This window comes from Myxococcaceae bacterium JPH2 (assembly GCA_016458225.1).
GTDB lineage: Bacteria > Myxococcota > Myxococcia > Myxococcales > Myxococcaceae > Citreicoccus.
The window spans coordinates 1-57,671 of the sequence record JAEMGR010000032.1 but is presented as its reverse complement, the minus strand read 5'-3'; the positions used below and the strand labels follow the sequence as shown (position 1 = coordinate 57,671).

Sequence of the window (57,671 nt, the reverse complement as noted above, 5' to 3'; positions counted from 1 at the left end):
GCCCACGGGCAGATAGCGCTCCTGGGACAGCTTCAGCTTCGCGGGCGCCCCGGCCTTGCACTCCAGCTCCGCGGCGATGCGCGGCGCGCCGGGCTGTTCCACGAAGCCCCGCCACGCGAGCGCGGCCTCGGGCCCCACCGCCTCGGACAGCGAGGCGAGGAAGTCCCCTGCATCCACCACGCCCCACGCGTGCTTGCGGGTGTACGCGCGCAGCACGTCGCGCAGGCGGTCCGGCCCCAGCCACGCCTCGAACATGCCGATGATGGCCGAGCCCTTGGCGTACGTGGTGCCGTTGTCGAACGAGCCGATGATGTCCCCCGTGGAGCTCACCGACTTGCGCACGGTGGGCACCGCATCCAGCGCGTCCGACTCCAGCGCGAACGACATGGAGCCCAACGTCTGCTGCTGCGCGTAGTTCCACTTCGGCTCCACGCCATCCATCGTGTGGCGGTCCAACCACGAGGTGAACGACTCGTTGAGCCAGATGTCGTCCCACCACTTGCACGTGACGATGTCGCCGAACCAGTAGTGGCCCAGCTCGTGCCCCGCGATGTTCACGTAGAACTTGCGGCGCCGCAGCGTCTCCTCGTCCGGGCGGATGAGGGTGATCGGCTGCCCCAGCGCGACGATGCCCGGGTGCTCCATGGTGCCCCAGTAGCGCGGCACCACCGCCACATCGAGCTTCTCGTAGGGGTACGGCTGATCGAAGAAGTCCTCCAGCGTCTTCACGATGCGCGGCGTGACGCTGGCCGCGTAGCGCGTCTCCGGGCCGCGGCCCTTGGGCACGATGAAGCGCAGCGGCACGGGCTGACGGCCCACCGTGCCCGCCTCCACCACGTCGAAGGGGCCCACCATGAAGGCGACCAGGTAGCTCGGCATGGGCCGGCTCTCCGCGAACGTGACGCGCTCCAGGCCGTCCGCCAGCGGCTCGCGCGAGACGACCGGGTGGTTGGCCAGCGCCACGTGGCCCTGCTTCACCGTGAAGCGCAGACGCCACGGCACCTTGAAGGTCGGCTCGTCGAAGCACGGGAAGGCCCGCCGCGCGTCGATGGGCTCGAAGAACGTGTACAGGTACGACTCGCCGCCCTCCTCCACCGCGTAGAGGCCCTGGCTGCGCTCGCGGTCCGCGTGGCCGGAGAACGTCACCGTGAGGCGCGCGTGGCCGGCGGGGAGCGCCTCGGGCAGGAGCACGCCGAGGCGGCCGTCCGTCTCCGTGACGGCCTTCGCCTCCAGCGTGCGCTCGCCCACCTGCACCTGGGCCTGCCCGATGGTCAGGTCCTGGGCGTGCAGCCAGAACTGGCGCACGGGCTCGCGGACCTCCAGGTCCACCGTCACGCTGCCCGAGTACGTCGGGTCGGACGGAATGAGCTTCAGGTCCAGCTCATAGTGCAGGGGACGGACCGAGTCGGACAGCCGCAGGTCGGGCGGATGGGGCTCGGGCCACTGCACGGCGGCCGTGACGGGCGCGGGAGTCGGTGCCGCTGGCTCCGGCGCGTGGGCACAGCCAATCGATACGACAGACAGGAGGAGAGGGAGGTGCCAGCGCATGGGGGCCGAGCGTATCCCGGTCCGGGACGCCCGTCCGCCCGCATGCGCTGGAATGCCCCCCGGCCGGCCGGACTCAGCCGCGAGCGGAGCGCGCGTCCCGTCCGCGCGCACGCGAGGCCTTGGCGAGCGCGTCCGCGCCCTTCTCCTCGCCGCGCATCCACTCCTTCATCGCGGGCACCACCTGCTTGCTCCACGTCTTGCCCGCGCGCACCACCAGGAACGCCTGCACCAGCGCGTCCACCATGGCGGAGAGCTGCTCGCTCAGGTCCAAGCGCTCGGAGAGCTGATCGTCCTCTTCCTCGGTCATCAGCGCGGGCAGCTTCGCGGCGCGGATGTCGAGGAACTCGGCGTCGAGCGTGACTTCGTACTCGCGCTCGCCGTGGGCCAGGCGCAGGCGGCCCTGCGCGATGAGCAGCCCGCGGTCCAGCGAGTGGCGCACCTGCTCCGAGTACGGCGCCAGCGTGCCGCGCGCGCTCAGCTCGGTGACGTCACCCGCCACGCCCCTCAGCACCACCTTGCCGAGGAACAGGACGACCACGCCCGTGCCGTCGTGCTCCACCAGCGCGTCGCCCGTCTCCGAGCGCCACAAGAGCCAGGTGAGGAACTCTCGACCGAGATAGGCCCGGCCGCGCAGCAGCTGCTCGCGGGCTTTGCCCTTTTCGACTTCGGCTTCGTCCTTCTCCTCCTCGGTGGCCGCGCCATCGACGCCGACATCACCGCGGTTGAACGCCGCCTCTTCCCGAGCCTGCTCACGCCGCGCCATGCGCCACCTCCTCCACCGCCGCCGTCAAGGCGGGCAAGTCCACGCCCAGCAGCTCCGGGGTGGGCCCCAGGGACTTCTCATCGATGCCCGCCTTGAGCGCCAGCTCCGCCGGGGTCAGGCTGGTCAGCTTCACCGGCAACGCGTTCTCCAGCGCGACGAGGATCTCCTCCACCGTCTTGCGCGACGCGGCCCAGATTTGAAGCTGCTGCGTCTTCAAGTTCCAGCTCACGTCCAGCACGGCGGTGCGAGGCACGGCGCGCTGGCGCAGGAGCTGCTTCAGCTCGGCGCGCTGGCGGTTCTTCTCCGCGCGCGCCGGGGGACGGTCGTTCTCTTTCGTGAACGCCGCGGTCCACTTGTCCAGCTCGGCCTTCATCAGCGAGGCCGGGACCTTGAGCGTGTCGATGCGGAACGCGAACAGCGCGTACTCGCCATGGAAGAGATTGGAGACGGAGAAGTCGGAGGCCTCGGTGTTCTCCAGCTCGACGAAACCCGCCGCGCGCTCGTCTTCAGAGCGGCGATCGATGGCCTCGAAGGCATGGGACTTCAGGCCCTTGGACAGCCAGCGCTTGGCTTCAGCCGAGGCATCTTTGGACGGCTCCGCCCGGAAGCGCGAGAAGGTGACAGCACCACGAAGGACAGGCATGGGGCGCGGCAGGATGGTGGTCCCACGCCACGGCGTCAAGGCACTCGTGGTGTCGACAGGGCGAGCCCTGGCTCGCGGGCCCGTGGCAGCCATGCCAGCGGGGCATTAGCGTGTCGGCCCTCCATGCGCCGCGCCCTCTTCGTCGCTTCCTTGTTGACTGCCGTCCTCTCCTCTCCGGGGTGCGTCCACGAGCGCAAGCCGGACCAGCCCGACCACGCGACGCTGCCCGGGGTGGCCGACGCGGTCTTCGCCACCTTGGAGGACGAAGGCGCGCTCGCGTCCGCGTATGTGGTGGACGCGCGCACCGGTCAGCCCCTGTACACGCACCGGGAGCAGGTCCGGCTGCTGCCGGCCTCGACGATGAAGGTGGTCTCCACCTCGGCGGCCCTGTCCGCGTTGGGCGCAGACTTCCGCTTCCGCACCCCGGTGACGCTGGAGGGCACGCAGCTGGGGGGCCTCTTCCTGGGCGACGTGGTGGCGCAGGCCTCGGGCGACCCTTCGCTGGGCTCGTGGCGCTTCCCGGAGACGGCGGCCGCGTGCGACCTCATCGCGGAGGCCATGCGGGACCGAGGCATCCAGCAATGGCGCGGCTCCGTGCGCGTGCGAGGCACGGACGACGGAGAGCTGCCCCTCGGTCCGGGCTGGGCCTGGGACGATGCCGCGTATGCCTACAGCGCCGCGCCCACCGCCTTCGTATTTCGAGAGAACGTGGTGGACCTCGCGCTCGCTCGCGCACCGGGCGCCACCTGCGCGGACGCGCCCAGCACGCAGCTCACGCCCACCTTCGCCACCTTCCCCACCCGCGTGAACGTGGATGCGAACGCGGACCGCGCCAGCCTCGCGTGCACGCGACAGCGGGGCGGACCGGGCGTGCACTGCACCTGGCGCTCACCCGCGGGAGGGCCGTGCCCGCGCGCCGCGACCGTGCGCCTGGCCGTGGATGAGCCGCAGGCGCTGTTCGCCGCGTGCGTGGATGCCTCGTTGACGAAGCTCGGCGTCACGCGCCTGCCCCTCACGCTGGAGGCGCCCACGGGCCCGATGCCGCCCGTCCCCGTGCCGCTCGTGGAGCTGGCGAGCCCGCCCCTGGCGGACCTGGTGCGCGCCACCAACAAGGAATCGCTCAACCTCTACGCGGAGCGGCTGGGCATGCGCTTCGCGCGCGAGCGCACGGGACAGGAGGGCTTCGGCGCGCTGCGCACGGCGCTGATGCAGGAGCTGACGCGCCGAGGCATCGCCGCGCGCGACTTGCGCCCCGTGGATGGCAGCGGCCTGTCTCGCTACAACCTCGCGACCGCGCGGGGACTCGCGCGCGTGGTGCTCACCAGCCTGAACGAGCCGTACGCGAACGCCTTCCTCGACAGCCTCCCGGTGTCCGGCGTGGATGGGACCCTGGCGGGCCGCCCCACCACCGCTCGCACGGCTGGCCGCATTCGCGCGAAGACGGGCACGCTGTCCGGACAGAAGTGCTTCGTGGGGGTGGCCGAGCGACCGACGGACCCCGAGCATCCCCGCGTCGTCTTCGCGCTGATGCTCGGCAACATGGATGAGAGCACGGCGCTGCCCGCGACAGAGGCGTTCGATCGCTTCTCTGCCGCGCTGGTCGAGCTGCCGCTGCGCTGAGCGCGAGCGCGCCGCCCAACACCTGGACAGCCCAGGCATTCCTTGACGCATTGCGGGTACGCGCGGGCTCCGGGGGCATGGCAGGCTCCGCCCTCCATTCCCCCCGCCCTCCTCACCGAGGTGTCCCGTGACCGTGAAGACCGCTGTCCTGTCCGCCCTGCTGCTGCCGCTGGCCTCCAGCGCCGCGGGCAAGGCCCCCATCAAGCCGCCCGTGGCGGAGAAAGTGCCCGTCGAGGACACGTACCACGACACCACCGTGGCGGATCCGTACCGATGGATGGAGCCGTCGGCGGACCCGAAGGTGCAGCAGTGGAACGATGGACAGAACGCCTTCACCCGCTCCGTGCTGGACAAGCTGCCCGGTCGCGAGCCGCTGCGCCGCCGCATCACTGAAATCCTGGAGTGGAAGTCCGCGGCCTACTTCGGGCTGGAGGAAGCGGGCGGCACGCTGTTCGCGCTGAAGTCCGAGCCCCCCAAGCAGCAGCCGGTGCTGGTGGTGCTCCCCTCGCTGGAGGACACGTCCAAGGAGCGCGTGCTTCTTGACCCCACCGTGGTGGATCCCACCGGGCACACCATCATCGACTTCGTGCGCCCCACGCTGGACGGCAAGAAGGTCGCCGTGTCGATGTCGAAGGGCGGCACCGAGAGCGGCGACGTCAGCGTCTATGACGTGGTGACGGGACAGGCCGTGGCCAATGAAGTCGTGCCTCGCGTCAACGGCGGCACGGCGGGTGGCGACCTCGCGTGGAACGGGGACGGCACGGGCTTCTTCTACACGCGCTATCCGCGCGGCGAGGAGCGCGCGCTGGCCGACCGCAACTTCTTCCAGCAGGTGTACTTCCACAAGCTGGGCACGCCCACCGAGCAGGACGCGTATGCGCTGGGCAAGGACTTCCCGCGCATCGCGATGACCAAGCTGGACGTGTCGCCGGACGGCAAGTTCACCTCCGCGATCGCGGCCAACGGCGACGGCGGCGAGTTCGCGCTGTACCTGCGCGGCCCCACCGGCGCGTGGGCGCAGGTGTCGAAGTACGAGGACAAGGTGGTGGGGCTCAGCTTCGGCAATGACGGCGCCGTGTATCTGCTCAGCCGCAAGGACGCGCCGCGCGGCAAGGTGCTGCGCCTGCCCTTGGCCACGCCCACGCTCGACAAGGCCACGGTGCTCGTGCCCGAGGGTGAGGCGACCATCCAGGGCTTCAGCGCCACCGCGAGCCGGCTGTACATCCTCGAGCAGCTCGGCGGGCCGTCGCAGCTGCGCGCGGTGGACCTGAAGGGCCAGTCGCTCGGCCTGGTGCCCACGCCGGCCGTGTCGAGCGTCAACGCGGTGGTGCGCCAGTCGGGCGATGACGTGCTCGTCGCGGTCAGCAGCTTCGTGACGCCGCCGGCCTGGTACCGCTACTCCGCCAAGGATGGCGCGATGGCGAAGACGGCCATGGCCAAGACGGCGCCCATCGACATCAGCGGCGTGGAGGTCATCCGCACCACCGCCAAGTCCAAGGACGGCACGGACGTTCCGCTCACCATCCTGCGCAAGAAGGGCACGAAGCTCGACGGCAAGAACCCCACGCTCATCACGGGCTACGGCGGCTTCAACATCTCGAGCACCCCTGGCTACAGCCCGCTGGTCGCCATGTGGCTGGAGCAAGGCGGCGTCTTCGTGCAGACCAACCTGCGCGGCGGCTCCGAGTTCGGCGAGGCGTGGCACACGGGCGGCTCGCTCACCCACAAGCAGAACGTCTTCGATGACTTCTACGCCTGCGCCAAGCTGATGGTGGACCAGAAGTACACGTCGCCCAAGAAGCTGGCCATCCAGGGCGGCAGCAACGGCGGCCTGCTGATGGGCGCGGCCGTCACCCAACACCCGGAGCTGTACCGCGTCGTCGTCGCCCGCGTGGGCCTCTACGACATGCTCCGCTCCGAGCAGACCTCCAACGGTCAGTTCAACGTGACGGAGTACGGCTCGGTGAAGGACCCCGAGCAGTTCAAGGCCCTGTACGGGTACTCGCCCTATCACCACGTCGTGGACGGCACGAAGTACCCCTCCGTCCTCTTCACCTCGGGCGCGAATGATCCGCGCGTGGACCCGTTCCACTCGCGCAAGATGGTGGCGCGGATGCAGGCGGCCACCGCCTCCAAGTTCCCCATCCTCCTGCGCGCCAACGCGGAGACGGGCCACGGCGCCGGCACGCCGCTGTCCGCCCGCGTCGAGCAGGAGGTGGACGTCTACTCCTTCCTCTTCAACGAGCTGGGCATGACGTACCTGCCCAACGCGTCGAAGAAGCTGGCGGCGCCCGCGCCGAAGTAGCATGAAGCACCGCCCGCCCTGGATACCCGGGGCGGGCCTCGCGCACGGGAACCTCCATGAGCCCCTTGATTCCGTTCTTCGTCCTCTCGCCCATCGTCGCGGGAGGGACCTGCTGGTGGGTGTTGAACCGCATCGGCACGAAGCGCGATCAACGCGCGCGCGCCGCGTTGGATGGAATGGTGTCCGGGCTGCGCGGGCACAAGCCCACGGGCACCGTGGACCTCCAGGTCCGCGAGGTGAGCTGGTCGGGAGACACCGAGCTGTCACCGCACCACTGCCGCGTGCGCGTGGTGATGGGCGGCGTGGATGCGCGCTCGATTCCCCCGCGCTTCGTCGTGGAGAGCGCTCCGGGCGCGCCCCGCCCGCCGCCCGCGGTGCTCTCCGCGCTGCGCACGCTCGACGCGGAGGTGATGGCGAGCCTCACGCGTGGCGGCTGGCGGTGGCAGCGCCCGAACATCGACTTCGAGCCAGAGTCCCCCCCGCTCGACGCCTGAGCCCTGGAGCCCTCCGAGCGAGGGTGCCAACATGGCGGGATGCCCACGCCCTCGCTCGCCGAGCTCGACACGCCCGCCGCCGTGGTGGACCTGGACCTCGTGAAGGCCAACCTCCAGCGCGTGGCCGCATATACGCGCGAGCACGGGTTGCGCTGGCGTCCTCACACCAAGACGCACAAGACGCCCCAGCTCACCGCGCTCCAACTCGAGGCCGGCGCTGACGGCATCACCGTGGCCACCGTGCGGGAGGCCGAGGTGATGTCCACCGTCGCCCGAGATGTGCTGCTGGCCTATCCCCCCGTCGGAGAGGCCACGCTCGCGCGGCTCATGGCGCTGCCGCCCGAGGTCCGCCTCTCCGTGGCGCTCGACTCGCGCGAGGTGCTGGCGGGGCTGTCTCGCGCCGCGCGCGCCTCGGGCCGTCCGGTGAGCGTGCTCGTCGAGCTGGACATGGGCATGCGCCGCGTCGGCGTGGCCTCGCCCGAGGAGGCCGTGTCGCTGGCCCAGGCGGTCCGCGAGGCGCCGGGCGTCACGTTGCGCGGCCTCATCTTCTACCCAGGACACCTGCGCGCCCCGCAGGACGAGCTGCGCCCCTTGCTGCGCGAGCAGTCCATCCGCCTGAGCGCGTTCATCGAGGCCTTGCGCGCTCAAGGCCTGGCGCCCGAGGTGGTGAGCGGCGGCTCGACACCGACGTTGTGGCGCTCGCATGAAGTGGCGGGACTCACGGAGATCCGCCCCGGCATCAACATCTTCAACGACCGCAACAGCGCGAGCGTGGGCGCGTGCGACCTGTCCGAGTGCGCCTACTCGGTCCTGGCCACGGTGGTGAGCACGGCCGTGCCGGGACAGGCGGTCATCGACGCGGGCTCGAAGGCGCTCGCCAAGGAGGAAGGCCCCGCGCCCGGCTACGGCGTGGTGCGCGAGCACCCCGAGGTGGGGGTGCGCAGCCTGTCCGAAGAGCACGGGCTGCTGGACCTGTCCGCCACCCCATGGCGCCCCCGCGTGGGCGAGCGCGTGCGGGTGATTCCCAACCACGTCTGCGCCTCGGTGAACCTGCACGCGCGCCTGCACGTGCTGGAAGGCGGTCAGCCGGTGGCGACCTGGGACGTGGCCGCGCGCGGTTGGTGAAACCTCACCCGAGCCGTTGCAGCTCGCGCGTCAGCAGCTCCTCCAGGTTCCGGATGCTTCGATATTCCAGACATCGGTAGCTGGCGACGTCGAAGCGCAGCTCACGCAAGTCGCGCACGAGGAGGATGGTGGGCTTGCCACGTCCCCAGGCGTAGCCGACTTCCAGATAGACATTGGGATTGGCCAAGGACAGGTCCGCGATGACCACCTTCGCCGTGTCGATGCGGTCGCGGATGCGCTGGATGATGGGCCCATCGAACACGGCCTGATCCACGCGCTCACACAGGAGTCCGGCCGCCTTGACGGGCCCCTGGATACCGTAATGGAAGGTGTCCTCCAGTTCGGGCGCGAAGGGCATCGCGACGAAGGCGTGCGGCTTCTCCTGGGCGGGCGCACCCGCGCTCACCATGGGCGGCTGAGCGATGAACCGCCGCATGCGCTGGATGCGGAAGCCCACGCCACCCGGCAGCGGCTCGACTCCGGGCGCGCCGGTGAGGCCCAGCTCCAATGCCTTGCGCATTCGCGTCACGCGCTTGGGTTGGATCTCCACCACGGTGATGCGCGCGAGCTCCCGAGGCCCCACCCCCTGCTGAAAGGCATCCACCATCCCGCCCACCAACGCGAGCACGGCCTCGTCCTCGTCGAGTCCGTAGTTGGGCCCATGCACGGGCCCCGCGAGGTGCTTCACCTCGGGCCGAGACTCCAGCACCTGGAGCGCCTGGCCGGCGAACTCACGGATGCGGTGATAGTCGAACTCCCGCAGCCGCGCCGTGCCCAGAAACAGCGCGAGCGGTGCCCCCAATCCCCCTTGCGTGTCGATGAAGCGGTGCTCGCCGGGCTTCAGCTGCAGCAAGGTGGGCGAGATGCCCACCGCCGACAAGCGGCGTGACACCGCGCCATCCGCGCCATGGAAGCCCTGCGCGAACTTGAGCAGGACCGCGTCAGCGCGGATGTCCGTCACGTCTCCCACTTCAACCACCACATCGAGGAATCCACTCATGCCGGCCGCACTGTAGGCGGCGGAGCCTGAGTCGCGCCAGACAACCCAAGCGCCGCAAGGACAGTCACGTGCTCCTGTCTGCCATTGACGCCCCCCCATCGGCGCCTTCCCCAAAGGGCAGCGCCAGGCGCCCCAGTCCTCGGCGCGCCAGTGGCTGGACAGGTCACAGCGGCGCGCGATTCGTGACCTCGCGCGCTACTCCCCGCGCCCCATGCAGCCAGGCCGCTGACACACGCGGAGCATGGCTCAGTTCACGCTCAGAGAGCGGGCTCCCACCAGCCGCCCCAGCTCGGGGCAGAGGTCTCGGACACGTGAGCTTCCTCCCCCGCTTCGGCGCCAAGCGCGCCCTCCTCCTGGCCGCAGCCGCGGTCGTCACCACGGGCGTCAGCGCCTCCGCGCTCAGCAGCTACATCCCGAGCTGGCCGCCGCCCCCCATGCCCCCCGGCTCCACCGAGTGCACCGAGTTCTGCTACAACGTGGACATCACCAACAACACGCCGAACGCCGCCAACGATCTGCACGTCACGCTGACGGGTCCGACGAAGATCTGCACCCACTACCTGGGCAGCCTGAACCCGTTCGGTACGCCGCGCGAGGTGCACTCGGGCAACGTCACGGATCTGCACTTCCAGTCGAACACCGCGTGGGTGCAGCCGGGTGAGATCGCGCACATCGGCTTCTGCACCAACTCGCCCGTGGCGGGGATGACCAAGGGCCACAACGCGGGCAACCTGCCCCCGTTCTACTGGACCAAGCAGCGCATCTTCATCGGCGACGTGATCGCCGTGGGGCACCAGTGGGCCAACTTCCGGGACGACCTCGTCGCCGTCGATCCAGGCGTGGTGCTCAGCAACACCACGGGCACCGTCATCCACGTGCGCCAGGTGGACTTCGCCCTCGTGGACAAGCCCATCGCCCTGGACAAGCTGATGTGGTCGACCCTCGACAAGGAGCTGGAGTGGCAGCCAGTGGCCCAGGGCGGCACCCTGCCTCCCGGCTCCGAGGACGCGCCGGGCTTCTTCCAGGCGCCCTTCCCCGTCGAACTCAAGGCGGATGATCCGCGCACCGTCATCTTCCGCTTCTGGGCCGAGGACCCCAAGGACCCGAGCAACATGAACCGCGGCCTCGGCCAGGCGTCCGTCGCCTCGCTCGTGAAGATGTCGCGTCAGGACAAGAAGTAGTCGTCCCCTCGCGGATCACCGCCGCGCTCTCGCACACGGGCGCGGCGGACCCGCCCAGGACCGAGCCCTCAGCCCATCCCTCCAGGGCCCATGCCCCCGGTGAAATCGGGGCAACAGATGACGACATCCCACCTGCCACGGCCTTGACCGATTTTCCCGGGATGTGCGACGAAGGTGCTCCTTCCAGGAGTCAGCCATGTCGGACGAGCGCGAAGACACCACGGTGTACAAGGTTGTCGTGAACCACGAGGAGCAGTACTCCATCTGGCCGGCGGATCGCGAGAACGCCCTCGGCTGGAAGGACGCGGGCAAGCAGGGCCTGAAGGCCGAGTGCCTCGCGTACATCAAGGAGGTCTGGACGGACATGCGTCCGCTGAGCCTCCGCAAGAAGATGGAAGAGATGGCCAGCAAGAAGAACTGAGTCCAACGCGCGAGCGTGTCCATCCGCCACCCCGCAACCGGGTGGCGGTGATTCGCGCCGCGCTGGGCTGTCAGCGCGCGCGAGCGTGAACCCGCGCGCGAGGACTCAGAGGTCCGGGGGCGGCCGGACGCCCAGGTGGCACGCGCGCAAGGCCAGCTGCGTGCGGTTCTCGGCGCCCAACTTCCGGTAGAGCTGCGTGACGTGGGACTTCACCGTGCGCTCGGCGATCTGCAGGTGCGCGGCGATCTTCAAGTTGTCCGCGCCTCCTGCCACGTAGGCCAGCACCTCGCGCTCGCGCTGCGTGAGCGCCAACAGCACGCTCGCGGTGGGTGACGTGACGGGCGGGTGCTCGAAGTCATTGCGCAACAGCTGCACCGGGAACAGGCGCTCGCCTCGCACCAGGGACTGGATCGCCGACGACACGGCGTTGACGCCCAGCCCGGCGCGGAAGAGATAGCCCGAGGCCCCTTCGTCGAAGCACTGCGAGATGATCTCCGGGGTGCTCACCGCCGACAGCAGCAGCATGCGCACCTCCAGCCGGCGCTTGCGTGCCTCGCGCAGCAGGTTGATGCCCTCGGTCACGGAACAGCCAATGGCCGCTTCGCCATCGCCCTCGACATCGAGGATGGCCACCTGGGGCGGATCTGTGCCGAGCCCGTCCAGGAAGAGGCGCACGTCCCTCGTCAACGAGGTGATGTGCAGTCCTTCCCCACGGAGCCCGTCAGCCAGTCCCTGCCACGCGGCCCACGGTCCTTCGAGAATGGATACACGGAGTGATGCTTGATTCGTTGCCATGCGAAGGCCCCCCAGCCGTCATGGCGAAAACAACAGTGACTGCTTGTTAACAACTGCCAGCCCTGGAGACCGCCAACGCACGGCAGACTCCAACTGCAGACCACATTCTTTTGGGCCACACCTCCTCTGCGACTCCTGCAATTCCTGCCAGGCAAGACCCTAACACCTGCTCATCGCCCGTGCGAACCAGCGCTCGCGGGAGTGTCAATTGTGCATGAATCGGATCGGAATCCAGACTTTCGTCCGTCAGTTCGTGAGCGCTGTCCTTTGACGAACATGCCGTTGCGTCGAGTGGGTGATGCTTTCACGCCATCGGGAGCCAGCGAGGGTCCCGCAGTCACCTGCGACCAGCCCTCGCGCGGTGGCCCTGAAGGAGGACGCACGCACCAGGGCACGTCGCCCGGCTCGTCCATCCGCGGGGGAGGTCGCACGCCTTACGCTAGACGCGACGGGCCGCGATGAGCGCGGCCGCGCGGCATCCAGCAATGGAGGGACATCGTCATGGCAGACCTTCCTGTACGGCGCGGAGGGGGCGAGCGGCTGACTGCTCGGCGGGAGTGGGACCCCTTCCACCGCATGCGAGAGCTGATCAGTGCGGACCCGGTGGAGGAGCTCAGCCGCTTGCTGACCGGGCGCTCGGACACGGGCGGCTTCGCGCCCGCGTTCGACGTGAAGGAGACGAAGGACGCCTACATCTTCAAGGCGGACCTGCCCGGCGTGGACGAGAAGGACGTCGACGTGACGCTCACGGGGGATCGCCTCACGGTGAGCGGCAAGCGCGAGGTGGAGCAGCAGGACAGCTCGGATCGCTTCTACACGTATGAGCGCAGCTTCGGCTCGTTCAGCCGCTCGTTCACCCTGCCCGAAGGGGTGAACGCGGAGCAAGTGGACGCCCAGCTCAAGGATGGCGTGCTGCGGCTCACCCTGCCCAAGCGCCCGGAGGTCCAGCCCAAGAAAATCAAGCTGGGAAGCGGCGAGGGCAAGGCGAAGGCCTGAGCCCCCCGACTCGCCAGGAGGGGATGGGGGCGGCATATGCTGCGCGCTCGACCGCGCATGAGCACCTCCGCCCCTGCCCCCCATCTCGACGTCGCCACGCCTGAGCGCGTGGCGCTCACCCTGCCCGTGGCGGGCATCGGCTACCGCTGCCTCGCGTGGCTGGTGGATGCGAGCCTCCTCTTCGCCGTCTGGGTGGCGCTCTACTTCATCGTCACGCTGTTGCTCACGGATGTGCTCGGCGCGCTCCAGGCACTGTCCGGCGTGGGACAGACGCTGCTGGCCTTGGGCCTCTTCGCCACCCAGTGGCTGTACTGGACCCTGGCCGAGGTCTTCTTCCACGGGCAGACCGTCGGCAAGCGCGTGCTCGGCATCCGCGTGGTGCGCATGGACGGCTCGCCCGTGGGCGTCTTCGAGAGCGCCGTGCGCAACATCTGCCGCGTGCTCGACTTCCTGCCCGTGCTCTACGCCACGGGCTGCATCACCATGCTCCTCACCCGTCAGCACCGCCGGCTGGGAGATCTGCTGGCCGGCACGGTGCTCGTGCGCGAGGAGGCCATCAACCTGGACGCGTACACCACGCCCGCCGCCGAGCGCCCTGCCCCGAGCGCCGCCGAGCGCCCGCTGAGCACCGAGGAGGTCGAGCTGGTGCTGGCCTTCCTCTCGCGCGCCCGCAACCTGGAGCCCGGGGTGCGCAAGCGCTTGGGGACGCGGCTGGTGGACCGTGTGGGCGCGCACCTGAGCGACGCGGAGCGCGACGCGGTCCTCCGCTCCGCCGATGCCACCGAGACCTTCCTGCGCGTCCGAGCGCGGGCGGGCCACTGATGGCCCCCAGCCTCCCGGGCTTCGTCTCGCGGCGCCGTCCGGACTGGGATGCGCTGGCCGGACTCCTCACGCGGCAGCGCTCCGGCACGCTGCGCTTGGAGGAGTTGCGCACGTTGGACGCGCTGTACCGCCGCGCGGCCGCGGACCTCGCGCATGCCCAGACGTTCTTTCCTGGCACCGACGCGCACCGCTTCCTCAACCAGCTCTGTGGCCAGGCGTATTCCGCCATCTACCAGCCGCCCCGCGAGCGCTGGGCCGCCGTGCGAGACTTCTATCGGCGAGACTTCCCCGCCACGCTGCGACGCGAGCTGCGCTTCGTGGGCGTGAGCGCGGCGCTGCTCGGCCTGGGGATCCTCCTGGGCGCGCTCGTGGTGCTCCTGGAGCCGCGCGGCGCGGAGCTGCTCGTCCCCGAGCGCGTGCGTGCCTCCATCTCGGCGGGCCGCATGTGGACGGATGACCTGCTGTCCGTCACGCCGCCGCACACCGTGGCCTCGCGCATCGCCACCAACAACCTGTCCGTGACGCTCTTCGCCTTCGCGTCGGGGCTGCTGCTGGGCCTGGGCACGCTCTACACGCTCATCAACAACGGCGTGCAGATTGGCGCCATCGGCGCGCTGTGCCTTCGCGACGGGCTGGCCCACGGCTTCTTCGACTTCATCAGCGCGCACGGGCCCGTCGAACTGTCCATCATCGTCATCGCGGGAGGCGCGGGCTTGATGGTGGGCCAGGCGCTCATCGACCCAGGGGAGCTTCCCCGGGGACAAGCGCTGGCCCAGCGAGGGCGCGAGGCCGTCAAGCTGGTGCTGGGCTGCGCGCCCTTCCTCGCCTTCATCGGCTGCGTGGAGGGCTTCGTGTCGCCCGGCTCGCTCTTCCCCACCTGGGCCAAGGCCGCGCTGGGCCTGTCCCTGGGGGCGCTGCTCTGGAGCTACCTGCTGCGCACGGGCAGGACGGCGGCGGTGGCCACCGAGGCCGTGCCCGCCGACAGCGCCTCGTGACGCTTGCGCTGGCGGTGCTTCAGGATGCGCTCATAGGCGGCGTTCAGCTCGCGCATCTTCTCGGCCGAGCCGCCCCGGTCCGGGTGCCGCTCCATCGCCAGCTCGCGGTAGCGCGCACGGACGACGTCCGGGGAGTCCAGCGGCGACACGCCCAGCACGTGGTACGGGTCCTGGTCCTCCAGCGCCGTCAGCCAGCGGTCCAGACGCCCCTTCACTTCCATGAAGCGCGCGTCCGCCTCCGCCGTGTCCTTCACGGGGTGCGTGCGAATCTTCGCGTCCGCGCGCAACACGTCCGTGTAGGTGCTGGACACCCAGCGATGGCAGGAGGAGCACCGGAAGTACTTCACCCGGTGACCCGCCTGGAGCGTCATGCGGACGCTGCAGTGGGTGCACTCCACCTCGACGTTGTCCAACGTCTGCCAGTTCCAGCTCGCGACCGCGGCGCTCATCGTGCCTTCGCTCTCCCGTTCGCAACACGCCTGTAGCACCGACACCCTCCCACGTTTGCCGATCGCGTCAAGAAAATGTCCGCGGCGACCCCTGGGGGGGTGCCCCTTCGCCCTGGGTTTTCGGGGTAGAACGAGGCCCATGCGTCCGCTCGTCGCCGCCGCGTTGCTCGTCGCCACCTTCGCCCGCGCCCAGCAGGCCCCCCCGGCCCCCGCCCCGGCCTCGACGGCCGCCACCAAGGCCCCACCGCGTCCCGCGCCCGCCAAGCCCGCTCCGGCCCCGGCCGCGCCCGCCTCGCCGCCCATCACCGCACCCGACCTGCCGGCGACTCCCGCCGAGGGTGCGCTCCTGCGCGGACTGCTCGCGGCGGCCGAGCCCGCCCCGGAGGAGATTCGCGCCATCGCCATCGAGGACCTGGCCCTGCTGGGCGACGCCCGCGCCTTGGACCCGCTGGCCGCGCTCATCTGGGACCCCAACCCGCGCATCCAGCAGGCGGCTCTGCGCGCGGTGGCGCTGTTCCAGCATCGAAGGGCGGAGGAGATCCTCGGCAACGTGGTGCGCCATACGAAGCTCCCCGACGCGCTCAAGATTCAGGCCCTCAGCGGGCTCATCTTCCAGCGCACCGCCAGCGCGCGCCGCACTGTCCAGGACGTAGCGGCCGACAGCCGCATGGGCTGGGCCGTGCAGAACGCCGCGCGCACCGTGGCGGCCCAGTGGGACGCCGCGCCGGCGCCGCCACGCTAGCGCTCGCCCGCTCGCTCACACGCCACGGCGAAGCGATGGACGGTGGACGCGGGGCCTGCCCTCCCGGGCCGTTTCCTGGAGAAGTCATGCCCCTGCGCTAGACTTCGGGGCCATGAAAATCACCCCGCTCGACATCCGGCAGAAGCGCTTCGAGACGGCCCTGCGTGGCTTCTCGCGCCGAGAGGTGGAGGCCTACCTGGAACTCATCGCCGGCGAGTTCGAGGAGGTGGTGAAGGAGAACATCGCCCAGAAGGAGGAGCTGAAGCGCACGCAGCTCAAGCTCGAGCAGCACCAGGAGCGCGAGCGCACCCTCCAGGAGACGATGGTCACCGCGCAGCGCATCAGCGAGGACCTCAAGGACGCCGCCAAGAAGGAGGCGGAGATCATCATCGCGGACGCCGAGCACCAGGCGGAGAAGATCGTCCACGGCGCCCACCAGCGGCTCGTCCAGGTGGTCGAGGACATCAACGAGCTGAAGCGCCAGCGCACCCAGTTCGAGTCCCAGGTCCGCTCGGTGGTGGAGGCCCATCGCAAGCTCCTGGAGACCTTCGCGGGCCCCTCCTTCGCGGACCGGGACCACGCGCGCGTCGAGGACAACGTCGCCTTCCTGACCCAGAAGAAGGCCCACGGCGCCGAGTAGCCCGTGGCGCCCCCCTGGCTCCGAGTCGTTCCGGACGGCATTGAACTCACCGTGCTCGTCCAGCCCCGAGCCTCGCGCACCCGGGTGGTGGGCGAGCACGACGGGCAGCTCAAGATTCAGCTCGCGGCGCCCCCCGTGGACGGCGAGGCCAATGCCGCCCTGGTCGAGTTCCTCGCCAAGCAACTGGGCGTCCCCCGCCGGCAGGTCACCCTGACCGCTGGCGACGCATCGCGCCGCAAACGCGTCGTCGTGCAAGGGATTGATGCGGCGCGGGCCGAGGCTGTTATCTCTGGGAAACCGTGAGGCCCTTCATCCGCTCCCTGTTCGTCCTGCTCCTGCTCTGGCTCGTCCCGCCCCGAGCGATGGCCCAGGAGGACGTGGGGGGCCCCCACGGAATCCACGACCAGGAGGCCGTGGTCCGCGACACCGCCCTCGTGCCCCACACGCGGCCAGCGCTGGTGACCGGAGAGTTGGGTACCCGGCGCTTTCGCATCCTGTACACCACGCGCGCCACGGGGGCGGCCCGTCGGCTGGCGGCGCAGATCGAGGACATCCGCGATTCCTTCGGGCAGATGCTCGGTCGCGACTGGCCGGGGACCACCGAGATTCGCATTGGCGTGGGCCGCGAGGAGTTCGATGCCCTCGCGCTCCCGGGTGGCAAGCCTCCGGGCTGGGCCGTGGCGCTCGCCTACCCCGCCCACCAGATCATCCTCCTGGACGCGCTGAGCCTGAACGCGCCGGATGGGCCCACCACCCTGCGCCATGAGCTGGCGCACGTGGCCCTGGGCCAGCTCGCGCCCTCCTGGCCGCACTGGTTCCAGGAAGGCGTGGCGCAGAACCTCACCGAGGAGCGCTACTCCGTCACCCACTACGCCGCGCTCTTCCGCGCCGTGACGCAGGAGCGCGTCTTCCACTTCGAGGACCTGGCCAACCACTGGCCCGACGTGCCCTCGGACGTGGAGATCGCCTACGCCCAGAGCGCCGCGTTCGTGGGCTTCCTCATCAGCCGCCACGGCCCGGATGCCATGGGCCAGCTGGTGGACGGCGTGCGGGCGCAGGAGCCCTTCGAGCTCGCCTTCGGCAAGGCCTTCCACAGCTCCCTCGAGGTGGAGGAGAAGGACTGGCGCCGCGGCTTGTCGGCGCGCTACGGCTGGCTGCCGCTGACCACCAGCTCGGCGCTCTTGTGGCTGGTGGCGTCGGGCCTGTGCGTGGCGGCCTTCCTGCGCCGGCGCCATCAGAAGGCCGCGAAGATGGCGGAGCTGGCGGCCGAGGACGCCGCCGAGGACGCCGCGCTGCGCCTGCTGGCCGCCGCACAGGCCGCGCCCAACGCCGCGCCCCCGTCGGAAGCGCAACACCCGTGGCCCGAGTGGCACTCGGCCAACACCCCGCCCGCCAGCCAGCCCGAGGCCCGCGACGACGGCGCCGAGGCCCGGGAGGGCAGCATGGACCGAGACACCTCCAGCGACGCGGACTCCGGTGACGCGGACTCCGGTGGTGGGGACGACGACACCCCGTCCCGGCCGTCCAAGCCCACCCTGCATTGACGCTCCGGGCCGCGCCTTTCAGGGCGATGCCCGTAGGTTTTACGTCTCAGCTCCCCCTCGGTCGTCCCGGAAGTTCGCCCAAGCGCCTGATTTTCCAGTGAATGCCGGGCTCAGTCCGCTGGCAGGGCGTTTGCTCTGGGGCTGGGCACGATGAGGAAGACACCGGACATGACGGAGCGAGGACGCAAGGCCGCGGGAGTGGCCCGGGTGTTCTCGCGCCAGCCCGATCGCATCGCGGCCCTGTGGCGCCGCGCTCGGCTGGCCTCCGTGGAGGGCCCAGGGTCACTGGAGCCGAGCCTGCTGGATGGCCTGGTCGAGACCTTCATCCGGGAGCTGGGTCGGACGCTGGAAGGCGAGGACACGAGCCCCTGGAGCCGCACGCGCGCCGTGCTGAGGCTGTCTCCCACGCGGGGCGCCCGTGCGCTCTACGACGAGTTCGCGGCCCTGCGCCGCTGCCTGGTGGACACCGTGGACGTGTTGGGCGGAGGCGACTCGGAGCGTCGCGCCATCAACCGCGCGCTCGACGAAGCGGTGGACTCGGCGGTGGCGCTGCTGCAGCGGCTGACGGACGCCAAGGCAGAGGGCCCTCGGGTGCCCTTCGGCGGCCTGGTGGTCGAATACTTCGAGCGACCGACGCGCGGGAAACGGGCTCCGCCCACCGCGCGCGACACACGCTCGGCGGTGCACTGAGGGGTGGGTTGGGATTGCCGACCCGTCCGGCTTGACACTCCTCCATGGGGGAGCGTCCGAGGGCTGGCGGGAGGGTGTGTGTCATGGGTGGGGGCCCGTGGCACGCCTTGGGGGGCGTGCTCCCGCTCGGGGGAGCGGTGAGCGCGCACACATGTGAACCGCCGGGACGCGTGGATGGGGGTCCGCGCGCCTCGCCGGTCGGACGGGTCGGCGTGTTTTTCAGGCAGAGGGCACGAGCGCGAGGCCAGTCACGCCTCGCGCTCAGTGCGCATCCGCCCAGCTTCGCCCCGCGCCCACGTCCACCTTGAGCGGAACCTTGAGCTGCGCCACCGAGGACATGCACCGGGCAGCGAGCGCCTTCACCGCTTCCACTTCCGCATCCGGCGCCTCGAACAGCAGTTCGTCGTGCACCTGGAGCAGCAGCGTGGTGCGCAGGCCTTCCTTGCGGAGCGCATCCTCCACCGCGAGCATGGCCATCTTCATCAAGTCCGCGGCCGTGCCCTGGATGGGCATGTTGATGGCGGCGCGCTCGGCGGCCTGGGCCACGCCTCGGTTCTTCGAGTGCAGGTCGCCCATGAGCCGGCGGCGACCGTAGAGCGTCTCCACGTAGCCCACCTTGCGGGCCTTCTCCACGGTCTCCAGCAGGTAGCGCCGGATGCCCGCGTAGCGCGTGAAGTAGCGCTCGATGACGTCGCGCGCGGACTCCTGGGAGATGCCCAGTCGCGTGGACAGGCCATGCGGGGACAGTCCGTACGCGATGCCGAAGTTCACCATCTTCGCCACGCGCCGCTGCTCGCGGTCCACCTGCGCGGGCGTCACGCCGAAGACCTCGGCCGCCGTGCGACTGTGGATGTCCTCGTCGTGGAGGAACGCCTCGATGAGGACCGGGTCCTCAGCGATGTGAGCCAGCAGCCGCAGCTCCACCTGGCTGTAGTCCGCGCTGACGAGCTGATGCCCCGGCTCCGCCACGAAGGCGCGGCGAATCTCGCGGCCCACCTCCGTGCGCACGGGGATGTTCTGCAGGTTGGGATCCGACGAGGACAGGCGCCCGGTGGCGGTGGCGGCCTGGTGGTAGGTCGTGTGGATGCGCCCGTCGCGCGCCACCAGCGACGGCAGCGTGTCCAGGTAGGTGCTCTTGAGCTTGGACAAGGAGCGGTACTCGATGATGGCGCGAGCCAGCTCGCTGCCGTGCTCGTCCGCCAGCTTCTCCAGCACTTCCTGATCCGTGGACGGGCCCGTCTTGCCGCGCTTGAGGATGGGGAGCTTCTTCTCCTCGTACAGCACCTGCGCGAGCTGCGGATTGGAGCCCACGTTGAACTCATGGCCCGCCGCCACGTGGCAGGCCTTCTCGCGCGCCGTCACCTCGGCGTCCACGCGCGTGGAGATGAGGGACAGCTCGGGCACATCCAGCCTCACGCCCCGGCGCTCCATCTTCGCGAGGATGGGCAGGAGCGGCAGCTCCATCGTGCGCGCCAGCGACGCGAGGTTCGCGGCCTCCAACTCACGCCAGAGTTCAGGAGCCAGCCGACGTGCCGCATCCGCGCGCACCGCATAGGCCGCGCCCACCTCTTCCGGTGCGTGGTCCGCCAACGCCCTGCCCTTGCGGCCCTCCGTCACCGCGGGCAGCGCGGGCAACTCCGCGCGCAGCCGCTCACGAGCCAGGTCCGCCAGCGCGTGCTCGCGCCGCGAGGGATTGAGCAGGTAGCTGAGCAGCTCCACATCGTCCTGTCCGCCGCTCAGCGCGATGCCCTCGGAGGCGAGCAGGAGCGTCAGCGCCTTCAGGTCATGCCCCCCCTTCTTGATGGCCGCGTCCTCCAGCACGGGCTTCATCGCGGAGACGAAGGCCTCGGGCCGCAACTGTGCCACGCCAAGCTGCTGGTGGCGCAGCGGAACATACCGGGTCGGCCCCTCCGGCAGCGCCACGCCCAGGCCCACCAGCGAGGCCGCGAAGGGCATGCCCTCGAAGGCCGGCACCAGCGTGACGTCACCCGCCGCGCGAACCGCGTCCGCGAGCGCCTTCACCTCGTCCTCCGTGGTGACGAAGGTGGTCGTCGTGACGAGCGGCGCCACCTCCGGGGCCTCCTCTTGCGGCAGGTCGCGCAGCAGCGCGAAGAACTCCAGCTCGGTGAACAAGTCCCGCGCGCGCTTGGCATCCGGCTCGCGCCAGACGAGGTCCTCCAGCGCCACGTCCAGCGCCAGCTCCGTGTTGAACGTGACGAGCTGCCGAGCCCGCAAGAGGCTCTCGCGGTGCGAAGCGAGGGCCTCGCGAATCTTCGGCTTCTTCACCTCGTCCAGCCGGGAGAGCAGCGTCTCCACGTCACCGAATTGCGTCAGCAACTCCGTTGCAGTCTTGGGCCCAATCCCGGGCACCTTGGCCACGTTGTCCACCGCGTCGCCAATGAGGGCCAGATAGTCGCGCATCTGGCGCGGCTCGATGCCCAGGCGCTCCTTCACCGCGGCGGTGTCCGTGGTCCGGTCGTTCATCGGATCGAACAGGCGGACCCCGTCCTGGACAATCTGGACGAAGTCCTTGTCACCGGTGACGACCTTGATGTCGAAGCCCGCCTCGCGGCCTCGGCGCGCGAGCGTCCCGATGACGTCGTCCGCCTCCCACCCGGAGGCCTCCACCACGCGCAGATTGAGCACGTCCACCACGCGGCGGATGTGCTCGAACTGGGGCAGCAGGTCCGGCGGCGTGGCCTCGCGGTTGGCCTTGTACGTCGGGTCTATCTTCTGGCGCTCGACGCGGCTGTCTTTGTCGAAAGCGATGGCCACGTGCGAGTGCGGCAGCTCGCGCAGCGCCTTGAGCAGCATGCGCGTGAAGCCGAGCACCGCGTTGGTCGGCACCCCCTTGCTCGTCGAGAGCGGGGGGATCGCGTGGTACGCGCGGAAGATGAAGCCGGAGGCATCGATGAGGACCAGGGTGCGCGCGGGACGCTGGGGGCTGGTGTCGGCCATGCCCCCGTGCCTAGCGCGCCTGTCAGGCCCTGTCCACGTTGCCTGCTAGTGGCACTTCCACTCCTGCTTCTTCCCCGCCAGCTGCTCCGCGACACCGTCTCCCGGCACCGCGTAGTCCTCCACCACCGCGAGGTCCGAGCATCCCCCCGCTCCGGAGAGCGCCTGCGACGCCTGCCCCGAGCAGAAGGCCACCGCCTTGTTGAGGTCGGTGCTGCCTCGGTAGAACTCGAAGCCGAGCTTCCAGATGCGGCAGGCCTTGCGCTTGTCCTCGCGATCCGCCCAGTGCTTGCCACGGGCGTACGCCTTGGTGGCCATGTCCTGGAGGATGTTCTTCCGGTAGAACGACGGGTGGCTCTCCGCCATGTTGGCCATGAGGCGCGTGTCCGTCTCCAGCGCCTCGCGGAAGAAGCCCGCGGCCTTCTCCGGGTCCTCGGCCGTCAACGCGCTCTCGCCCACCTTGAAGAGCTGATCCACGTTGCCCATGTCCTTGAGCAGCAGATCCGTCTCGGCGTGGAACTGGGAAGCCTCGAAGTTCGACCGCAGCTTCTGGAGCGTCGCGAGCGCCTCGCTCCCGCGGCCGTACCAGTAGTCCACCATCGCGGCCTGCATGAACTTGTTGACGTACTTCTTGTTGATCCACTGCCGCACTTCCGCGGCGGGATCCGGCGCCCGGTCGTCATCCGTGAAGATGATGTCCTTGCTGCACTTCCAGGGCTCCGCCTTCGGACTCACCTTGGCGCGCGCGACCAGGAAGCGCACGAGGAGCGCATCCTTCGGCCGCCACTCGTTGCGGCGCAGCTTGCCCTCCAACCTCAACGTGAAGCCCAAGGGCGGCGTCAGGTCCTCCTGGTTCTGCGCCGAGCACCAGAGCTGGAGGTACTCGTCGCACCGGGGCACGGCCACTTCCCACTGGGAGTTGTTGAGGTAGCGCTTGCAGTCGTCCAGGGAGCGCTTGGAGTACTGCTCCGAGGCGTCCTTGGCCTTGGACTTGGCGCGGCGGAAGTACTCGCTCTCCTTCGGAATCTTCTTGAAGGCGTCGATCGCGTCCTTCTCCTTCAGACGCTCCAGCGCCTTCACGCCCGCCGCGAAGTTGTCCGAGGCCTCGCGCTCCAGCTTGATGCGGCGGATGAGCGTGTTGCCCTCGGGGTTGATGGGGTCCAGGTCCAGGGCCTTGGTGCACGTCTCTTCGGCGCGCACCCAGTTCGGCGCGCCCTGCTCGGCGGATGCGAAGGAGCGGCACTCGCTGAGCAGGTCTTGAAGCTGAGCGGCGGGATCCGTCGGCGCCGACGGCCCCTTGCGCTCGATGGGCGTCTCGCCGTTCGAGGCGCTGAGCGCCGCCTTGGCCACCGCGCCCACCACGAGCAGGCCCACCACGCCCATCACGGCCATGATGAGCTTGCCCCGCCCCGGGGAAGCCTCCTCGGGGGCTCCGCGCCCCGAGCGCGAGGGCGTGGCGCCCGCGCGACGCACGGGCGCATCGAGCGCCTCCGGGGCCTCGAACGTCATCTCCACCACGCCGAACTGGAGGACGTCCCCGGCCTGCAGCTCGATGGGCTCGGTGCCCAGCACCTCGCCGTTGAGGAGCGTGCCGTTGGCGCTGCCCAGGTCGCGCACGCGCACCACGGGGCCCGCGCGCTCCAGCTCCGCGTGGCGCCGGCTCACCGAGTCGTCCTCGAGGACGACGCCCGCGGGAGGCTGCCGCCCGACGAGCAGCTTGGCGCCGATGTTGAAAGTCTTGCCCGCCCACGGCCCCGTCATGCCGCGCAACATGGGGCCCGTGGCCGCGGTGGGGGCCCCGGCTCCGCTGCCAGCGGCGGGACGCGCGGGACGCTTGGCGATCGCCGCGCCAGGCGCGGGCCCCGCGGCCTTCTTCTGCTGCAGGCTCGGCATGGCGCGCGTGGCACGGGCTTCACCCGTCCCCAGCGGCACCCCGCCGGGCGAGGACGTCGGCTTCACCGCCTTGCGCGCCCCCGACGTGCCTCGGGCCGCGGCCTTGAGCTGAAGCTCGTAGTCGCCCAGCACCACCTTCGACTGCGGCGAGAGCGGCGTGGCCTCCTCGATGCGCTCCCCATCAACGTAGGTGCCGTTGGCGCTCTTGAGGTCTTCGATGAAGACGCTGCCCCCGTCCTCGAAGACGCGCGCGTGATTGCGCGACACGCCGCCCTCGGTGAGGAGCAGGTCATTGCCTTCCTGGCGGCCAATCTTCAGCTCGCCAGTGAGGGCATGTTCAGTCTCGCTGCCATCAGGGTGACGGACGACCAGGGTAGCCATGGGCGCGTCAGTCCTCGCGGAAGATGCTCATGTTCACGGGAATGCCCTTGCGCTGAAGCTCGTCGTAGAACTTCGGCACGAAGCCCGACGCCACGAAGCGGCCACGCACCTTGTGGTCCTCCGTGAACCCGTCCTGCTTGAAGTAGAAGATGTCCTGGAGGGTCACGATGTCGACCTCCATGCCCGACACCTCGGTGACGTAGCAGATCTTCCGCGTACCGTCGGAGAAGCGCGTCTGCTGCACGATCATGTGCACCGCGCTGGCGATCTGCTCGCGGATGGCCTTCACCGGCAGCTCCATGCCGGACATGAGCACCATCGTCTCCAGCCGAGCGATGGCGTCTCGCGGCGTGTTCGCGTGCAGCGTGGTGAGCGAACCGTCGTGGCCGGTGTTCATGGCCTGGAGCATGTCCAGCGTCTCGCCCGAGCGGCACTCACCCACGACGATGCGGTCCGGCCGCATGCGCAGGCAGTTCTTCACCAGGTCGCGGATGGTGATGGCGCCCTTGCCTTCCAGGTTGGGCGGGCGGCTCTCCAGCTGCACCCAGTGGTCCTGCGGCAGCTGGAGCTCCGCGGCGTCCTCCACCGTGACGATGCGCTCACTGTCGGGGATGAACGAGCTGATGATGTTCAGCGTCGTCGTCTTCCCCGAGCCCGTGCCGCCCGAGATGACGATGTTGCGCCGGGCCTTCACGCACATCTCCAGGAACTCGGCCATCTGCGCGGTGAGCGTCTTGTACTTCACCAGGTCCTGGATCTTCAGCGAGTCCTTCTTGAACTTGCGGATGGTGATGCAGGGGCCCTTGAGCGCCAGCGGCGGGATGATGGCGTTCACGCGGCTGCCGTCCTTGAGGCGCGCGTCCACCAGCGGGCTCGACTCGTCGATGCGGCGTCCGATGGGCGCCACGATGCGCTCGATGACGCCCAGCACCGCCTGGTTCGACGAGAACGTCTTCTCCGACAGCGTCAGCTTGCCCTTGCGCTCGATGTAGATCTGGTTGGCGTGGTTCACCATGATCTCGCTGATCTCATCCGACGCGAGGAACGCTTCGAGGGGCCCCAGGCCCAGCGCCTCGTTGATGACGTCGGTGAGCAGCTCCTCGCGGTCCACGTCCTCGGGCAACTCACCGTCCGCGTCCATCTGGTCGATGATGTCGCGGATGGCCTTCTCGGTGCGGCGCCAGAGTTCCTCGTCACCGAGCCGGTCCATGTCCATGCGACGCAGGTCGAGGTACTCGATGAGCCGATCGTGGATCTCCTTCTGCAAGCGCGAGTAGCGCTCCAGCCGGGGGTCCACCTTCTTCTTGTTCTTCGCCATCGCCGCGGCGAGCGACGCAGGCATGTTCTTCGCGGGAGCCGCCGGGGCAGGTGCCTCTTCGGGCGCCTCTTCTTCGTAGGCCTCCTCTTCCTCCTGCTCGTAGGCCTCCTCGCCGCCCTCGTCGTAGTACTCCTCCTCGGGAGCGGCGGTGCGCGTCATCGCGGGCGCCTCCTCATCGAGGATCTCCGCGTTGATGATGTAGTCGCCGATGTAGATCTGATCGGACGGCTTGAGCACCTGCGGCGCGCCGATCTTCTTGCCGTTCACGAAGGTGCCGTTCGTGGACTTCATGTCCACGATGATGCACTTGCCGTCCTTCGCGACGATGCGGGAGTGGTATTTGGAGACGTTGCCCTTCGCGAGGACGATGTCGTTTCCTGCAAGACGGCCGATCGTGATCTCGTTCTTGTCGAACTCACGCTGCTCGGTTCCGCCGCCCTTTTCCGCGAGGGTGATCAGAAACATGGGGGCGGATCCTACCAAGCACCCACGCCACCTCAAAGGGCGCTGCTCGTCTCCCGCGCGTGATGCCTGAAAGAAACCGGGCCGGCACCCGCCTCTGGAAGAGAGGCGAGCCCGGCCCGTCACCGCGATGGTGGCCCCCGAGGGGCCCCTCGCTCAGTCGAAGATGTTGAAGTTCACCTCGGAGCGCGCCTGCTTGTAGCGGCTCTTCACGTCCTCGATGATGGTCCGGACCTTGTCGGAATCCGGGTTCACGATGCGCGGCGTGACGAAGATGACCAGCTCGCGCTTGGTCGTGTCGAACGCGCGGTTCTTGAACAGCTCGCCCACGATGGGGATGTTGCCCAGGCCCGGAATCTTCGAGACGGCCTTCTGCTCGTCGTGGCTGAAGACACCCGACAGCACGATGGTCTCTCCGTGGCGCACGGTGACGTTCGTCTTCACCTTGCGGGTCCGGAAGCCGGGGATGGCGGACGAACCACCGAAGGAGACGGCCACTGACGTGTCGATCTCCGACGCCTCGGCCTCGACCTCGGTCTGGATGTTGCCGTTGCGGTCCGCCGTGGGCCGGATGTTCAGGATGACGCCGTAGGGCTTGAACTCGACCGTGGCCTGCGTGTTCGTGATGAGCGGGATGGGAACCTCGCCGCCCGCCAGGAACTCCGCCTTCTCACCGCTGGCGCACACCAGCTTCGGCTGGGCGAGCAGGCGGCCGTAGCCGTCGTTGCTCTGGAAGCCCACCGTGAACGCCGAGCCCGCGCCGATGCCGATCTGCGAGGCGCCCTGCCCGAACGTGCCCGGGAACAGCTCCTGGGTGATGTTGGCCGCGATGCTCGCCGTGCCCGTGATGTCCGTCGGGTACTTGATGCCGTACCGGTCGCGGCTGTCGCGGCGGATTTCGACGAACTGGACCTCGGTGAGGATCATCCGCTTGATGCCGACCACCAGCAGGTTCTCCACCTTCTCGCCGATGGCCTTGGTGATGAGCTCGGCCTTCTGCAGGTCCTGCTGGCTCTCCACGGAGCCCTCCAGGAAGATGGTGGCGCCCACCACGTTGGCCTGCACGTTGCGCAGCCCGGCCTTCTGGAAGGCCGCGTTGAGGTTCTGCGCGACCAGCTTCTTGGCGTTGGGGGCGATCTTCACGAACGACTTCACGTTCGGATAGAGGCTCACCACCTGCTCGATGCGGTCCGCGTCCTGCGTCGTGTAGGCCTGACCGTCCAGGTAGATGCGGTCACCCACCATGCGCACCGAGACGCCCTCGATCTCTCCCAGGAGTCGCTTGATCTCCGAGATGACCTCGTTGGGGTCCTGCTTGCGGACGGTGACGTTGTAGCTGACGCGCTGGCCTGACGTCTTCCAGACGAGCAGCGTCGTCTTGCCTTCCTGCTTACCGGTGATGAGCAGCTGGCTGGTGCCCAGCGTGCTCACATCCGCGACGGACGGGTCGCCAAGGGCGACTCGGCTCAGGCCGGGGATGCTGACCACCTTCTGGGTGCCCACTCCCAGGCTGACGGTGCTGCCCTCCTGGGCCAGCGCCGGAGCACTGGCCACGAGAGCGACGAGAGCGCCAAGTGCCGCAGCGTGCGTGAAGCGTGTGTACATCGTACGAGACCCCTCTTCCGCGTTCCGAATCCGAGCTAACCCAAACTCTTGTGCTGCCACCACATGGCCCAGAAGGTGCCAAGCGCGATGGCCACCCCGTAGGGAATGCTGTGCCGCGGCCCGATGTCCGCGTCCTCGCGCAACAACCGCGCCCGCACCGCCCACCGCCGCCCCACCGCCGCCAGCGTGTCCCACACGGCGCCATGCCACAGCAACGTCACCGTTGCCTGCAGCGCGCCCACCAGCGAGATGAAGGCCGCCGCCGCGAGCACCGCCGGGAACCCCAGCACCGCGCCCACGCCGGCCATCAGCTTCACGTCACCCCACCCCATCCGCCCCCGTAACGCGCCGGGCAGGAGCACCAACGACAGCCCCAGTCCCGACACTGCCCCGCTCACCAACCCCTGCTCCAGACCGCCCCACCCCTCGGTGGCCAGACGCGTGCCCAGCGCCACCACCACGAGCGGGTAGGTGACGACATCCAGGATCCGGCGGCGCAGGACATCCGTCACCACCGAGATCACCAGTGCCACTCCGAGGATCGTCCACAGCGCGAGCTGAGCAGGTGTCATCCGGCACCTGTCCCCTTCGCGGACAGGCGTCCGGTATCAAACCAGGGACGCCTGGATCCCGTCAATTGGCGAACAGCGGGAAGCCCTCGGGTCGGGGCTGACGCTCACCGGACCAGGAGGCGAATCTTCTCACTGCAGATGAAGTACTCGTCCCCGTCTTCAATCTTCCGGCGCTTGATGCGGTTCTTGTTGAACCACGTGCCGTTGGACGAACCCAGGTCCTCGATGAAGAACTCGCCGCCGTCATTCGTGATGACAGCGTGCTCGCGCGACACCTTGCCCGAGTTGATGACGAAGTCGCAGTGCTTGCCGCGGCCGATGACGAAGCGCTCCTTGACGATCTGCTCCTCGTCCCCGGACTCGGTCACCAGGTAGAGGGCCGCGCCCTCCTCCTCGGCGAGTTCGTCGGCGCTCTCCTCTTCCTCCGGCTCGGGCTCCGCGGGCTCGTCGGGCATATCCTCCATGCCCGGGTCCTCGTTGTCCGGCAGGGGCTCCTCGTCCTCGACCATGTCGTCGTTGGGAGGAGGCGGCTCGTTCTTCCCCTTGATGAGCCGCTCCAGCTCCGCGGCCGTCTCCAACACGCGCTCCGCGACCTCGCGACGCGCCGGGTCGTTGTCGAGCCCGTTGTTGGCGGAGGCGCGCTCCTCGGCGAGGCGCGGCGGAGGGCGTGCGGCAGGGGCAGGCTGCGGGGTCGGCTCCAGGCGGGGCGCCGGCGCGGGCGCGAGCACCGGCGGAGACGCGGGGCGGGACGGCGGGGGGGCGGCGGCGGGACGCGAAGCAGCCGGCGCGGGAGCCACGGCGGCGGAGGCCTCTCCCCGGCCTCTCGCCTCGATGAACCCATTCAGCCGGGCGAACATGAACAGCGCCTGATTGATGAGCGCGTCACGATCGGAGCCCATCTGCTGGGCCATGTCTTCGTACGTCTCCCACAGGTGGTCGGCGATGCCGACCTTGCGGGCAGGGCGGGAGTTCTGATCGATCATCGGTCTTGACTCGGCGAAACTGGACGCTTCGGACGATAGCAGACCGCTCTCGGCCCGCCCAGTTTACTGGAACGAGCGCACAGCCTGGAGGTTGGCCTCGTTGTCCACCACGACCTGGAGCGTGACCTGGAGGATGCCGTCCGCTGACGGGTAGGCGATATAGGCCTCGGTATTCGAGTTGACCTCGGCCGCGACCACGGGTCCCGGCAGGCGGAACGCGCTCAGCCCCGACGTGCTCGAGTTGTCCACGGAGAACACGTACGGGCGGTATCCCGAAGACAGGCCCACCACGTAGCGGTCTCCCGCCTGCACCGTGGTGTAGCTGATGTACAGGAACGCAGAGGGCGGCGTGGCCGGGAACCCGGGCTTACCGAAGTTGTCCGGGTGGTAGTAGTACGACGAGGGCTGCAGGATCTCGTAGTACGTCGCCCCCGCGAGCCGGCGGACGTAGTTGTCGCTGGTCTCCGTGCCCGAGTAGAGGACGAACTTCTCCGCCCCGTCCGCGAGCACCGAGAACCGCCCGTACGCGGCGCAGTCGGTCGGCAGCGGCGTCACGGCGGTGTCGAGGATCTGCACCCGTCCGTCGCCCAGCGTGACCTTCTTGACCCGCAGGTTCGTGCTGCACGCCACCGTATCCGTCTGGAGCGAGATGAGGTCGTTGTCCTGGATGAGGCTGCCCTGGGCTGCGTCCACGGTCAGCACGGGGCTGTTGACGTCCCGGGCCACCGCGGAGAGCCCCGGCAGGACTCCGTTGGCGACGATGCGCCAGGTGATGCTCGGGAGCGAGCCTCCACACAGGCTGTTCGTGTCCGTGCACACCGGAATGACGTTGAGCGGATCATTCGGGTCCCGGTAGCCCTGGACCACCTGGACCGGGTTGTCTGGCTGAGGGGACCGCGCCACTTCCAGCGCGTCCCGCAGCTCGACCTTCTTGGTCGGCACGGACGTCGACAGGTTGAGCGCGCGGCGCGTGTCGGCACGGAACAGCGTGATGGTGCCATCCGAGGACGGCATGATCCCCAGCAGCGGATAGAAGGCCTTGGCAGTCCCACTGTCGCTGCGGTTGTTGATGTTCAGGCCCCGGTGCAGGGTCAGCCCCGTGGGCAGGCCCGCGGGAGGCAGGAGCGTGAGCATGTCCGCGCCCGTGACGTCCTTGGCCAACTGGCCCGTCTCCGAGTCGATCGCGATGACGCCCACGCAGCTGGCGCCCGTGCAGGTCAACTCATCGAGCACCGCGTAGATGAATCGCCCGGCGCCCATCCCCGGAACAGGCGTGAAGACGATGTTGCCATTCTCGTCCGTGACCACTTTGCCATCGCCGTCGACGACCTCCGACTGGACGATGGAATGCGTGGCCAGCAGCCGCGCGGCGATGGCCGTTCCGGTCCCCGCGCCCTGCTCGGGCCGCGTGTAGGTGACCAGCGGAGTCTGCTTCGGACCGGCGGCGGTGACCTCGCCCCGGATGCGGATGGTCCGGCTGAGGGTCGCGCCAGGATTGGCCGAGGAACGATTGACGTTGCGCAGCGCCACCGCCAGCGGCTCGGGCTCCCCTGCCGACGTCCCAGAGGCATCGACCTTCGGCAACACCACCAGGGACAGCGCGGACTCCTGCGGATCCATGCAGAAGACCGGCGTGGGCGCGGGCAACGAGGCGCTCGCGAGCGCGTCCGGCCCTGGCAGCTCCTGCCGCATGATGACGCCCACTCCCGCGGGGCACGCCGTCGCATCCATGCCGGCCGGCTGGGTCTGCAGGGCGTAGTAGAGCACGCTGGGCGCGCCGTCGGCCGCGGGAGACCGCGCCGCGAACGCCGTCAGCAGCGCGCCCACGTCCAGGCGCTGCACCTCGACGAGCCGTGAGCGATCCGCGGCCACCACGGAGATGCGCTGACCTCCAGAGCTGCGGGCGTACACATAGGGCCCCCGCACATCGAAGCCCGCGGCGTCGTAGCCCGTGTCTCGCGTGAGCGCGTCCGGCCGCTCCAGGACTGGGATGGCCAAGGGCTGGAGCGGGTTGGGGGCGGGCATGAACTGGCGCGGCGAGCTGTCCAGGTCCAGCACGCGCAGCTCGTTCTGGTCCTGCGACGTCACGAAGACGAGCGGGTCCACGAGCGCAACGTCATACGTGCCCGACAGGCCCGCGGCGCCAGCGGTCGTCGTCGTATCCGAGCACGCCCCGGTCAAGCCGGCGGCGCCCAGCATCAGGGCGGCAAGGGTGCTGCGCTTCACGGGTTGTTCTCCTCACACACGCTGGTGCCCTGGCGCAGATCGCGCTCCTGGCGCGTGCCGATGCGCGCGACGAGGCGTGCATCTTGGGGACGATTGAGTTCGGGAATGTCGACCACTGTGACCTGGCCCGCGCCGAAGTTCGTCACGAAAATCCGGGCCGCGTTCAGCCGTCCCGCAGCCCCTGCGGCCAGCTCTCCGTCCGGGTTGTCGACCGCCAGACCGAAGGACTGCGTGGGGTTCGTGTTCTGGTTCAAGCCCGTGCCGAGCGCCACCTGCGCGACGACCTGCCCCAGCTTCTCGTCATAGAGGGACAGGGCGCCATCCGTCGTGCTCGTCACCGCGATGATGTTGTCCCCCACCGAGTCCTTCGAGCGGCGCACCAGCCGCAGCTCGCTCGTTCCACCCGGCAACGGCACGGTCGAGACGATGCGGAACGTGGGCGTGCTCGGGCGCTGCTCGCCGAGGGCTGGATCCGGCAGCTTGTACTCGAAGTCGAAGACGAGCAGCGTGTCTGGCCCGCGGGCCAGCATGTAGAGCCGCTCCTTGCGCACCAGGGGCGCGGCGGGGTCCACCGGAGCGCGCACCACCTGCGCCCCACGCGCCTCGCTGATGCGGACCTGCGAGAAGACGTTCGGCTCGATGACGTGCGCGTGGTCGTACTTGTCGACCAGCCGGAGGATGAAGCTGGCGCCCACCGTGCCCGACGAGCCCTGCACGTAGTTGCGCCCGGTGACGTAGAGGTACCCGTCCCCCACCGCCGTCGCGTCCGTGCCGCCGTACGTCAGGCCGTCACGCGACAGCAGGATGAACTCCAAGCTGTCTCGGACGGGCTTGTCCGCCGGCACCGAGACCAGGTAGCTCGCGAAGTTCTTGCTCGTGCGCGCCGGAGAGTCCGCCGCTTCCGAGTGCGTCACGTACACGGCACCCGAGGCCGGATCCACGGTGACGCCAATGGGCGAAGGCGCCCTTGGGAGGTCCGCCTCCGAGTGCGGAATGTCGCTCGAGAGCGACAGCGCGTTCTGAGAGCAGTCACGCCCGGCGCCGCTCTGCGCGCACGCGAGGGAGCCCGTGCTGCCATCCAGCTTGAAGTCGATGGCGTGCAGGAAGTTGTTCTTCGCGCGAGACGGCACGAAGAGGCGCGGCAACCCACCGTTGCCGGGGTTGCTCCACGAGGCCATCTCCCCCGCGAAGCTGTCGATCTGGACGTACGCCTCGGAGGGCACGTTCAGCTCGGTGATCTCCAGCGGTGAGCCGCTGAAGGGATGCGCGGGGTCCAGGGTGGGCAGCGGCTTGCCTTCTCCCTTTCCAATCGCATCCAGGTTGACCGCCATGACCGCGCCGCTGTCGAAGCAGCTGTCGAAGTTGGCGCTCGCGACGAAGAGGTAGCCGTTGGTGGACGGCGAAAGGCTGCCCGCGGGTCGCCAGAACTCGAGTCCGCTTGGGTACACGAAGCGGGTCGAGGGAGGCGGGTGTGACTCGGTGGTGGCCGAGCACGACGCGAGCAGCAGGAGCGCGGAGGTCAGGAAGGAGGGGCGCATCAGAGGGGGGCGGAGTGTAGGAACGGGCCCCGTCGCGGGCAACTGCAAAGGGCTCGCCGTATTCCCGGACGCCCGCCACCCAACGGCTCCGGACCCCCGGGGAGGCAAGCAGCCACCCCGGGAATCCCGGTGCCAGTCCCCTTCCAGAGGGGCTCAGGCCGCGGACGCGGGCGTCTCGGCCTGGATCTTCGAGAAGTCGGCCACCTGATTGAACAGGGCGCCAATCTCCGTGAGGAACCGGATGCGGTTCTCGCGGAGGTCCTTGTCCTCCGCCATCACCATCACCTTGTCGAAGAAGACATCCACGGCGGGCTTCAGGCTGGTGATCTCGCGCAGCGCGCCGGCGAAGTCATCCGTGCCCACCAGGGTGCCCACCTTGGAGCGAGCCTGGGTGAAGGCCGCGTGCAGGTTGCGCTCGGGCTCGTCCGTGAACTTCTGCGGATTCGTCTGCCCCTCCGCGACGTCCTTGCCCTGCTTCTCGACGATGTTCGCCACGCGCTTGAACGCCACCGCGAGCGGCTGGAAGTCCGCGCGCCCCACGAGCAGGCTCAGCGCCTCCACCCGCTTGTGCGCCGCCACCAGGTCATCGAACCCCGCGGACAGCACGGCCTCCACCACGTCCGTGCGGTGCTGCTCCCCCCACAGCGCCTTGAGGCGGCCGCGGAAGAACTCCAGCACCTGCTCGCGCGGCGGGGCCTCGCCCGGCTTTCGCTTCACGTTGGCGATCTTCGGCGCGAGCAAGCGCAGCGCCTCGTCCACCGCGCCCGACAGGCTGAAGCGATAGCCCCGCCCCAGCACGATGCGAATGATGGCCAGGCAGGCGCGACGCAGCGCGAACGGATCCGCCGCGCCCGACGGCGCCTTGCCAATGGCGAAGATGCCGCACAGCGAATCGAGCCGGTCCGCGATGCCGACAAAGGCCCCGCCGTCCTGCGACGGCAGCGCATCCTCGGCGCCACGCGGCAGGTAGTGCTCGAAGATGGCGACCGCCACCGCCTCCGGCTCGCCCCCAACGCGCGCGTACTCGCGGCCCATCACGCCTTGCAGCTCGGGGAACTCGCCCACCATGCCCGTGACGAGGTCCGCCTTGGAAAGCGTGGCGGCGCGCTCGATGGTGGCCGCCTCGCTCGCCTTGCCGGAGCGCTCCGCCAGCCAGACGGCCAGCGAGCGAAACCGCTCCACCTTGTCCAGGTAGGTGCCGAGCTGGTTCTGCCACACCACGCGGCCCAGCTTCTCCACGCGGTCGGCCAGCGGCGTCTTGCGATCCTCGTCGAAGAAGAAGCGTCCGTCCGCCAGGCGCGAGCGCAGCACGCGCTCGTAGCCGCGCAGGCTGAGCTGCGGGTCGCGCACGGGCGTGTTGGACACCGCGATGAACTTGGGCAGCAGCTTCCCCTGCCCGTCCACCAGCGAGAAATAGCGCTGGTGGCTCTTCATCTCCTGCACCAGCACCTCGGGCGGCAGGTCGAGGTGACGCGCCTCGAACGTGCCCACCACCGGATTCGGCAGCTCGACCAGGTTGGTGACCTGATCCATCAGCCCCTCGTCCTCTAGCACCGCGCCGCCCGCGGACTGCGCCGCGGCCCGCACCCGCTCCACGAGGAGCGCGCGGCGCTTGGCGAGATCCGGAATGACGTGCGCCTTCTCCAGCGCGGGCTCGTAGTCCTTCGGCGCCGCCACCTCGATGGCGCCCGGGGCCAGGAAGCGGTGACCGTAGGTGGTGCGGCCACTCTTCACGTCGCCGAACACCACCGGCAACACCTCCCCGCCCAACAGCGCGATCAGCCACTGCACCGGTCGAGCAAAGGCCACGTCCACGTCGCCCCAGCGCATGGACTTGCGGAAGTTCACGCCGTGCACCGCCGCGTGCAGCGCGTCCTGGAGCACCGCGGCGGCCGGGCGGCCCTTCTCCTCGACTCGCGCGGACACGTACTCGCCCTTGGCGGTCTGCGTCCGCCCGAGCGCGGACACGTCCAGCTTGAGGCTCTCGGCGAACTTCTCCGCCGCCTTGGTGGCCTTGCCCTGGGCATCGAAGGCGGCCTTGGCGCTGGGCCCGAGGACCTCCTTCACCACGTCGTCGCCCGAGTCAGCGATGTCGCGCACGAGCACGGCCAGGCGGCGCGGCGTTCCCAGGGTGCGCACCTCGCCGTGCTTCAGGCGCGCCTCGGCCATCCGCTCGGTGAGCACGCGCTTCAGGTCCTCCAGCGCGGGGACGATGAACGACGCCGGAATCTCCTCGGCGCCCACCTCCAGGAGAAGATCACGCGCCACGGGCCACCTCCGCCTTGTCCTTCTTCTCCACCGGCTTGTTGAGCTGCACCGTCTTCCAGTAGTCGCTCGCGGGCTTGCCCTCGAGCACCGGCGGCTGCTCGCCCACGGTCCACGGCGTCTTGGTCAGCGGATAGCCCAGGCGCTCGCGCATCTGGAGGTAGCCCTCCGCGCACAGGCGCGCGTTGTCGCGCACGCGCTTGATGAAGTTGGCGCGCTCCGTGACGGAGATGGCGCCGCGCGCGTCCAGCAGGTTGAACGTGTGCGAGCACTTCAGCGCGTAGTCGTACGCCGGCAGCGGCAGCTTGCGCTCGATGAGGCGCTTGCACTCCTTCTCGTACGCGTCGAACAGAGCAAAGAGCATCTGCGGATCCGACTGGTGGAGCGCGTACTCGCTCATCTCCACTTCGTTCGGATGGAAGATCTCCCGGTACTTCACGCCCTTGACCCACTCGAGGTCGAAGACGTTCTCCACGCTCTGCAGATAGGTGCAGAGGCGCTCCAGGCCGTAGGTGAGCTCCGCCGCGACGGGCTTGCAGTCAAAGCCACCGCACTGCTGGAAGTAGGTGAACTGGGTGATCTCCTGCCCGTCACACCACACCTCCCACCCCAGGCCCCACGCGCCCAGGGTCGGCGACTCCCAGTCGTCCTCGACGAAGCGGATGTCGTGCGCGAGCGGATCCACGCCAATCTTCCGGAGCGACTCCAGGTACAGCTCCTGGACGTTCTTCGGCGCCGGCTTGAGGATGACCTGGAACTGGTGGTGCTGGAACAGACGGTTCGGGTTCTCACCGAAGCGACCATCCGCGGGGCGACGCGACGGCTGCACGTACGCGACGTTCCAGGGCTCGGGACCGAGCGCGCGAAGGAACGTATAGGGCGCCATGGTCCCTGCGCCCACCTCAGTGTCGTACGACTGGGTGATGATGCAGCCCTGGTTGGCCCAGTGATTCTGGAGCGTGAGGATCAGGTCCTGGAAGTACATAGCTGGCGAGTCCTTCTCGCAGTGCGTCGAAGGAAAGACGCGCGGACCCTAGTGAGGGGGTCCGGGAGCGTCAAGAACGGCCGTCAGTCCGCGTAGTTCGGGAGGTCGGCCAGTCGAATCTGGAGCTTCGTCACTTCGCCCGGACGGATGGGAGCGGACAACAGCTTGCTCGCGCCTTCGGAGCTGGCCGGGTCCACCACGCGCAAGCGGTAGGTCCCCACCGGAAGCGGGAACTTCTGCAGCGGAGTGGTCCCCAACTGCGTGGAGCCGTCGAACACCGCCGCGTGCAGCGGCAGCGTCGACAGTGTCAGCCAACCCAGGCCCGCCTTCGCCGCGCCCTTCGACGTGCGCGTGTCGAGCACCTGAGCCATGCCATCGGGGTTCTGCGTCACGGTGGTGACGGGCTCCTCCGCGGGCGTGCGCTGAGGCGCGGGCGCCTCGGGAGTCGCCGGGCGACCTCGCTTGCCCTTGGCCGCGACCGCGTCCTCCGGCGTCCCCGGACGATGCGCGGGGCTGGCGCTCTCCTTGGTTGCGCGCGTCCCCTTGCTCGCGGTGGCGGCCTTGGTGTCCTTCTTCTCCTCGACGACGGGCTCCTCGACCTTGGCGGGCGGCTCGGCCGGGGCGGGAGGTGGCGGCGTCGGCTCGGCGGCCGGGGCCTCGTGCTGGACGAAGGTGGCGGGAGGACCGCTGCGGGGTGCTGGCGGCCACTTCGCGTCCGCCGTGGGGTCCTGAGGCGCGGGCGGATCCAGCTCGTCCTTCACCCACTTCTTCGCGGACTCATAGGCGGGCACGAACATCTTGCGCACGGGCTCGCGCGACACGAGCACGCCCAAGCCCGCGATGATGCCCAGCCAGACAATCTTTCCAAGCCAACCCGAGCCCTGCTTGCCACTCGCCGGCGTCTCTCGTGGCGTGTCGCTGCGCGCGCCAGCAGAGCGCCCCGACCGCGCGGGCGTCGCACCGGGCCGCGGTGGCCGAGACTTGAAGCGCTGCGTCTGCAGGTCGCTCGGCTCGTTGAGGGCTTCCTCGACACCCGTCTGCGCGGAGGTCTCGTCTGCCTCGGGCTTCGCGACGAGCCGTGGGCGCGGAGTCCGTGACGGGGCCCCCTCGGGAGTACTGTCCCCCCGAGGCGCGCGCGCGGGCGCCGCGGCATCCGCGCCTGCCGGGCGAGGCGTCCGCGTGCCTGGGGACGTATCGACCGTGCGCCCCGTTCGAGGCGCGTGGGCAGGCTCGGGGCGACGCGCGGGCAGGCTGCGCGTCGGCGTGTTGGAGTCCGAGGGGACATCCGGCGTGAGCCGTGGGCGTGGCGGGGCCTTCGCCGACGCGGCGCCGTCCGTGCCATCGTCCTGCTGAAGCGCGCCGGCGGCCTCGCTGACGCGGGCATCCTCGGCCCGGCTGGCCAGTTCCAGGAGCGTGCGCGTCTTCTGGCGCTTCTCCTCGAAGAGTTCGCCCATGACGGCCACCATGCCGTCTTCGTCGAACAGCTCCGAGCCCAGCGCGGCATCGATGGCGCGCGCCATCTCGCGGCACGTGGCGAAGCGCTTGGAGGAATCCCGCGCGAGCGCGCGCATCACCACCGCGTCCAGCGCCTCGGGCACCCCGGGATTGACCGAGCGAGGCGAGGGAATCTCGTCGCTCACGATCTGCATCATCACCGCGGCTTCGTGAGGCCCGTTGAAGAGACGCTGGCCCGTCAGCAGCTCATGCAGCATCACGCCCGCGGAGAACAGATCGCTGCGGCCGTCCAACGCCTGGTTGCGAACCTGCTCCGGGGACATGTAGCCGCTGGTCCCCTTCACCGTCCCCACCTGCGTGCGACCGAGCTTCCCGCGTGCCTTCGCGATACCGAAGTCGATCACCTTCACGACACCGTCGTAGGTGATCATCACGTTCTTCGGCGAGACGTCGCGGTGCACCACCGCCACGGGCTTGCCGGCGGGATCCGTGAAGTGGTGCGCGTAATGCAGCCCCAGGCACGAGTCGCGCAGCACGCGCGCCGAGAACCCGACAGGGAGCGGCTGGCCCTTGCGAGCGGCCGCCTTCACCACCTGCTCGAGGTTCTGGCCGGGCAGGAACTCCATGGCGAGGTACAGCTCGCCGTCCTCCTCGCCCAGATCGAAAACCTGTCCGATGTTGGCGTGGGAGAACGCCGCGGTGATGCGCGCCTCATCCAGGAACATCTTGACGAACTGGTCGTCCTTCTTGATGTCCGGGAGGATCTGCTTCACCGCGACGAACTTGCGGAAGCCGCCGGGCCCCGAGGTGAAGGCCAGGAACAGCTCCGCCATTCCCCCCATCGAGAGGCGGGTGAGAATCTCGTATTTTCCAATGCGCCGCCCCCGATCGGGATCAGCTCCGGCGCCTCCCTGCGTACTCATGTGCCGCAGCATGTTACCCGGCCGCGACCTCACCGTCGATTGACAACGCGTCGAAAAGACCCCAGGTCCGCCCCTCCGCTCGTGCGAGCAGCGGATCCGCGACGCGAAAAAGGGCGCGCGGGCGCTCCCGCAACGCGCCTTGACGCATCAGGCCGACAGGGCAGCGCCCCACCTTACCCAGCGGGAGGCGGACGGCGAGTCAGCCACGCCGCCACTTCGCTGACGCGAGGGAGCGCGGCCACGGCGCCCAGGCGGGTCACCACCTGAGCGCCCACCGCGCACGCGAACGTGCAGAGCGACTCCAGCTCCGCGCGCGTCGCCTGCGCGAGCGCTCCAGGCGTTCCGTACCAACGCACCAGTCCGTGCAGGAGCCCCGCCACGAAGCCATCGCCCGCGCCCGTGGTGTCCACCACGTCCACGCGCGGGGCCGGGACATGAACCTGCTCCCCGTTCCAGAGGAAGACGACGCCGCGCTCGCCCAGCGTCACCACGGGCAGTCGCACGCCCATGGCGGACAGCGCCGCCAGCGCGTCCTCGGGCGTCGCCGCGCCGGTGCAGAAGGAGATCTCCTCCTCGGACAGCTTCACCACCGAGCACAGCGGCAACAGCTTTCCGAGCAGCGCCTTCAGTTCGCTCGGATCCTCCCACGCATGCAGGCGCAGGTTGGGATCGCAGCTCACGATGCGGCCCGCGGCCCGCGCCGTCTCGAGGATGGTGACCATGGCCTCGCGCGCCTCGGGCAACAGCAGCGAGTTCGAGCCACAGTGAACCACCCTCCCACGAGAGAGGAACGTGGGGTCTACATCCGCGCGTCCGAGCAGGAACTCCGCGGAGCGCGTCCGGAAGAACGTGAAGGTGCGCTCCCCCTTCGCATCCAGGGAGATGAACACCAGCCCCGTGCGCGCCTCGGTCACCTGTCGCAGGTGACTGATGTCCACGCCCTCCGCGGCCAGCCGCTCCCGAAGGAAGTGCCCGAACTCATCCGCGCCCACCACGCCTACCATCGCCGAGCGAAGTCCGAGCCTCGCGAGCCCCACCGCGACGTTGGCGGGAGAGCCTCCGGAGCACGGGTGCCAGGACTCCACGTCCCGCACCGCGCGCCCCGCCGCCGCGGGGAGGAAGTCCACCAGGGTCTCCCCCACGCACACCACGTCCAGCGGCCCCGCGTCGCTCATGTCGCGCTGTCCTAGTCGAGCCCCACCTGCGCCATGAAGTCCACGCTCTTCAAGCGCCGGCCCAGGTGATGGGAGATGAAGACGTTGAGCAGTCCTCGCGCTCGGGCCCGAAGGTCCGCGGGCAGCGGCGTGCGCTGGCCCTCTTGCAAGGCACGCAGCCCAGACAGCAGCGCCACGGGGACCGCCACGGACTCGCGAGCCCGACCACCACACGGCTCGCAGACGGCGCCGCCGTGCTCTTGATCAAACCGAGGACGCTCGCCCGGAATCCCCCCGCACAGCGAGCAGGAATCGAACCGAGGCATCAGCCCCGCATGCGCCAGGACCGACAGCTCGAACGCCAGCAGCGAGGTGGGGCCCGCCTCCTTCGCGTTCAGCCGGACCAGGTACTCCTCCAGCAGCGTGAAGAGTTCAGCCTGCGGTTCGTGCTCTCGGGTCAGCTCGCGGCACAGCTCCACCGCGTAGAGAGCGCGCGCGATGAGGGACAGGTCGTCACGGGCCGCGTAGTACCCCGCGACGATGTCCGCCGCGTCCAGCCGGACCGTCGTCCCTCGCGTCTCCACGACATGGATGCGAAGGCGCATGAACGGCTCGAGCGCGCCCGCGAACCGTCGCTTGCTCTTGCGTGCCCCCGCGGCGAACGCGGTCAGCTTCCCGTGCTCGCGCGTCAGCACGGTCACCAGCCGATCCGAGTCTCCATAGTCCGTCGTGGACAGGACCAGTGCTTCGTCGACGTAGCGCTCCATGGCCCCGTTCAACGCCTCAGTGGCGAGGGAAGCTTCCCGGTCAACACGAGGAACAGGTACACGCCCGCGAGGACGAGCACCACGAGCGCGGCCAGGCTCACGTAGGCCCGCTTGCGCCGCTCGCGTTCGAGCTGAGCCGGAGCGGGCGCGGGCACGGCCTTGTCCACCTCCTCGTAGCGCAGCACGGCCTCCTCGGGAGACAAACCGATGACCTGCGCATACGCCCGGATGTAGTTCAGCACGAACACGCGCGCGGGCAGGCGCTCCACCTGCCCTGCTTCCAACGCCGCGACCAGGCTCGGGGGAATCTTCGTCGCACGCGAGACCTCCTCGCGCGACAACCCCCGCAGCTCGCGCTGCTGGCTCAGGTACTTGCCAAAGTCGACGTGGTCCACAGGCTCTCTGGGAAACGGACTAGAGGTGACCCAGCAGGCGGTGGCAATCGTCCTTCAGCCCCTGCTCGCTGGCCTTGGCCTTGGCCTCGCACTGCGAGAAGGCCTGCTTCGCGGCATCCACCTGCCCCAACTTCGCCTGGCAGACGCCCTCGCGCAGGTACGCGTCCGCGACCTCCGGGCAGTTCTCCCGGTATCGGCCGAACTGCCGGCACGCGTCCTCGGTGCGCCCCGTCTCGTCGTAGATGAGGCCGAGGTTCTTGTAGCCCAGGCAGAAGTTCGGGTTGAGCGTCACGGCCGACTTGATGCTCTGCAGGGCCTTCTCCGTCTCGCCCTTCTTGTACTGGGCCCACCCCAGGTTGCCCTGCGCGATGAACGGCGTCGCGTAGAGCATGTCGTTGAGGACCTCTTCGTAGAGCTTGATGGCCTGATCATACCGGCCCTGATCCAGCTCGACGTTGGCCAGGTTCGTGCGCGCCTCCGAGAACGTCGGCCGCAGCTTGAGCGCCTCTTCGTACTGCTCCTTGGCCTCCGCCGGCCGCCGGAAGGCGAGGTGCAGAAGGACGCCCATCGCGTTGTGCGCCTCCGCGTTCTCGGGGTCGTACTCGAGCGCCTTCTGGAACTCGCGCAGCGCGTCCTGAACGTCGCCGTTCTGCTGCTGCTGCACGCCCAGATCGAAGTGGATCTGCGAGCTGTTGCGTTCCTTCTCGGTGGGGACATGCACGCAACCAGCGAGCGCGACCGCCACAGCGAGAGAACAGGCGAGGAAGATGCGAGGCATGTGCTGGAATCCGGGGTACGAGGTCAGAAGGCCGCCAGGAAACGACCCAAGGTGGTGGCCACGTTGCGCTTCTCCTCGGCGCGCGCCTTGACCGCGGGCACGTGCTTCGGATCCTTGAAGAACACCGGGAGCGTCCGCAGCAACTCGTCCTGCTGCGCCGTCGCCATCGCGCGCCAGTTGGCGTTGTCCATCATGAAGCCCAGCGACTCCAGGAACGCGAGCGCATCGCTCTCGTCCTCGCGGAACTCCTCTGCGTTCTGGATGCGCCGGCCCGACACGTAGACGGCGCAGTCCTCGGCATCCGCCAGGTACAGGTAGATGAACACGCCCGCGCCCTGCCCTCCGCGCAGCCCCACCACGAAGGCCTGGGCGGCCCCAGCCTGCTTGCCGGGGATGGCCACATGCGGCGTGTTGAGCGGGGTGTGCAGGGCGAGGACCTGCTCGCGGCTGGCGGGCAGTCCTCGGTAGCGCTCGTCGATGGTGAACACGTGGGTCTCCGTTCCCCTCACGGCGCCTCAGCGCGTGGTGAGGGTGAACTCCTTCGTGACGTCCTGGGTATCCGCCGCGGTCGTCTGGAAGCGGATGAGCGGGTTGTCGATCATCACGTTGCCGCCACCCTCGTTCCCCTCCCCCATGATGACCCGGAACACGTGCTGCGGAGACGTGCTGCGCCGGCTCCCTGACGCCGACTTGTGGGCGATCAGCGTCACCGTGTTGTCGCCGGGCAGCAGGTTCTTGGTGACGTCCATCACCACCTGCTCCTCGTTGTTGCGCAGCTTCCGCACCCACCGCGAGTTCACGTACAGGTCGATGTCGTACTCCGTCATCCCCGGCACGCTCTGCTCCGTCACCAACCAGTAGCGCTGGGTGAGGCGCGCCGGCCCCGTCACGGCGGCGGTCGGTGTCACAGTCGCGGGCGAGGCGACGGGAGGCGTTCCCGCGGCCGGGACTGCCTGGGGCGCGGGCTCTTTCGTCGCCGCGGCGGGTACCGCGACAGGGGCGGGAGTCGTCGGGGGAGTCGGCGTGGGCGTCGTTGCGACGGGAGCGGCCGGGGCCGGCACCGACATCACCCGCGCCGCGTATCCCTGCGCCTCGATGTAGATGTTTCCCTGCTCGTCGATGCGGACGGTGGCCTTCTCGAACCGCTGGTTCGTCACACCGTCGATCTTGATGCCGTTGAGATAGACAGAGCCGGCGAGCGCCACAGCGGGGGCCGCGAGGACGGCGGCGGCGAGAACGGCGCGAGGAAACGTGCGGGGCATGGTCGAGCCTCCTGGGAATCTTCAACAGTCCCGGGGACTTGCAACGACTTATCGCACCCTGCGGGACGGGACAAGGCGCGCGTGTGCTCGCATGGAGCGCACGAACACCTCGGAGATTCATCTCATCCCAAGCTCAGGGGGCCGTGGTGGGCTCGGGCTCCCCCGTCGTGGGCAGCTCTCGCTGGGCCAGCGCCCAGTCGCCGCCCAGGCCATGGCCCTCGCGGAACCGCCGGAAGTCACGCCGAACAGCGCGGGGATAGCGCCGGAACCGGTCCAGGTCCCCGGCCTTCATGGCATCGCGGATTCGGGTAGGGCCCGCGTTGTAGGCCATGAGCGCCAGGTCCAGGTCTCCGCCGAAGCGGTCCTGCAGCGTCCTCAGGTAGCGAATGCCCAACCGGAGGCACAGCGCCGGATCGGACATCACCTCCTCGCGGGACAGTCGCAGCCCCTCCTTCTCCGCCAGGAAGTGCAGCGTGCTGGGCTTGATCTGCATCAGCCCGCGCGCTCCCTTCTCGGAGAGGGCTTCCTCCTCGAAGTCGGACTCGACGTCGATGAGCGCGAGCACCAGCAGCGGATCATACCCCGTGCGACGAGACTCCTCGTCAATGGCCTGCCCGAGCCGACGGCGCAGGGTGAGCCCCAGGTCCGGCGCCCGCTTGGCGAGGACGACGTCGATGAGCGCCCCCTCGGGAGACACCGACTCGGCCACCACCGCCTCAGGGACCATCGGCTGCGCCGACGGGTCCTCCAGGAGCGGGACCACCCGCGCTGACACCACGAGCGCCACACCCGCCAGCATGGGCAGGCGGGAACAACCTGAACTCAGGGCATGGAGTCGCTCGAAAAACCGTGACCCCAAGGACCTCCCGCCCGAGGCGGAAGAGGTCGTCACTTGCGGTGCTCCAGGTCCTGGATTCGCGCGGCCAGTCGCTCCAACCGGCTGCCAAACGCCTGGAGTTCCTCGCGCCGGGGCAGCTTCAGCCGCGACAGGGCCGTGCGTACCCGGTCCTCCACGTTGTGCTCCAGGTCCTTGCGGTGCCCCGTCAGGCGCTCGGTCCACTCCCGCGCCTGCCGCTTCACCTCGTCCTGGCTCCACCCCGCCACGGACGCCACCCGCTGGACGGCCCGCGAGGCCTCTTCTTCCGCGGTGTTCACCGCGAGGAGCGCCTGGCTCCAGATGCGCTCGAACGTCTCGGCAACCGGGTGCTTCTCTCGGGGGGCCTCGGGCTTGTTGTCCATGGGGTCGCTCCGGGAGGTACGCCTCGGACCCACTCGGGCCCGGGGGGGTGGATCAATTGGGAGGGGGCGGAAATAAGCACACCCCCGCGGCAAAGGGAACGACGGCCCGCTACCTCGGACGCCAGTCGTCCACTCGTGGAAAACCTGCGCAGCCTGCGAGCCCAGATGTCCTACCGAGGACGGTCAGGCGCGCGGTTCGGACGCGGAGTTGCCGGTGACCTTCGTCGCCCCATTCACGCGGCGCGACGGCTTGAGGAGCATGTCGAGCTTCTTCGAGAGCTTCGACAGCTCCTGGTTGAGGGTCTGCACCTGGGACTGGCTCGCCACGCCCACCGCCTCCACGACCTTGGACTGCAGCGTGTCCAGCCGCTTGCGCAGCCCCGTGCCCGCCGCGTCCACCTTCTTGCCCAGCTCCTGCACCCGCGGGTCCGCGAGCAGCTCCCCCGCCTGCAGCTTCGTCCACAGCTGCTGGACCTCCTTGGCGGCCTCCTGCCCGCGCGACTCCAGCGTCTTCATCACCTTGCTGGCCTCGCCCTCCAACCCCTCGAATCGCTTCTGCGCCTGCGCCAACTGCTCCTTCAGGAAACCCTCCACGTTGTGGGCAACGCCATTCTTCTCGGCCTGCTCCACCGTCTTCTCGCTCGTCGTCATGTGGCTCTCCCCCCGTTCATCGCGGGCATTGGGTTAACAGTCCGCGTCAACGTAACGCGCTGCGCCATAGCCGTCAAGGCGAGGACAGGGAAGCCCAGGACAAAAAGAAAACCGCCGCCCGGCGCGAGGCCGGACGGCGGCTGGACAAGCTTGAGAGGCTCAGGCGAGCCGGAGCGCGCTTAGGCAGCGCCGGTCGTCTGGGTGCCCTCAGGCCGCTGGGGCGGCGGGGCCAACGGGCCCGCGTCGCCGTGCGTGGCGGCCAGGGCGGCCTCCATCTCGTTGACCTCGTCGGTGGGGCTCTCCACCGCGATGTCGAGGTGCTTGTAGTTCGGCAGGCCCGTGCCGGCGGGGATGAGCCGGCCCATGATGACGTTCTCCTTGAGGCCCCGGAGGTAGTCCACCTTGCCGTTGATGGCGGCCTCGGTGAGCACCTTGGTGGTCTCCTGGAAGGACGACGCCGAGATGAACGACTCGGTGGAGAGCGACGCCTTGGTGATGCCGAGCAGCAAGGGCTCGCCCACGGCCGGGCGCTTCCCCTCGGACATGACCTTCTCGTTCTCTTCCTCGAACACCCACTTCTCGACCTGCTCGTCGACCAGGAAGTTGGTGTCGCCCACATCGGTGACGCGCACCCGGCGCAGCATCTGCCGGACGATGGTCTCGATGTGCTTGTCGTTGATCTTCACGCCCTGCAGTCGGTAGACCTCCTGCACTTCGTCCACCAGGTAGCGGGCCAGCTCCTTCTCGCCCAGCACCTTGAGGATGTCGTGCGGGTTGGCCGCGCCGTCCATCATCGCCTCGCCGGCCTTCACGCGGTCGCCGGAGTGGACGTTGATGCTCTTGCCCTTGGAGATCAGGTACTCCTTGGCCAGATCAGCACGCTGCTCGCCATTCACCTCGGGGGTGATGATGAGCTTGCGCTTGCCCTTGGTGTCCTTGCCGAAGGACACCACGCCGTCGATCTCCGCGATCGCCGCCGCGTCCTTGGGCTTGCGCGCCTCGAAGAGCTCGGCCACTCGCGGCAGACCGCCCGTGATGTCCTTGGTCTTCGTCGTCTCGCGCGGGACCTTGGCGATGACTTCGCCCGCCTGGATTTCATCGCCGTCGTTGACGGTGATGATGGCTCCCTGCGGCAGGAAGTAGCTCGCCTGGTTGCGCGAGGACGGCAGGTCCTTCACGTTGCCCTGCGCGTCGCGGATGGTGACGCGCGGACGCGCCTCCGGGTCCTTCGACTCGATGATCGTCTTGCGCGACAGACCGGTGACCTCGTCGAGCGTCTCGGACATCGTGACGCCTTCGATGATGTCCTCGTAGCGCACGACACCGCCGACCTCGGTCAGCAGCGGGATGGCGAACGGGTCCCACTCAGCCAGCAGGATGCCCGCCTCCAGCTTCTGCCCTTCCTTCACGAGGATGCGCGCGCCGTAGATGATCTGGTAGCGCTCGCGCTCGCGGCCGGACTCGTCGACGATGACGAGCTCGCCGTTGCGGTTCATGGCCACCAGGGTGCCGTCCGCCTTCTGCACCGTGTTGAGGGCCGCGAACTTCACGGTACCCGCGAACCGGTTCTCGAGGCTGGACTGCTCCGCGCGCCGCGTCGCCGCACCACCGATGTGGAAGGTGCGCATCGTGAGCTGCGTACCCGGCTCACCGATGGACTGCGCCGCGATGACGCCCACGGCCTCGCCGATGGACACCTTGCGGCCGCGCGCCAGGTCACGGCCGTAGCACTCCACGCAGATGCCGCGCTTGGCCTGGCACGTGAGCACCGAGCGGATCTTCACCTTGTCCAGGCCGCTGTTCTCGATGCGGCGGACGCGGTCCTCGTCGATCTCCTCGTTGGCGCGCACGAGCACCTCGCCCGTCACCGGGTCGAGGATGTCATCCAGGGCCACGCGGCCGAGGATGCGCTCACCCAAGGGCTCGATGATCTCGCCGCCCTCGACCAGGGCGCCAATGAACAGACCGTCCATCGTGCCGCAGTCGTACTCGTTGATGATCGCGTCCTGCGCCACGTCCACCAGACGGCGCGTCAGGTAACCGGAGTTGGCCGTCTTGAGCGCCGTGTCCGCCAGACCCTTACGAGCACCGTGCGTGGAGATGAAGTACTGGAGCACGGAGAGGCCTTCACGGAAGTTGGCCGTGATGGGCGTCTCGATGATTTCGCCGGACGGCTTGGCCATCAGGCCGCGCATACCCGCCAGCTGGCGGATCTGCTGGGCGCTACCACGCGCGCCCGAGTCGGCCATGATGTAGATGGGGTTGAAGGACGGCTGCTTGCGCGTCTCGCGCTTGCCATCCTTGTCGCCCGTCGCCTCGTCCTGGGAGATCTGCGCCATCATCTCCTGGGCGACCTTCTCGGTGATCTCCGCCCAGATATCGATGACCTTGTTGTAGCGCTCACCGTCGGTGATGAGGCCCTCGAGGTACTGGTTCTCGATCTCCGCCACTTCCTTGCGCGCGAAGTCCAGGAACTCCTGCTTCTTCGCAGGGATGATCATGTCCTTGAGCGCGATGGAGATACCGGCGCGCGTGGCGTGGAAGTAGCCGAGGCTGCGCACGCGGTCCGCGAGCAGCACCGTCTCCTTCTCGCCCGTGAGGCGGTAGCAGAGGTCGATGAGGTTACCGAGCGACTTCTTGTCGAGCACCTTGTTGATGGCGTCGAAGCCCACCTGGCGCGGGACCACTTCCCACAGCAGCACACGGCCGACCGTGGTCTCCTTGCGCTTGCCGTTGATGCGGCACACGACCTTGGCCTGCAGGTGCACCTCACCGTGGTCGTACGCGGCGCGCACTTCCATCGGGGAGCTGAACACGCGGCCCTCGCCGTTGGCGAACTCGCGGGCGCGGGTCATGTAGTAGATGCCGAGCACCATGTCCTGCGTCGGGACGATGATGGGCTTGCCGTTCGCGGGGCTGAGGATGTTGTTCGTCGACATCATCAGCACGCGGGCCTCCATCTGAGCTTCGATGGAGAGCGGCACGTGGACGGCCATCTGGTCGCCGTCGAAGTCGGCGTTGAACGCCGCGCAGACCAGCGGGTGCAGCTGGATGGCCTTGCCCTCGATCAGCACGGGCTCGAAGGCCTGCATGCCCAGACGGTGCAGCGTGGGGGCGCGGTTGAGGAGCACCGGGTGCTCACGGATGACGTCCTCGAGGATGTCCCAGACCTCGGGACGCTCCTTCTCCACCATCTTCTTCGCTGACTTGATGGTGGTGACGTATCCCTTCTCTTCGAGCTTGTTGTAGATGAACGGCTTGAAGAGCTCGAGCGCCATGATCTTCGGCAGGCCGCACTGGTGCAGGCGCAGCTCCGGACCCACGACGATGACCGAGCGGCCCGAGTAGTCCACGCGCTTGCCGAGCAGGTTCTGGCGGAACCGGCCCTGCTTGCCCTTGAGCATGTCGGACAGCGACTTCAGCGGCCGCTTGTTCGGGCCGGTGATGGTCTTACCGCGGCGGCCGTTGTCGAACAGCGCGTCCACGGCCTCCTGCAGCATCCGCTTCTCGTTGCGGATGATGATGTCCGGCGCGTTCAGCTCCTGGAGCCGCTTGAGGCGGTTGTTCCGGTTGATGACGCGGCGGTACAGGTCGTTCAGGTCGGACGTCGCGAAGCGGCCACCGTCGAGGGGAACCAGCGGGCGCAGGTCCGGCGGGATGACCGGAATCACGTCCAGCATCATCCACTCGGGCTCGTTGCCAGACGCGCGGAACGCCTCGGCCACCTTCAGGCGCTTGGCGTACTTCTTCCGCTTCGCCTCGCTGCTCGTCTCGCGCATGTCCTTGCGGAGCGCCTCGGACAGCTCGGCCACCTTGATGTCCGCCAGCAGCGTGCGCACAGCCTCGCCACCCATGCCCGCGGTGAACGAGTCCTCACCGTGCTCCTGGTAGAGCCGGTGCAGCTTCTCCTCGCTCACCAGCTCGCCCTGCTGCAGCGGCGTCGCCTTGGGATTGAGGATCATGTAGCTCTCGCAATAGAGCACCTTCTCCAAATCCTTCAGCGTGATGTCGAGCAGGTTGCCGATACGGCTCGGCAACGACTTCAGGAACCAGATGTGGGCCACGGGCGTGGCCAGGGTGATGTGGCCCAGGCGCTCACGACGCACCTTGGACTGGATGACCTCCACGCCGCACTTCTCACACACCACGCCCCGGTGCTTCATGCGCTTGTACTTGCCGCAGTTGCACTCGTAGTCCTTCACCGGCCCGAAGATGCGAGCGCAGAACAGGCCGTCCCGCTCGGGCTTGAAGGTGCGGTAGTTGATGGTTTCCGGCTTCTTCACCTCGCCGTGCGACCACTGGCGGATCTTGTCGGGCGACGCCAAAGCAATGCGAATGGCGTTGAACGACAGCGGGTCCTTCGGCTTCTCGAAGAAGTTGAAAATGTCCTTCACGTTGCCTCCGAAAACTTTCTGAGCGCCTCAGGCGCCAAATGTTTCGGGCCCCCGCCCCAGAACGGGCCGCCCGCTCCCTCGACGAGGGAGCGGGAACGACCCGTCAGGCGGGCGCACCGGCTTCTTTAGGCCTCGGTCCCGGTCTTCCGGTCCTCGCCGTCGCCACCACCCAAGAAGTCGCCGCCGAAGCTGCGCTGCCGCTCGGGGGGCGCGCTCTCGAGCAACTCCACGTCCAGGGCCAGCGACTGGAGCTCCTTGAGCAGCACGTTGAACGACTCGGGCAGGCCGCTCTCCAGGACGTTGTCGCCCTTGACGATCGCCTCGTACATGCGCGTCCGGCCCACCACGTCGTCCGACTTGACGGTGAGGAACTCCTGCAGCGTGTACGCCGCGCCGTAGGCCTCCATCGCCCAGACTTCCATCTCTCCCAGACGCTGACCGCCGAACTGGGCCTTGCCGCCCAGCGGCTGCTGGGTGACGAGCGAGTAGGGCCCGATGGACCGGGCGTGGATCTTCTCGTCCACGAGGTGGTGCAGCTTGAGCATGTACATCACGCCCACGGTGACGTTCTGGTCGAACGGCTCTCCCGTGCGGCCGTCGAACAGCACCATCTGACCGGAGCGCGGCAGGCGGCCCTCGTCGAAGAGGTTGTGCAGCTCCGTCTCGCGGGCGCCGTCGAACACCGGCGTCGCGACGTGGATGCCCTTCTTCAGACGACGGCAGAGGTCCTGGACCTCCTCATCGGACAGCGTCTCCACGAAGTCGCCGAAGGCCTTGTCGTCGTAGATGGTCCTCAGCTGCTTCTTCAGCTGCTCGCCGCTGTACTTCTCCTCGATGTAGCGCTGGAGCTGCTCGCCCACGCCCTTGGCCGCCCAGCCCAGGTGCGTCTCGAGGATCTGCCCGATGTTCATGCGGCTGGGCACGCCGAGCGGGTTCAGGACGATGTCCACCGGACGCCCGTCCTCCAGGAACGGCATGTCCTCCTCGGGGAGGACGCGCGACACGACACCCTTGTTGCCGTGACGGCCGGCCATCTTGTCGCCCACGGCCAGCTTGCGCTTGATGGCGACGTACACCTTCACCATCTTGATGACGCCCGGAGGCAGCTCGTCGCCCTTCTTGATGCGGGCGATCTTCTCGCCGAAGGCCAGCTTCACGGCCTCCTTCGTCTCCTCCAGGTTGCGCAGGATGTCGCGCAGGCGCGAGTCCAGCGGATCCCCGACGGAGATCTCGCCCCAGTACTTGTACGGCACCGTGGCCAGCAGCTCGTCGTTGAGGATGTCCCCCTTCTTCAGGAGGATGCGCCCCTTGTCATCCACGAGCTTGCCCTGGACCTCCTTGCCGCGGACCAGGCCGCGGAGGCGGCTGTAGGCGCTGTCCTGGAGGACCTTGATCTCGTCGTTCTGGTCCTTGAGGAGCTTCGCCTCCTCCATCGACTCGATCTGCTTGGCGCGCTCGTCCTTCTCCACGCCCTTGCGGCTGAACACCTTGGCGTTGATGACGGTGCCCACCACGCCCGGAGGCACGCGGAGGCTGCTGTCACGCACGTCGCCGGCCTTCTCACCGAAGATGGCGCGGAGCAGCTTCTCCTCGGGGGAGAGCTGGGTCTCGCCCTTCGGGGTGATCTTGCCCACCAGCACGTCGCCGGGCTTCACCTCGGCGCCAATGCGGATGATGCCGCTCTCGTCCAGGTCCTTGAGGGCTTCCTCACCCACGTTCGGGATGTCGCGGGTGATCTCCTCCTTGCCCAGCTTGGTGTCGCGCGCGATGCACTCGAACTCCTCGATGTGGATGGACGTGAAGACGTCCTCCTTGAGGATGCGCTCGCTGAGGAGGATGGAGTCCTCGAAGTTGTAGCCCTGCCACGGCATGAACGCGACCACCACGTTCTGGCCGAGCGCCAGCTCACCCGTCTCCGTCGCCGGGCCGTCCGCGATGACGTCGCCCTTCTTCACCCGGTCGCCCTTGCGAACGATAGGCTTCTGGTTGAGGCAGGTGTTCTGGTTCGAGCGCTGGTACTTGAGGAGGCTGTAGATATCCACCTCGCTCGACACGTCGCTCAGGGCCGCCGGCGTCTCCGCCTTCACCACGATGCGGCTGGCGTCCACCGACTCGACGATGCCGTCGCGGCGGGCCACGCACGTGACGCCGGAGTCGCGCGCCACGATGGCCTCGATGCCCGTGCCCACGAGCGGGGCCGCCGTGCGCAGCAGGGGCACCGCCTGGCGCTGCATGTTGGAGCCCATGAGCGCGCGGTTGGCGTCGTCGTTCTCCAGGAACGGGATGAGAGAGGCGGCCACCGACACCAGCTGGTTCGGGGACACGTCCATCAAGTCCACGTCCTCGGCCTTGACCTGGATGAACTCACCGCCGCGGCGGCTCTGCACGAGCGCGTTGAGGAACTTGCCCTTCTTGTCCGTCTCGGCGTTCGCCTGGGCGATGGTGTGCTTCTCCTCCTCCAGCGCCGAGTAGAAGGCCACGTCCGCGGTGACCGAGCCCGCCTCCACCTTGCGGTACGGCGTCTCCACGAAGCCGAACTCATTGACGCGCGCGTAGGTCGACAGCGACGCGATGAGGCCGATGTTCGGACCTTCCGGCGTCTCGATGGGGCAGATGCGGCCGTAGTGCGTCGGGTGCACGTCGCGGACTTCGAAGCCCGCGCGCTCGCGCGTCAGACCGCCAGGCCCAAGGGCGGACAGGCGGCGCTTGTGCGTCACCTCGGACAGCGGGTTCGTCTGGTCCATGAACTGCGACAGCTGGCTGGACCCGAAGAACTCCTTGATGACCGCCGTGACCGGCTTGGCGTTGATGAGGTCATGCGGCATGAGCGTCTCGATCTCCTGGAGGCTCATGCGCTCCTTGATCGCTCGCTCCATGCGGACCAGACCGATGCGGTACTGGTTCTCGAGCAGCTCGCCCACCGCGCGCACGCGCCGGTTGCCGAGGTGGTCGATGTCGTCGATGGTCCCCTTGCCGTTCTTCAGGTCGATCAGGTAGCGGATGACCTCGAGGATGTCGCGCTTGGTGAGGATCTGCCCGTCGAGCGGCTCCTCGAGGCTGAACTTGAAGTTCAGCTTGAGGCGGCCGACCTTGGACAGGTCGTAGCGCTCCGAGTTGAAGAACAGGTTGCTGAACAGGTTGGTCGCCGTCTCCGGCGTCGGGGGATCACCCGGGCGCAGGCGCCGGTAGATCTCCATGATGGCCTGCTCGGGCGACTCGATCTTGTCCAGCATCAACGTCTCACGCAGGTACGGACCCACGTTGAGGTTGTCGATGAAGAGGACCTTGAACTCCTTGATGCCGCGCTTGAGGAGCTCCTCGACCTTCTCCTGGCTGACTTCCTCGTTGCACTCGAGGATGACCTCACCGGTGTTCTCGTCCACCACGTCGTAGGCGGACACCTTGGTGAAGAGCTCGTCCACGTCGATGGGGAGCTTGGTCATCTTCGCCGCTTCAAGCTTCTTGATGGCGGCGCGGGTGAACTTGCGGTTCTTCTTGACGATGAGCTCGCCCGTCTTCGTCTTGATGTCGCGCGTGGCGCGCTGACCCGGGAGCAGCTCCAGCTCGACGCTCTTCTCGAACTCGGTGCCACTGAGCAGATAGATGGTCTCGGTGGCGTAGTAGTAGTTCAGGATCTCCTCGGTGGAGCCCTTGAACTCGAGCGGGTTCTTCTTGGCCGTGTCACTCACAGCGCCCAGGGCGCGAATGAGCACGGTGGCCGGCAGCTTGCGGCGCCGGTCGATGCGGACGTACAGCAGGTCCTTGTGGTCGAACTCGAAGTCGATCCACGAACCGCGGTACGGGATGATGCGGGCGTTGTAGAGCAGCTTGCCAGACGAGTGGCTCTTGCCCTTGTCGTGGTCGAAGAAGGCACCCGGGCTGCGGTGCAGCTGGCTGACCACCACGCGCTCGGTCCCGTTGATGATGAAGGTGCCGTTCTGGGTCATCAGCGGGATTTCACCGAAGTAGACCTCCTGCTCCTTCACGTCGCGGATGGACTGCGCGCCGGTCTCCTCGTCCTTGTCCCACACCACGAGACGGACGACGACCTTGATGGGCGCCGAATAGGTCATGCCACGCTGGTGGCACTCATCAACGTCGTACTTCGGCTTCTCCAGGTGATAGCTGACGAACTCCAGCGAGGAGGTCTCGTTGAAGTCGCGAATCGGGAAGACGGACTTGAAGACCCCCTGAAGGCCGAGCTCTTCACGCTTCTCAGGAGCGATGTCGGCCTGGAGGAACTTCTCGTAGGACTGCTTTTGGATATTGATGAGATTGGGAATGTCGATGATCTTCGCGATCTTCGCGAAGGTCTTCCGCGCGCGGAAATTGTTCTGGATCTGCGTCGGCATTCGGTCTCCGGGGACGGCTGCTCGGGCGGGGCAAACTTCAGTAACGCGCGGCGGCGCCGGGAAATTTGTCAACTGGCAAATGGGCAAAGCCGGCGCCCCAGCATAGGGAGCGCCGGCCTGCTCATCCGGTCAGGAAGCTGCCTGGAATTTCCCGAGAATCAGGCAGCTCCTGCGGGGTACTACTTGACCTCGACGGTGGCGCCAGCAGCGACCAGCTGCTCCTTGATCTTCTTGGCGTCGTCCTTGTTGACGCCCTCCTTGACGGTCTTGGGCGCGCCCTCGACCAGGTCCTTGGCCTCCTTCAGGCCCAGGCCGGTGATCGCGCGGATCTCCTTGATGACGTTGATCTTGTTGGCGCCCGCGTTCGCGAGAACCACCGTGAACTCCGTCTTCTCCTCAACAGGAGCAGCGGCGGCGGCCGGGCCGGCGGCCACGGCAACAGCGGCGGCGGCGGAGACGCCCCACTTGGCCTCGAGCTGCTTCACCAGGTCAGCGGCCTCCAGGATGGTCAGGGAGGAGAGCTGCTCAACAATCGCGTTCAGATCTGCCATGGAACTGTGTCCTTCTCTGTTCGACTAACGGCCAGCCACCCCGAGGGGCAGAACCGGCCGAAAAGGTTGCGGTAGAAAAACTTCTCGGAACGATTACTGTCCCTGCGCCTTGTCTGCATGGGCCTGAACGACCCGTGCCAGCTGGGACCCAGGAGCGGCGATGGTCCGCACCAGCTTGGTTGCCGGCTGGTTGAGCATGCCGAGCAGCTGTCCCCGGAGCTCGGTGAGGCCAGGCAGCTTCGCCAGGGCCTTGACGCCATTGGCGTCCACCCGGCGGCCGTCGACCACCGCGCTCCGAACCTTGATCGTCTCCAAGTCCTTGATGAACTCGGTGAGAATCTTGGCCGGGGCCACCATGTCGTCGTAGCTGATGCACAGCGCCACGGGACCGGTGAAGTCAGCAGAAATCACCGACACCGACGTGCCTTCAGCAGCCCGGCGCGCCAGCGTGTTCTTGATGACCTTGTACTCGACCTTGCCCTCGCGGAACTTCTTGCGCAGCTTGGTCACAGTCTCCACGTCCACCTTCGAGAACTCGGCCACCACGGCCGACTTCGTCTTGGAGAACTTTTCGTGGAGTTCCTTGATCAACTCTTCCTTCTCGCTCTTCTGCACCTTGACTCACCTCCTTTATGGCCCACCGTGGTCGGCGGGCGTGATGCCTGGGCCAAAGCGGCAGAGAGCGAGAGGAGCCTCCGAGAAGGCACCGCACCGCACCTCCAGTCTCGGCAGGGCTGACCTTACGGTCGTTTGAACCGGAGGAGGATGAGACGACCCGACCGGTTGCCCGGTTGCCAACGGGTGAGTCCCTACCGCCGTTCCGGTCCCTGCTGTCATGGACCAGGTCGGGACACCGTGTCTCGCGACATGGCGCCCCAATTGCAAAAGCCGGGGGCCTATACCCCCGGCTTCAGCAAAGATCCAGAACTTTCTGAGTGATGAATGTTGGGGAGTGGACCTGGCGCGCTCTTGCAGTGAGTCGTGCGCCTTCCAGGCCCCTACCCCGCCGGTTGACTACCGGTGACGGAGCAGGACCTCGGTGGTGTCGAGCTTGATGCCCGGACCCATCGTGGTCGAGATCGCGATGCCCTTCAGGTAGACGCCCTTCGCCGTGGCCGGCTTGAGCTTCATCACGTGATCCAGCAGGGCGTTGAGGTTGGCCTCGAGCTTGTCCGCCGTGAAGGAGGCCTTGCCCATCTTCGCGTGGACGATACCGGCCTTCTCCGCGCGGAAGTCGACCTTACCGCCCTTGGACTCGCGGATGGCCTTGGCGACGTCCATGGTCACCGTGCCGACCTTCGGGTTCGGCATGAGGCCACGAGGACCGAGCACCTTACCGAGGCGACCGACGACACCCATCATGTCCGGGGTGGCGATGACGGTATCGAAATCGAGGAAACCCTCCTCGATGCGCTTCTGCAGATCCTCGGCGCCCACCACGTCCGCGCCCGCGTTGGCCGCCTCAGTGGCGCGCTCGCCCTTGGCGAACACGGCGACGCGCACGGTGGCGCCCGTGCCGTGGGGGAGGACGACGGCGCCACGGACCATCTGGTCCGCGTGCTTCGGGTCCACGCCCAGGTTGATGGCCACGTCGACCGTCTGGTCGTACTTCGTCGCGCGCGAATCGACCGTCTTCTTCAGGAGCTGAAAGCCCTCGGCGATCGGGTAGCGCTTGTTGCGGTCCACCAGCTCGGCGGCCGCGCGGAACTTCTTCCCATTCTGAGCCATGACAGGATTCCTCGTAGGTGGGGGCGGACTAGCCGACGACGTCGATGCCCATGGAGCGCGCGGTGCCAGCAATGGTGTTCATGCAGGCCTCAAGCGACGCGGCGGTGGTGTCCTGGATCTTCTTCTTGGCGATCTCCTGGAGCTGAGCCCGGGTGATCTGCCCCACCTTCTCCTTGCCCGGCTTCTTCGCGCCCGACCCCTTCTTCTTCTCCGTGTGGAGACCCGCGGCCTTCTTGATGAGGATGGCCGCCGGAGGCGTCTTCAGGATGAAGGTGAAGGAACGGTCCTGATACACGGTGATGATCACCGGGATGATCAGACCTTCCTTGGCCTCCGCCTGGGTCTTCGCGTTGAACTGCTTGCAGAACTCCATGATGTTCACGCCCTGCTGACCGAGCGCGGGGCCGATCGGCGGAGCGGGATTCGCCTTACCGGCGGGAATCTGCAGCTTGACCTGTCCTGTAACCTTCTTCATCGGCTGACTGCTGCCTTTCGAGGGGGTGGTTCAGTCGGGTTGCCAGACGGGGCAACCCTCCCACCCATGGGTCCACGCCCAGAGGAGGCGTGGAAGCTTCGACTAGCCGGTGGTCTTCTCCACCTGCATGAAATCCAGTTCGACGGGGGTTGCGCGACCAAAGATGCTCACGAGCACCTTCACGCGGCCCTTCTCGGCGTTGACCTCTTCCACCGTGCCGTTGAAGTTGGCGAACGGGCCGTCAATGACGCGCACCGTGTCCCCATCCTCGAACTGCACCTTGGGCTTGGGCTTGAGGGTGCCCTCGGAGATCTGCGACGTCAGACGCGTCACTTCCGCATCCGAGATGGGCGTGGGCTGCTGGTTCTGCGCCGCGCCAGGGAAGCCGGTGATCTTCGGCGTGTTCTTCACCAGGTGCCACGTGCGGTCGTTCAGCTCCATCTGCACGAAGATGTAGCCCGGGAAGAACTTGCGGCGAGACGTCTTCTTCTCGCCCTTCACCATCTCGACGACCTGCTCCATCGGGATCAGGATCTCACCGAACTGATCCTGCAGGCCCTCGAGTCGAACCTTCTCCTCCAGGCTCTTCTTCGCCTGGTTCTCGAAGTTCGAGTAGGTGTGGACCACGTACCATTTCATCGCCATTACAGCTTCCCCCAGACAGCTGGCAGCCACTCCACCATCAAGTTGTAGGCGACGGTATCAATGAAGAAGAGCAGCACCGCGGCCACAACCGAGGCCACGACGACGGCCAGGGTCGACGCCCGGGTCTCCGACCAGGAAGGCCAGGTGACCTTCATCAACTCCGTGGCGACGTCCACGGACAGGGCGTGGCTCTTCGGGTTGACGTACGCGCCCACGACCAGCGCCAAGGCGAGCAGGTAGCCGACCAAGGACGAAACGCGCCAGCCCAATCCCTCAAAGAGTTCGCGGTCGTTCCAGCCAACCCGAGCCCACAACAGCCCGAAGACATGCTCCAGGAAGAGGGCGAGGACGATGCCGGCAACGAGATAGAAAATGACAACGAGCCGCTTCGGGTCCATGCCCGAGCGGTTAGCCTGCTGGCTGGCCTCTGATGCCGTCGCCATGGTGCCTCACGAGGACTGCGGATGCGGGACTGCGAAAAGGCAGGGACCCCCGGTACCTCTTGGCACCGGGGGCCCCGTACTGAAGCTGGCAGGCCAGGAGGGATTCGAACCCCCAACACGCGGATTTGGAGACCGCTGCTCTACCGTTGGAGCTACTGGCCTAAACCTTCGGTGAACTACCCGACCTAGACCTTACCTTCTTTGTGGTCCGTGTGCTTGCGGCACCGAGGACAGAACTTGCTCAACTCGAGCTTGTCCTGGCTCTTCCGCTTGTTCTTCGTGGTCGTGTAGTTGCGCTCTTTGCACGTGGTGCACTCGAGCGAGATGATGGAACGATTACCCTTCGGCATGGTTCATTTCACCAGATGCGAGAGGGGAAGGCCACATCGTAGCCCTCCCCTCGGCACTCAGTGCCCGTGGGGCCTGGTCGGCAAAGCCGACTAGGCGATGATCTCCGCGACAACGCCGGCGCCAACAGTGCGACCGCCCTCGCGGACGGCGAA

The 57,671-nt window shown here is 68.2% G+C and carries 49 protein-coding genes and 1 tRNA gene (1 of these 50 running past the window's edge); 14 read left to right on the top strand and 36 right to left on the bottom strand.

Going from position 1 to position 57,671, the window contains the following annotated elements; genetic code table 11:
* The 3 genes from JGU66_31050 to rdgC form a co-directional block, all read right to left on the bottom strand.
* On the bottom strand, nt 1-1,548 hold the 5' portion of the coding sequence (locus tag JGU66_31050) for a M1 family metallopeptidase (protein ID MBJ6765225.1). The gene continues 1,173 nt to the left of window position 1, outside the view; the window shows 1,548 of its 2,721 coding nt (coding positions 1-1,548); its start codon is at nt 1,546-1,548; its stop codon lies beyond the left edge, outside the window.
* A 73-nt stretch (nt 1,549-1,621) separates the two neighbouring features.
* The gene (locus tag JGU66_31045) at nt 1,622-2,311 is read right to left on the bottom strand and encodes a hypothetical protein (protein MBJ6765224.1); all 690 of its coding nucleotides are present in this window, start codon (nt 2,309-2,311) and stop codon (nt 1,622-1,624) included.
* Nucleotides 2,298-2,954 (bottom strand): recombination-associated protein RdgC, encoded by a 657-nt coding sequence (gene rdgC, locus JGU66_31040; protein MBJ6765223.1) that lies wholly within the window; start codon nt 2,952-2,954, stop codon nt 2,298-2,300. The genes JGU66_31045 and rdgC overlap by 14 nt, the downstream gene beginning before the upstream one ends.
* A gap of 123 nt (nt 2,955-3,077) precedes the next feature.
* Here rdgC and dacB point away from each other — a divergent pair, with 123 nt between their 5' ends.
* The 4 genes from dacB to JGU66_31020 all read left to right on the top strand — a co-directional run bounded on the left by dacB (nt 3,078) and on the right by JGU66_31020 (nt 8,498).
* A complete protein-coding gene (dacB, locus tag JGU66_31035; protein MBJ6765222.1) occupies nt 3,078-4,574 on the top strand; it encodes a D-alanyl-D-alanine carboxypeptidase/D-alanyl-D-alanine-endopeptidase in 1,497 nt (498 codons plus the stop codon).
* 127 nt (nt 4,575-4,701) lie between these two features.
* Entirely contained in the window at nt 4,702-6,879 is a 2,178-nt protein-coding gene (locus JGU66_31030; protein ID MBJ6765221.1) for a S9 family peptidase, read from the top strand.
* Between the two features lie 56 nt (nt 6,880-6,935).
* Nucleotides 6,936-7,373, top strand: coding sequence for a hypothetical protein (locus JGU66_31025; GenBank protein ID MBJ6765220.1), 438 nt, complete (start codon nt 6,936-6,938; stop codon nt 7,371-7,373).
* Between the two features lie 39 nt (nt 7,374-7,412).
* Nucleotides 7,413-8,498, top strand: a complete 1,086-nt coding sequence (locus JGU66_31020) for a D-TA family PLP-dependent enzyme (GenBank protein ID MBJ6765219.1) — start codon at nt 7,413-7,415, stop codon at nt 8,496-8,498.
* A 4-nt stretch (nt 8,499-8,502) separates the two neighbouring features.
* Here the strand turns inward: JGU66_31020 and JGU66_31015 are convergent, their stop codons facing one another.
* Nucleotides 8,503-9,498: a hypothetical protein gene (locus JGU66_31015; GenBank protein MBJ6765218.1), complete on the bottom strand. Its 996-nt coding sequence runs from the start codon at nt 9,496-9,498 to the stop codon at nt 8,503-8,505.
* A 311-nt stretch (nt 9,499-9,809) separates the two neighbouring features.
* Between JGU66_31015 and JGU66_31010 the strand changes: the two genes are divergently transcribed.
* Both JGU66_31010 and JGU66_31005 read left to right on the top strand, forming a co-directional pair.
* Nucleotides 9,810-10,679 (top strand): hypothetical protein, encoded by an 870-nt coding sequence (locus tag JGU66_31010; GenBank protein MBJ6765217.1) that lies wholly within the window; start codon nt 9,810-9,812, stop codon nt 10,677-10,679.
* 196 nt (nt 10,680-10,875) lie between these two features.
* A complete protein-coding gene (locus tag JGU66_31005) occupies nt 10,876-11,100 on the top strand; it encodes an MbtH family protein (protein MBJ6765216.1) in 225 nt (74 codons plus the stop codon).
* A gap of 105 nt (nt 11,101-11,205) precedes the next feature.
* Here JGU66_31005 and JGU66_31000 read toward each other — a convergent pair whose 3' ends face one another.
* Nucleotides 11,206-11,895 carry a response regulator transcription factor gene (locus JGU66_31000; protein MBJ6765215.1) on the bottom strand — a complete coding sequence of 230 codons (690 nt, stop codon included), beginning with the start codon at nt 11,893-11,895 and terminating at the stop codon, nt 11,206-11,208.
* A 501-nt stretch (nt 11,896-12,396) separates the two neighbouring features.
* On the opposite strand from JGU66_31000, the gene JGU66_30995 reads away from it, so the two are divergent.
* From JGU66_30995 to JGU66_30985, 3 genes are read left to right on the top strand one after another with little or no spacing between them, the layout of a single operon-like run.
* Complete coding sequence (locus JGU66_30995) at nt 12,397-12,891, top strand: Hsp20/alpha crystallin family protein (protein MBJ6765214.1); 495 nt, start codon at nt 12,397-12,399, stop codon at nt 12,889-12,891.
* Nucleotides 12,892-12,948: 57 nt separating this feature from the next.
* The gene (locus tag JGU66_30990) at nt 12,949-13,713 is read left to right on the top strand and encodes an RDD family protein (GenBank protein ID MBJ6765213.1); all 765 of its coding nucleotides are present in this window, start codon (nt 12,949-12,951) and stop codon (nt 13,711-13,713) included.
* Nucleotides 13,713-14,708: a stage II sporulation protein M gene (locus JGU66_30985; GenBank protein ID MBJ6765212.1), complete on the top strand. Its 996-nt coding sequence runs from the start codon at nt 13,713-13,715 to the stop codon at nt 14,706-14,708. Before JGU66_30990 ends, JGU66_30985 begins: the two co-directional genes overlap by 1 nt.
* On the opposite strand, the gene JGU66_30980 is transcribed toward JGU66_30985, so the two are convergent.
* Entirely contained in the window at nt 14,639-15,157 is a 519-nt protein-coding gene (locus tag JGU66_30980) for a J domain-containing protein (protein MBJ6765211.1), read from the bottom strand. The two genes, JGU66_30985 and JGU66_30980, sit on opposite strands and share 70 nt — an antisense overlap.
* A 139-nt stretch (nt 15,158-15,296) precedes the next feature.
* Here JGU66_30980 and JGU66_30975 point away from each other — a divergent pair, with 139 nt between their 5' ends.
* The 5 genes from JGU66_30975 to JGU66_30955 all read left to right on the top strand — a co-directional run bounded on the left by JGU66_30975 (nt 15,297) and on the right by JGU66_30955 (nt 18,773).
* Complete coding sequence (locus tag JGU66_30975) at nt 15,297-15,899, top strand: HEAT repeat domain-containing protein (GenBank protein MBJ6765210.1); 603 nt, start codon at nt 15,297-15,299, stop codon at nt 15,897-15,899.
* A gap of 112 nt (nt 15,900-16,011) precedes the next feature.
* The gene (locus tag JGU66_30970) at nt 16,012-16,539 is read left to right on the top strand and encodes a DivIVA domain-containing protein (GenBank protein ID MBJ6765209.1); all 528 of its coding nucleotides are present in this window, start codon (nt 16,012-16,014) and stop codon (nt 16,537-16,539) included.
* 3 nt (nt 16,540-16,542) lie between these two features.
* Complete coding sequence (locus tag JGU66_30965) at nt 16,543-16,842, top strand: YggU family protein (GenBank protein ID MBJ6765208.1); 300 nt, start codon at nt 16,543-16,545, stop codon at nt 16,840-16,842.
* A gap of 59 nt (nt 16,843-16,901) precedes the next feature.
* Nucleotides 16,902-18,083, top strand: a complete 1,182-nt coding sequence (locus JGU66_30960; protein ID MBJ6765207.1) for a hypothetical protein — start codon at nt 16,902-16,904, stop codon at nt 18,081-18,083.
* A 150-nt stretch (nt 18,084-18,233) separates the two neighbouring features.
* Nucleotides 18,234-18,773, top strand: coding sequence for a hypothetical protein (locus tag JGU66_30955; GenBank protein ID MBJ6765206.1), 540 nt, complete (start codon nt 18,234-18,236; stop codon nt 18,771-18,773).
* A 261-nt stretch (nt 18,774-19,034) separates the two neighbouring features.
* Here the strand turns inward: JGU66_30955 and polA are convergent, their stop codons facing one another.
* From polA to rpmG, 30 genes are all read right to left on the bottom strand, one after another.
* Nucleotides 19,035-21,731, bottom strand: a complete 2,697-nt coding sequence (polA, locus tag JGU66_30950; protein ID MBJ6765205.1) for a DNA polymerase I — start codon at nt 21,729-21,731, stop codon at nt 19,035-19,037.
* Between the two features lie 45 nt (nt 21,732-21,776).
* A complete protein-coding gene (locus JGU66_30945) occupies nt 21,777-24,002 on the bottom strand; it encodes an FHA domain-containing protein (protein MBJ6765204.1) in 2,226 nt (741 codons plus the stop codon).
* Between the two features lie 7 nt (nt 24,003-24,009).
* On the bottom strand, nt 24,010-25,785 hold the full coding sequence (gene tadA, locus JGU66_30940; GenBank protein MBJ6765203.1) for a Flp pilus assembly complex ATPase component TadA: 1,776 nt from the start codon (nt 25,783-25,785) through the stop codon (nt 24,010-24,012).
* Between the two features lie 153 nt (nt 25,786-25,938).
* The gene (locus JGU66_30935; protein ID MBJ6765202.1) at nt 25,939-27,387 is read right to left on the bottom strand and encodes a pilus assembly protein N-terminal domain-containing protein; all 1,449 of its coding nucleotides are present in this window, start codon (nt 27,385-27,387) and stop codon (nt 25,939-25,941) included.
* A gap of 35 nt (nt 27,388-27,422) precedes the next feature.
* The gene (locus tag JGU66_30930; protein ID MBJ6765201.1) at nt 27,423-27,959 is read right to left on the bottom strand and encodes a prepilin peptidase; all 537 of its coding nucleotides are present in this window, start codon (nt 27,957-27,959) and stop codon (nt 27,423-27,425) included.
* Nucleotides 27,960-28,063: 104 nt separating this feature from the next.
* On the bottom strand, nt 28,064-28,942 hold the full coding sequence (locus tag JGU66_30925; protein MBJ6765200.1) for an FHA domain-containing protein: 879 nt from the start codon (nt 28,940-28,942) through the stop codon (nt 28,064-28,066).
* A 63-nt stretch (nt 28,943-29,005) separates the two neighbouring features.
* The gene (locus JGU66_30920) at nt 29,006-31,168 is read right to left on the bottom strand and encodes a hypothetical protein (protein MBJ6765199.1); all 2,163 of its coding nucleotides are present in this window, start codon (nt 31,166-31,168) and stop codon (nt 29,006-29,008) included.
* The gene (locus JGU66_30915) at nt 31,165-32,814 is read right to left on the bottom strand and encodes a hypothetical protein (protein MBJ6765198.1); all 1,650 of its coding nucleotides are present in this window, start codon (nt 32,812-32,814) and stop codon (nt 31,165-31,167) included. The genes JGU66_30920 and JGU66_30915 overlap by 4 nt, the downstream gene beginning before the upstream one ends.
* Before the next feature lie 45 nt (nt 32,815-32,859).
* A complete protein-coding gene (locus JGU66_30910) occupies nt 32,860-34,974 on the bottom strand; it encodes a glycine--tRNA ligase subunit beta (protein ID MBJ6765197.1) in 2,115 nt (704 codons plus the stop codon).
* The gene (gene glyQ, locus JGU66_30905; GenBank protein ID MBJ6765196.1) at nt 34,964-35,956 is read right to left on the bottom strand and encodes a glycine--tRNA ligase subunit alpha; all 993 of its coding nucleotides are present in this window, start codon (nt 35,954-35,956) and stop codon (nt 34,964-34,966) included. The genes JGU66_30910 and glyQ overlap by 11 nt, the downstream gene beginning before the upstream one ends.
* Before the next feature lie 83 nt (nt 35,957-36,039).
* A complete protein-coding gene (locus JGU66_30900; GenBank protein MBJ6765195.1) occupies nt 36,040-38,334 on the bottom strand; it encodes a protein kinase in 2,295 nt (764 codons plus the stop codon).
* Between the two features lie 173 nt (nt 38,335-38,507).
* Nucleotides 38,508-39,509 carry a carbohydrate kinase gene (locus JGU66_30895; protein MBJ6765194.1) on the bottom strand — a complete coding sequence of 334 codons (1,002 nt, stop codon included), beginning with the start codon at nt 39,507-39,509 and terminating at the stop codon, nt 38,508-38,510.
* A gap of 11 nt (nt 39,510-39,520) precedes the next feature.
* Nucleotides 39,521-40,255, bottom strand: coding sequence for a DNA repair protein RecO (gene recO / locus JGU66_30890; protein ID MBJ6765193.1), 735 nt, complete (start codon nt 40,253-40,255; stop codon nt 39,521-39,523).
* 8 nt (nt 40,256-40,263) lie between these two features.
* The gene (locus JGU66_30885; GenBank protein ID MBJ6765192.1) at nt 40,264-40,650 is read right to left on the bottom strand and encodes a helix-turn-helix domain-containing protein; all 387 of its coding nucleotides are present in this window, start codon (nt 40,648-40,650) and stop codon (nt 40,264-40,266) included.
* A gap of 19 nt (nt 40,651-40,669) precedes the next feature.
* On the bottom strand, nt 40,670-41,428 hold the full coding sequence (gene tgl / locus JGU66_30880; protein ID MBJ6765191.1) for a social motility TPR repeat lipoprotein Tgl: 759 nt from the start codon (nt 41,426-41,428) through the stop codon (nt 40,670-40,672).
* 23 nt (nt 41,429-41,451) lie between these two features.
* The gene (locus tag JGU66_30875; protein ID MBJ6765190.1) at nt 41,452-41,916 is read right to left on the bottom strand and encodes a social motility and stimulation tgl protein; all 465 of its coding nucleotides are present in this window, start codon (nt 41,914-41,916) and stop codon (nt 41,452-41,454) included.
* Nucleotides 41,917-41,943: 27 nt separating this feature from the next.
* Nucleotides 41,944-42,690, bottom strand: a complete 747-nt coding sequence (locus JGU66_30870) for a hypothetical protein (GenBank protein MBJ6765189.1) — start codon at nt 42,688-42,690, stop codon at nt 41,944-41,946.
* A gap of 133 nt (nt 42,691-42,823) precedes the next feature.
* A complete protein-coding gene (locus tag JGU66_30865) occupies nt 42,824-43,582 on the bottom strand; it encodes a lytic transglycosylase domain-containing protein (GenBank protein ID MBJ6765188.1) in 759 nt (252 codons plus the stop codon).
* The gene (locus tag JGU66_30860) at nt 43,579-43,929 is read right to left on the bottom strand and encodes a phasin family protein (protein MBJ6765187.1); all 351 of its coding nucleotides are present in this window, start codon (nt 43,927-43,929) and stop codon (nt 43,579-43,581) included. Before JGU66_30860 ends, JGU66_30865 begins: the two co-directional genes overlap by 4 nt.
* Nucleotides 43,930-44,112: 183 nt before the next feature.
* Nucleotides 44,113-44,580 carry a hypothetical protein gene (locus JGU66_30855; GenBank protein MBJ6765186.1) on the bottom strand — a complete coding sequence of 156 codons (468 nt, stop codon included), beginning with the start codon at nt 44,578-44,580 and terminating at the stop codon, nt 44,113-44,115.
* Between the two features lie 179 nt (nt 44,581-44,759).
* A complete protein-coding gene (rpoC, locus tag JGU66_30850) occupies nt 44,760-48,974 on the bottom strand; it encodes a DNA-directed RNA polymerase subunit beta' (protein ID MBJ6765185.1) in 4,215 nt (1,404 codons plus the stop codon).
* A gap of 125 nt (nt 48,975-49,099) precedes the next feature.
* Entirely contained in the window at nt 49,100-53,326 is a 4,227-nt protein-coding gene (gene rpoB / locus JGU66_30845) for a DNA-directed RNA polymerase subunit beta (protein ID MBJ6765184.1), read from the bottom strand.
* Between the two features lie 179 nt (nt 53,327-53,505).
* On the bottom strand, nt 53,506-53,877 hold the full coding sequence (gene rplL, locus JGU66_30840; GenBank protein MBJ6765183.1) for a 50S ribosomal protein L7/L12: 372 nt from the start codon (nt 53,875-53,877) through the stop codon (nt 53,506-53,508).
* A 93-nt stretch (nt 53,878-53,970) separates the two neighbouring features.
* On the bottom strand, nt 53,971-54,492 hold the full coding sequence (locus JGU66_30835; GenBank protein MBJ6765182.1) for a 50S ribosomal protein L10: 522 nt from the start codon (nt 54,490-54,492) through the stop codon (nt 53,971-53,973).
* A 399-nt stretch (nt 54,493-54,891) separates the two neighbouring features.
* The gene (locus tag JGU66_30830; protein ID MBJ6765181.1) at nt 54,892-55,605 is read right to left on the bottom strand and encodes a 50S ribosomal protein L1; all 714 of its coding nucleotides are present in this window, start codon (nt 55,603-55,605) and stop codon (nt 54,892-54,894) included.
* Nucleotides 55,606-55,633: 28 nt separating this feature from the next.
* Nucleotides 55,634-56,080, bottom strand: coding sequence for a 50S ribosomal protein L11 (gene rplK, locus JGU66_30825; GenBank protein MBJ6765180.1), 447 nt, complete (start codon nt 56,078-56,080; stop codon nt 55,634-55,636).
* 102 nt (nt 56,081-56,182) lie between these two features.
* Nucleotides 56,183-56,725, bottom strand: coding sequence for a transcription termination/antitermination protein NusG (gene nusG / locus JGU66_30820; GenBank protein MBJ6765179.1), 543 nt, complete (start codon nt 56,723-56,725; stop codon nt 56,183-56,185).
* Complete coding sequence (secE, locus tag JGU66_30815; protein ID MBJ6765178.1) at nt 56,725-57,168, bottom strand: preprotein translocase subunit SecE; 444 nt, start codon at nt 57,166-57,168, stop codon at nt 56,725-56,727. The genes nusG and secE overlap by 1 nt, the downstream gene beginning before the upstream one ends.
* A gap of 86 nt (nt 57,169-57,254) precedes the next feature.
* Nucleotides 57,255-57,330 (bottom strand) — tRNA-Trp (locus JGU66_30810).
* 23 nt (nt 57,331-57,353) lie between these two features.
* Entirely contained in the window at nt 57,354-57,518 is a 165-nt protein-coding gene (rpmG, locus tag JGU66_30805; GenBank protein ID MBJ6765177.1) for a 50S ribosomal protein L33, read from the bottom strand.
* Between the last annotated feature and the right edge of the window lie 153 nt (nt 57,519-57,671).

Bases quoted from the DNA above. Each gene is read 5' to 3' on its own strand.
- JGU66_31045 (MBJ6765224.1), bottom strand. From the start codon at position 2,311: ATGGCGCGGCGTGAGCAGGCTCGGGAAGAGGCGGCGTTCAACCGCGGT.
- rdgC (MBJ6765223.1), bottom strand. From the start codon at position 2,954: ATGCCTGTCCTTCGTGGTGCTGTCACCTTCTCGCGCTTCCGGGCGGAG.
- dacB (MBJ6765222.1), top strand. From the start codon at position 3,078: ATGCGCCGCGCCCTCTTCGTCGCTTCCTTGTTGACTGCCGTCCTCTCC.
- JGU66_31025 (MBJ6765220.1), top strand. From the start codon at position 6,936: ATGAGCCCCTTGATTCCGTTCTTCGTCCTCTCGCCCATCGTCGCGGGA.
- JGU66_31020 (MBJ6765219.1), top strand. From the start codon at position 7,413: ATGCCCACGCCCTCGCTCGCCGAGCTCGACACGCCCGCCGCCGTGGTG.
- JGU66_31015 (MBJ6765218.1), bottom strand. From the start codon at position 9,498: ATGAGTGGATTCCTCGATGTGGTGGTTGAAGTGGGAGACGTGACGGAC.
- JGU66_31005 (MBJ6765216.1), top strand. From the start codon at position 10,876: ATGTCGGACGAGCGCGAAGACACCACGGTGTACAAGGTTGTCGTGAAC.
- JGU66_31000 (MBJ6765215.1), bottom strand. From the start codon at position 11,895: ATGGCAACGAATCAAGCATCACTCCGTGTATCCATTCTCGAAGGACCG.
- JGU66_30995 (MBJ6765214.1), top strand. From the start codon at position 12,397: ATGGCAGACCTTCCTGTACGGCGCGGAGGGGGCGAGCGGCTGACTGCT.
- JGU66_30990 (MBJ6765213.1), top strand. From the start codon at position 12,949: ATGAGCACCTCCGCCCCTGCCCCCCATCTCGACGTCGCCACGCCTGAG.
- JGU66_30985 (MBJ6765212.1), top strand. From the start codon at position 13,713: ATGGCCCCCAGCCTCCCGGGCTTCGTCTCGCGGCGCCGTCCGGACTGG.
- JGU66_30980 (MBJ6765211.1), bottom strand. From the start codon at position 15,157: ATGAGCGCCGCGGTCGCGAGCTGGAACTGGCAGACGTTGGACAACGTC.
- JGU66_30975 (MBJ6765210.1), top strand. From the start codon at position 15,297: ATGCGTCCGCTCGTCGCCGCCGCGTTGCTCGTCGCCACCTTCGCCCGC.
- JGU66_30970 (MBJ6765209.1), top strand. From the start codon at position 16,012: ATGAAAATCACCCCGCTCGACATCCGGCAGAAGCGCTTCGAGACGGCC.
- JGU66_30960 (MBJ6765207.1), top strand. From the start codon at position 16,902: ATGGCCCAGGAGGACGTGGGGGGCCCCCACGGAATCCACGACCAGGAG.
- JGU66_30955 (MBJ6765206.1), top strand. From the start codon at position 18,234: ATGAGGAAGACACCGGACATGACGGAGCGAGGACGCAAGGCCGCGGGA.
- polA (MBJ6765205.1), bottom strand. From the start codon at position 21,731: ATGGCCGACACCAGCCCCCAGCGTCCCGCGCGCACCCTGGTCCTCATC.
- JGU66_30945 (MBJ6765204.1), bottom strand. From the start codon at position 24,002: ATGGCTACCCTGGTCGTCCGTCACCCTGATGGCAGCGAGACTGAACAT.
- tadA (MBJ6765203.1), bottom strand. From the start codon at position 25,785: ATGTTTCTGATCACCCTCGCGGAAAAGGGCGGCGGAACCGAGCAGCGT.
- JGU66_30935 (MBJ6765202.1), bottom strand. From the start codon at position 27,387: ATGTACACACGCTTCACGCACGCTGCGGCACTTGGCGCTCTCGTCGCT.
- JGU66_30930 (MBJ6765201.1), bottom strand. From the start codon at position 27,959: ATGACACCTGCTCAGCTCGCGCTGTGGACGATCCTCGGAGTGGCACTG.
- JGU66_30925 (MBJ6765200.1), bottom strand. From the start codon at position 28,942: ATGATCGATCAGAACTCCCGCCCTGCCCGCAAGGTCGGCATCGCCGAC.
- glyQ (MBJ6765196.1), bottom strand. From the start codon at position 35,956: ATGTACTTCCAGGACCTGATCCTCACGCTCCAGAATCACTGGGCCAAC.
- JGU66_30900 (MBJ6765195.1), bottom strand. From the start codon at position 38,334: ATGAGTACGCAGGGAGGCGCCGGAGCTGATCCCGATCGGGGGCGGCGC.
- JGU66_30895 (MBJ6765194.1), bottom strand. From the start codon at position 39,509: ATGAGCGACGCGGGGCCGCTGGACGTGGTGTGCGTGGGGGAGACCCTG.
- recO (MBJ6765193.1), bottom strand. From the start codon at position 40,255: ATGGAGCGCTACGTCGACGAAGCACTGGTCCTGTCCACGACGGACTAT.
- tgl (MBJ6765191.1), bottom strand. From the start codon at position 41,428: ATGCCTCGCATCTTCCTCGCCTGTTCTCTCGCTGTGGCGGTCGCGCTC.
- JGU66_30870 (MBJ6765189.1), bottom strand. From the start codon at position 42,690: ATGCCCCGCACGTTTCCTCGCGCCGTTCTCGCCGCCGCCGTCCTCGCG.
- JGU66_30860 (MBJ6765187.1), bottom strand. From the start codon at position 43,929: ATGGACAACAAGCCCGAGGCCCCCCGAGAGAAGCACCCGGTTGCCGAG.
- JGU66_30855 (MBJ6765186.1), bottom strand. From the start codon at position 44,580: ATGACGACGAGCGAGAAGACGGTGGAGCAGGCCGAGAAGAATGGCGTT.
- rpoB (MBJ6765184.1), bottom strand. From the start codon at position 53,326: ATGCCGACGCAGATCCAGAACAATTTCCGCGCGCGGAAGACCTTCGCG.
- rplL (MBJ6765183.1), bottom strand. From the start codon at position 53,877: ATGGCAGATCTGAACGCGATTGTTGAGCAGCTCTCCTCCCTGACCATC.
- JGU66_30830 (MBJ6765181.1), bottom strand. From the start codon at position 55,605: ATGGCTCAGAATGGGAAGAAGTTCCGCGCGGCCGCCGAGCTGGTGGAC.
- rplK (MBJ6765180.1), bottom strand. From the start codon at position 56,080: ATGAAGAAGGTTACAGGACAGGTCAAGCTGCAGATTCCCGCCGGTAAG.
- nusG (MBJ6765179.1), bottom strand. From the start codon at position 56,725: ATGGCGATGAAATGGTACGTGGTCCACACCTACTCGAACTTCGAGAAC.
- secE (MBJ6765178.1), bottom strand. From the start codon at position 57,168: ATGGCGACGGCATCAGAGGCCAGCCAGCAGGCTAACCGCTCGGGCATG.
- rpmG (MBJ6765177.1), bottom strand. From the start codon at position 57,518: ATGCCGAAGGGTAATCGTTCCATCATCTCGCTCGAGTGCACCACGTGC.